General features: G+C 56.1%; 45 protein-coding genes, 1 tRNA gene and 1 pseudogene (2 of these 47 only partly in view). 29 read left to right on the top strand and 18 right to left on the bottom strand.

Annotation, left to right across the window (positions count from 1 at the left end):
* A protein-coding gene (locus AC2FLO_RS20600; protein ID WP_496806777.1) for a Hint domain-containing protein crosses the window boundary here: on the top strand, positions 1–674 show its 3' portion. The gene continues 253 nt to the left of window position 1, outside the view; 674 of the gene's 927 nt are visible here — the last part of the coding sequence; the start codon falls outside the window, past its left edge; the stop codon is at positions 672–674.
* 2 nt (positions 675–676) lie between these two features.
* Here AC2FLO_RS20600 and modC read toward each other — a convergent pair whose 3' ends face one another.
* Genes modC through modA form a run of 3 tightly spaced genes read right to left on the bottom strand, consistent with a single transcriptional unit; the run spans position 677 to position 3,251 of the window.
* Positions 677–1,777, bottom strand: a complete 1,101-nt coding sequence (gene modC, locus AC2FLO_RS20595) for a molybdenum ABC transporter ATP-binding protein (protein ID WP_496752405.1) — start codon at positions 1,775–1,777, stop codon at positions 677–679.
* Positions 1,774–2,466, bottom strand: coding sequence for a molybdate ABC transporter permease subunit (gene modB, locus AC2FLO_RS20590; RefSeq protein WP_209598758.1), 693 nt, complete (start codon positions 2,464–2,466; stop codon positions 1,774–1,776). Before modB ends, modC begins: the two co-directional genes overlap by 4 nt.
* 5 nt (positions 2,467–2,471) lie before the next feature.
* Positions 2,472–3,251: a molybdate ABC transporter substrate-binding protein gene (modA, locus tag AC2FLO_RS20585; protein ID WP_496752403.1), complete on the bottom strand. Its 780-nt coding sequence runs from the start codon at positions 3,249–3,251 to the stop codon at positions 2,472–2,474.
* Positions 3,252–3,494: 243 nt separating this feature from the next.
* Here modA and AC2FLO_RS20580 point away from each other — a divergent pair.
* The 3 genes from AC2FLO_RS20580 (at position 3,495) to AC2FLO_RS20570 (ending at position 5,763) form a co-directional block, all read left to right on the top strand.
* A tRNA-Val gene (locus tag AC2FLO_RS20580) sits at positions 3,495–3,570 on the top strand.
* Positions 3,571–3,659: 89 nt separating this feature from the next.
* On the top strand, positions 3,660–5,231 hold the full coding sequence (locus AC2FLO_RS20575) for a DUF6538 domain-containing protein (RefSeq protein ID WP_496752401.1): 1,572 nt from the start codon (positions 3,660–3,662) through the stop codon (positions 5,229–5,231).
* Between the two features lie 130 nt (positions 5,232–5,361).
* Positions 5,362–5,763: a helix-turn-helix domain-containing protein gene (locus tag AC2FLO_RS20570; RefSeq protein ID WP_496752399.1), complete on the top strand. Its 402-nt coding sequence runs from the start codon at positions 5,362–5,364 to the stop codon at positions 5,761–5,763.
* Between the two features lie 1,335 nt (positions 5,764–7,098).
* Here the strand turns inward: AC2FLO_RS20570 and AC2FLO_RS20565 are convergent.
* Both AC2FLO_RS20565 and AC2FLO_RS20560 read right to left on the bottom strand, forming a co-directional pair.
* A complete protein-coding gene (locus AC2FLO_RS20565) occupies positions 7,099–7,779 on the bottom strand; it encodes a hypothetical protein (RefSeq protein WP_496752398.1) in 681 nt (226 codons plus the stop codon).
* Between the two features lie 50 nt (positions 7,780–7,829).
* Positions 7,830–7,973, bottom strand: a complete 144-nt coding sequence (locus AC2FLO_RS20560; RefSeq protein ID WP_496752396.1) for a hypothetical protein — start codon at positions 7,971–7,973, stop codon at positions 7,830–7,832.
* A gap of 456 nt (positions 7,974–8,429) precedes the next feature.
* Between AC2FLO_RS20560 and AC2FLO_RS20555 the strand changes: the two genes are divergently transcribed.
* The 4 genes from AC2FLO_RS20555 to AC2FLO_RS20540 are packed head-to-tail and all read left to right on the top strand — an operon-like array spanning position 8,430 to position 15,719.
* Positions 8,430–9,941 carry an ATP-binding protein gene (locus AC2FLO_RS20555; protein WP_496752394.1) on the top strand — a complete coding sequence of 504 codons (1,512 nt, stop codon included), beginning with the start codon at positions 8,430–8,432 and terminating at the stop codon, positions 9,939–9,941.
* Entirely contained in the window at positions 9,938–12,676 is a 2,739-nt protein-coding gene (locus AC2FLO_RS20550; protein WP_496752393.1) for a Z1 domain-containing protein, read from the top strand. Before AC2FLO_RS20555 ends, AC2FLO_RS20550 begins: the two co-directional genes overlap by 4 nt.
* Positions 12,669–13,616 carry a PD-(D/E)XK motif protein gene (locus AC2FLO_RS20545; protein WP_496752392.1) on the top strand — a complete coding sequence of 316 codons (948 nt, stop codon included), beginning with the start codon at positions 12,669–12,671 and terminating at the stop codon, positions 13,614–13,616. The genes AC2FLO_RS20550 and AC2FLO_RS20545 overlap by 8 nt, the downstream gene beginning before the upstream one ends.
* Before the next feature lie 3 nt (positions 13,617–13,619).
* Positions 13,620–15,719, top strand: a complete 2,100-nt coding sequence (locus AC2FLO_RS20540; protein WP_496752390.1) for an AIPR family protein — start codon at positions 13,620–13,622, stop codon at positions 15,717–15,719.
* A 7-nt stretch (positions 15,720–15,726) separates the two neighbouring features.
* Here AC2FLO_RS20540 and AC2FLO_RS20535 read toward each other — a convergent pair whose 3' ends face one another.
* Complete coding sequence (locus tag AC2FLO_RS20535) at positions 15,727–17,220, bottom strand: DNA cytosine methyltransferase (RefSeq protein WP_496752388.1); 1,494 nt, start codon at positions 17,218–17,220, stop codon at positions 15,727–15,729.
* 84 nt (positions 17,221–17,304) lie between these two features.
* On the opposite strand from AC2FLO_RS20535, the gene AC2FLO_RS20530 reads away from it, so the two are divergent.
* Entirely contained in the window at positions 17,305–17,745 is a 441-nt protein-coding gene (locus AC2FLO_RS20530; RefSeq protein ID WP_496752386.1) for a very short patch repair endonuclease, read from the top strand.
* 231 nt (positions 17,746–17,976) lie between these two features.
* On the opposite strand, the gene AC2FLO_RS20525 is transcribed toward AC2FLO_RS20530, so the two are convergent.
* Positions 17,977–18,201 (bottom strand): hypothetical protein, encoded by a 225-nt coding sequence (locus AC2FLO_RS20525; protein WP_496752384.1) that lies wholly within the window; start codon positions 18,199–18,201, stop codon positions 17,977–17,979.
* A 252-nt stretch (positions 18,202–18,453) separates the two neighbouring features.
* Between AC2FLO_RS20525 and AC2FLO_RS20520 the strand changes: the two genes are divergently transcribed.
* From AC2FLO_RS20520 to AC2FLO_RS20510, 3 genes are all read left to right on the top strand, one after another.
* Positions 18,454–19,341, top strand: a complete 888-nt coding sequence (locus AC2FLO_RS20520) for a LysR family transcriptional regulator (RefSeq protein ID WP_496752382.1) — start codon at positions 18,454–18,456, stop codon at positions 19,339–19,341.
* A gap of 593 nt (positions 19,342–19,934) precedes the next feature.
* A complete protein-coding gene (locus AC2FLO_RS20515; protein ID WP_496752380.1) occupies positions 19,935–21,302 on the top strand; it encodes a hypothetical protein in 1,368 nt (455 codons plus the stop codon).
* Between the two features lie 21 nt (positions 21,303–21,323).
* On the top strand, positions 21,324–22,523 hold the full coding sequence (locus AC2FLO_RS20510; protein WP_496752378.1) for an adenylate/guanylate cyclase domain-containing protein: 1,200 nt from the start codon (positions 21,324–21,326) through the stop codon (positions 22,521–22,523).
* 789 nt (positions 22,524–23,312) lie between these two features.
* Here AC2FLO_RS20510 and AC2FLO_RS20505 read toward each other — a convergent pair.
* Positions 23,313–24,437 carry a pyridoxal phosphate-dependent aminotransferase gene (locus tag AC2FLO_RS20505; RefSeq protein ID WP_496752376.1) on the bottom strand — a complete coding sequence of 375 codons (1,125 nt, stop codon included), beginning with the start codon at positions 24,435–24,437 and terminating at the stop codon, positions 23,313–23,315.
* 41 nt (positions 24,438–24,478) lie between these two features.
* Between AC2FLO_RS20505 and AC2FLO_RS20500 the strand changes: the two genes are divergently transcribed.
* Complete coding sequence (locus AC2FLO_RS20500) at positions 24,479–25,234, top strand: N-acyl homoserine lactonase family protein (protein WP_496752374.1); 756 nt, start codon at positions 24,479–24,481, stop codon at positions 25,232–25,234.
* Between the two features lie 52 nt (positions 25,235–25,286).
* On the opposite strand, the gene AC2FLO_RS20495 is transcribed toward AC2FLO_RS20500, so the two are convergent.
* The gene (locus tag AC2FLO_RS20495) at positions 25,287–26,015 is read right to left on the bottom strand and encodes an SDR family NAD(P)-dependent oxidoreductase (protein WP_496752372.1); all 729 of its coding nucleotides are present in this window, start codon (positions 26,013–26,015) and stop codon (positions 25,287–25,289) included.
* Positions 26,016–26,385: 370 nt separating this feature from the next.
* On the opposite strand from AC2FLO_RS20495, the gene AC2FLO_RS20490 reads away from it, so the two are divergent.
* Positions 26,386–27,945 carry an acetolactate synthase large subunit gene (locus AC2FLO_RS20490; protein WP_496803996.1) on the top strand — a complete coding sequence of 520 codons (1,560 nt, stop codon included), beginning with the start codon at positions 26,386–26,388 and terminating at the stop codon, positions 27,943–27,945.
* 399 nt (positions 27,946–28,344) lie between these two features.
* A protein-coding gene (locus AC2FLO_RS20485) for an IS5 family transposase (RefSeq protein ID WP_496752368.1) occupies positions 28,345–29,102 on the top strand; the annotation gives its coding sequence in 2 pieces (ribosomal slippage) (positions 28,345–28,666 and positions 28,666–29,102; 759 coding nt in all).
* A 55-nt stretch (positions 29,103–29,157) separates the two neighbouring features.
* On the opposite strand, the gene AC2FLO_RS20480 is transcribed toward AC2FLO_RS20485, so the two are convergent.
* On the bottom strand, positions 29,158–30,501 hold the full coding sequence (locus AC2FLO_RS20480) for an aminotransferase-like domain-containing protein (RefSeq protein WP_496752366.1): 1,344 nt from the start codon (positions 30,499–30,501) through the stop codon (positions 29,158–29,160).
* 90 nt (positions 30,502–30,591) lie between these two features.
* On the opposite strand from AC2FLO_RS20480, the gene AC2FLO_RS20475 reads away from it, so the two are divergent.
* From AC2FLO_RS20475 to AC2FLO_RS20440, 8 genes are all read left to right on the top strand, one after another.
* Positions 30,592–31,728 (top strand): MFS transporter, encoded by a 1,137-nt coding sequence (locus AC2FLO_RS20475; protein WP_496752364.1) that lies wholly within the window; start codon positions 30,592–30,594, stop codon positions 31,726–31,728.
* Positions 31,729–31,928: 200 nt separating this feature from the next.
* Positions 31,929–32,561 carry a tyrosine-type recombinase/integrase gene (locus tag AC2FLO_RS20470; protein ID WP_496752362.1) on the top strand — a complete coding sequence of 211 codons (633 nt, stop codon included), beginning with the start codon at positions 31,929–31,931 and terminating at the stop codon, positions 32,559–32,561.
* A 193-nt stretch (positions 32,562–32,754) separates the two neighbouring features.
* Positions 32,755–34,047 carry an amidohydrolase family protein gene (locus AC2FLO_RS20465; protein ID WP_496752360.1) on the top strand — a complete coding sequence of 431 codons (1,293 nt, stop codon included), beginning with the start codon at positions 32,755–32,757 and terminating at the stop codon, positions 34,045–34,047.
* Between the two features lie 48 nt (positions 34,048–34,095).
* Positions 34,096–35,079, top strand: coding sequence for a BMP family protein (locus AC2FLO_RS20460; protein ID WP_496752358.1), 984 nt, complete (start codon positions 34,096–34,098; stop codon positions 35,077–35,079).
* Complete coding sequence (locus tag AC2FLO_RS20455) at positions 35,060–36,454, top strand: amidase (RefSeq protein ID WP_496803997.1); 1,395 nt, start codon at positions 35,060–35,062, stop codon at positions 36,452–36,454. Before AC2FLO_RS20460 ends, AC2FLO_RS20455 begins: the two co-directional genes overlap by 20 nt.
* Positions 36,451–37,971, top strand: a complete 1,521-nt coding sequence (locus AC2FLO_RS20450; RefSeq protein WP_496752353.1) for an ABC transporter ATP-binding protein — start codon at positions 36,451–36,453, stop codon at positions 37,969–37,971. The genes AC2FLO_RS20455 and AC2FLO_RS20450 overlap by 4 nt, the downstream gene beginning before the upstream one ends.
* Entirely contained in the window at positions 37,961–39,004 is a 1,044-nt protein-coding gene (locus AC2FLO_RS20445; RefSeq protein ID WP_496752351.1) for an ABC transporter permease, read from the top strand. Before AC2FLO_RS20450 ends, AC2FLO_RS20445 begins: the two co-directional genes overlap by 11 nt.
* Positions 39,001–39,942: an ABC transporter permease gene (locus AC2FLO_RS20440; protein WP_496752349.1), complete on the top strand. Its 942-nt coding sequence runs from the start codon at positions 39,001–39,003 to the stop codon at positions 39,940–39,942. The genes AC2FLO_RS20445 and AC2FLO_RS20440 overlap by 4 nt, the downstream gene beginning before the upstream one ends.
* A gap of 426 nt (positions 39,943–40,368) precedes the next feature.
* Here the strand turns inward: AC2FLO_RS20440 and AC2FLO_RS20435 are convergent.
* The 4 genes and pseudogenes from AC2FLO_RS20435 to AC2FLO_RS20420 all read right to left on the bottom strand — a co-directional run.
* Positions 40,369–41,325, bottom strand: a pseudogene (locus AC2FLO_RS20435) (transposase); the annotation flags it as partial.
* Between the two features lie 311 nt (positions 41,326–41,636).
* A complete protein-coding gene (locus tag AC2FLO_RS20430) occupies positions 41,637–42,761 on the bottom strand; it encodes an ATP-dependent DNA helicase (RefSeq protein ID WP_496752347.1) in 1,125 nt (374 codons plus the stop codon).
* 304 nt (positions 42,762–43,065) lie between these two features.
* Positions 43,066–44,079, bottom strand: coding sequence for a hypothetical protein (locus AC2FLO_RS20425; protein WP_496752346.1), 1,014 nt, complete (start codon positions 44,077–44,079; stop codon positions 43,066–43,068).
* Positions 44,080–44,171: 92 nt separating this feature from the next.
* Entirely contained in the window at positions 44,172–44,750 is a 579-nt protein-coding gene (locus tag AC2FLO_RS20420; RefSeq protein WP_496752345.1) for a hypothetical protein, read from the bottom strand.
* A gap of 579 nt (positions 44,751–45,329) precedes the next feature.
* Here AC2FLO_RS20420 and AC2FLO_RS20415 point away from each other — a divergent pair.
* The 3 genes from AC2FLO_RS20415 to AC2FLO_RS20405 all read left to right on the top strand — a co-directional run bounded on the left by AC2FLO_RS20415 (position 45,330) and on the right by AC2FLO_RS20405 (position 50,729).
* Positions 45,330–48,926 (top strand): adenylate/guanylate cyclase domain-containing protein, encoded by a 3,597-nt coding sequence (locus AC2FLO_RS20415; protein ID WP_496752343.1) that lies wholly within the window; start codon positions 45,330–45,332, stop codon positions 48,924–48,926.
* A gap of 26 nt (positions 48,927–48,952) precedes the next feature.
* Positions 48,953–49,210 (top strand): DUF4242 domain-containing protein, encoded by a 258-nt coding sequence (locus AC2FLO_RS20410; RefSeq protein ID WP_209504668.1) that lies wholly within the window; start codon positions 48,953–48,955, stop codon positions 49,208–49,210.
* Between the two features lie 103 nt (positions 49,211–49,313).
* The gene (locus AC2FLO_RS20405) at positions 49,314–50,729 is read left to right on the top strand and encodes an FAD-binding oxidoreductase (protein WP_496752341.1); all 1,416 of its coding nucleotides are present in this window, start codon (positions 49,314–49,316) and stop codon (positions 50,727–50,729) included.
* 328 nt (positions 50,730–51,057) lie between these two features.
* On the opposite strand, the gene AC2FLO_RS20400 is transcribed toward AC2FLO_RS20405, so the two are convergent.
* Genes AC2FLO_RS20400 through AC2FLO_RS20385 form a run of 4 tightly spaced genes read right to left on the bottom strand, consistent with a single transcriptional unit; the run spans position 51,058 to position 54,220 of the window.
* Entirely contained in the window at positions 51,058–51,855 is a 798-nt protein-coding gene (locus AC2FLO_RS20400) for an ABC transporter permease (protein ID WP_496752339.1), read from the bottom strand.
* A complete protein-coding gene (locus tag AC2FLO_RS20395; RefSeq protein WP_480475310.1) occupies positions 51,852–52,604 on the bottom strand; it encodes an ABC transporter permease in 753 nt (250 codons plus the stop codon). The genes AC2FLO_RS20400 and AC2FLO_RS20395 overlap by 4 nt, the downstream gene beginning before the upstream one ends.
* A gap of 9 nt (positions 52,605–52,613) precedes the next feature.
* Positions 52,614–53,378, bottom strand: a complete 765-nt coding sequence (locus tag AC2FLO_RS20390; RefSeq protein ID WP_480475308.1) for a transporter substrate-binding domain-containing protein — start codon at positions 53,376–53,378, stop codon at positions 52,614–52,616.
* 44 nt (positions 53,379–53,422) lie between these two features.
* Positions 53,423–54,220: an ABC transporter ATP-binding protein gene (locus AC2FLO_RS20385; protein WP_480558930.1), complete on the bottom strand. Its 798-nt coding sequence runs from the start codon at positions 54,218–54,220 to the stop codon at positions 53,423–53,425.
* A 77-nt stretch (positions 54,221–54,297) separates the two neighbouring features.
* Between AC2FLO_RS20385 and AC2FLO_RS20380 the strand changes: the two genes are divergently transcribed.
* The 3 genes in view from AC2FLO_RS20380 to AC2FLO_RS20370 are tightly spaced (each overlapping or abutting the next) and all read left to right on the top strand, a layout consistent with a single transcriptional unit that may run on beyond the window.
* Positions 54,298–54,954, top strand: a complete 657-nt coding sequence (locus AC2FLO_RS20380) for a TetR/AcrR family transcriptional regulator (RefSeq protein ID WP_496752338.1) — start codon at positions 54,298–54,300, stop codon at positions 54,952–54,954.
* Positions 54,951–56,135: a pyridoxal phosphate-dependent aminotransferase gene (locus AC2FLO_RS20375; protein WP_496752337.1), complete on the top strand. Its 1,185-nt coding sequence runs from the start codon at positions 54,951–54,953 to the stop codon at positions 56,133–56,135. The genes AC2FLO_RS20380 and AC2FLO_RS20375 overlap by 4 nt, the downstream gene beginning before the upstream one ends.
* Positions 56,132–57,671, top strand: partial view of a 5-guanidino-2-oxopentanoate decarboxylase gene (locus AC2FLO_RS20370; RefSeq protein WP_496752336.1) — the 5' portion only. The gene runs 65 nt beyond the window's last position; only the first 1,540 of its 1,605 coding nucleotides appear in the window; its start codon is at positions 56,132–56,134; its stop codon lies off the right edge, out of view. Before AC2FLO_RS20375 ends, AC2FLO_RS20370 begins: the two co-directional genes overlap by 4 nt.

The following is a 57,671-nucleotide window of genomic DNA, read 5'->3' as shown; positions in this document are numbered from 1 at the left end:
GCGTCTCAGGGACAACGCAAAACGGTCCTATCACGCTTCCTTTTACCGGCTCTCCGGATCCGGTCGAAGTGGTTATCAGGATCGAAGGCGTCTGTTTCGCAGCCGGAACCCTGATCGAGACCGAAAACGGCCCCCGCGCTATCGAGATCCTAAAGGTCGGTGACAAGGTGGCGACAGCCGATCACGGGTTGCAACCTGTTCGCTGGATCGAAAGCAGCACGATCCCACCCGACCGATTACGCAATGAACCCGCAATGTGGCCCGTTCGCATCTCGGCAGGCAGTCTGGGTCCCAACATACCCTCGCGGGATCTGCTGGTGTCTCAGCAGCACCGTATTCTTGTGAAGGGCCCTCGGGTCGAGCTGCTTTTCGGAACCACCGAAGCACTGGTTGCCGCCAAGCATCTGTGCCGATGGCCCGGAATAGGGCTCGATACCTCGGTTGAAACGGTCGAGTATCTGCACATCCTGCTGGATCGGCACGAAATCCTTTCGGCGGACGGGGCACAGGCGGAAAGCCTTTTTCTGGGGGAAGAGGCCCTTCATACTCTTTCATCCGACGCACTCCAGGAACTGGCCGCAATATTTCCCGACCGTCCCTCCTTCGGCCATCAGGGGTTTGGACGCGCCGCGCGCCTTATCCTGCTGGAACACGAAGCCCGCGCGCTTGCCTGAGGTCAGGTGCCGGTCCCTATGCGGCCGCCGACATTCTGCGGGGCCAGCGCAACCGTCTTGATCACGGCATGGCATGTGCTGCCGGGCTGCAAGTTCAACGCCGCAACCGACCGGCGCGTAACCCGCGCCAGAACATTACCCGCAGGGGTCCTGACCGACACAATCGCGCCGGGACCATCGCCCGACCGGATCGAGTCGACCGTCCCGCTGAGCACGTTCAATGCCGACAGACCCTCGGGTTTTTGGACGGACAGGATCACCTCCTGCGCCGGAATGCGAATTCGCAGATGGGCGCCGACCTCCTGCCCGATACGTGGCAGAAACAGACGAGCGCCATTTGCGTTCAGCTCGGTCAACCCGTCAGCGTGGTGCTGGTGCACCTGCACTTCCAACACGGCACCAACCGCACGCACACCTGCGGGCGCCACGGTCGGGTCGGACAGAACCTCGGACGCGGGGCCATGGCGGACGACCCTGCCATCCTGCAAAGCGACAACCGATGTGGCCAGACGGGCTACCTCGTCGGCTGAATGGGTCACATACAGGATCGGGACAGATACCTCATCCCTGAGACGCTCAAAATAGGGCAGGATCTCCGCCTTGCGGGCCTCGTCCAGCGCCGCAAGCGGTTCATCCGCAAGGATCAGCCGCGGGCTGGCCAGCAACGCCCTGCCAATCGACACGCGCTGTTTTTCGCCCCCTGACAACCCGGCTGGACGGCGATTCAGAAGGTGGCCGATCCCCAGCATCTCGATGACCTTTTCCGGGTCTTCACGCCGCGCGCTTTTGGGGGCGAACCAGCGGCCATAGGCAAGATTCTGGCGCACGGTCAGATGCGGGAACAACCGCCCTTCCTGAAAGATGTAGCCCAACCGCCGCCGGTGCGGCGGCAGCCAGTGCCCGCGTTCGGTGTCAATCAACACCCAGTCATCCACGGCCACCCTGCCCGCGCGCGGCCGCAGCAATCCGGCCACCGCGTTGACAATCGTGGTCTTGCCTGACCCGGAACGCCCGAACAGCACGGTCACACCGGGTGGCGCGTTAAAACTGACCTCCAGATCGATCCCCGGTAGCTGATGATGCAAGCGAACGGACAGGCTCATGATCCGGCCACCCGCGCGGCGGCGCGCCGTCCCACATATTCCGACAGCAGTAACGCGCCCATGGCGATGACGATCGAGATCAGGACCAGCCGCGTTGCAGCAGCCTCGCCCCCCGGCACCTGCAAAAAGGCGTATACAGCCGATGGCAATGTCTGCGTCTGGCCCGGAATATTCGACACGAATGTAATCGTCGCCCCAAACTCACCCATTGCCTTTGCAAAGGCCAGAATGGCCCCGGCGATGACACCCGGCAGGATCATCGGCAAGGTCACGGTCAGAAACACCATAGGCCGCGACGCCCCCAGCGTCGCCCCCGCCTGTTCCAGCTTCGGGTCCACCGCCTCGATCGACAGACGTATCGCCCGGACCATCAGCGGAAACGCCATGATGCCAGCGGCCAGCGCGGCCCCAGTCCAGCGAAAGGCGACCACAATGCCGAACTCGGCCAAAAACCGCCCCAACGGCCCCTGAATGCCAAAGGTCAGCAACAGCAGATACCCCGTCACAACCGGCGGCAGGATCAAAGGCAAATGCACCAGACCATTCAGAACCTGCCGCCCGGGGAACCGCCAGCGGGCCAGAATGTAGGCCACGAAAATCCCGACCGGCAAGGTCGCCAGCGTCGCCCAGAATGACACGCGCAGCGACAGCTTCAGCGCTTCGACTTCGGCGGGGCCCAACCACTCCAACGCGATCACCCGCCCGGCAGGGAAAATCCCTGCTCCAGAAAAATTGCCAAAGCCGCATCGCTGTGCAGATGATCCAGAAAAGCCCGCGCCGCACCTGTGGCATTACCTGTCATCGCCGCCGGATAGATGATCGGAGGGTGCAGGTCGGTGGGAAAACTGGCCACAACACTGACACGCTGTTCCGCCTGCGCATCCGATCGATAGACGATCCCCAGAGGCGCAGCACCCGTTGCCACAAGGGCCAGCGCAGCGCGCACATTGTCGGTTTGTGCCACTCGGTCCTGCACCGCCTCCCACTGGTTCAGCCCCTGCAAAGCCGCCTTGCCGTAGATACCGGCGGGCACCGCATCGACCAGCGCCATGGCCAGAAAGCCTTCGCCCAGCTCGGCCCTGAGGTCATGAACCACCCGAATGTCACCCAGAACAGGACGCCCCGCAGCGCCGATCAGAACCAGACTGTTGCCCAGCAAATCCGACCGTGTCCCCGGCTGCAACAAGCCCTGCTGTTCCAGAAAATCCATCCAGTCGGCATTGGCCGAGATGAAAATGTCCGCAGGCGCACCCTGCTGAATCTGCCGCGCCAGAACCGAAGACGCTGCGTAAGACACGGTGACATCGTGCCCCGTCCGCTCTGTGTATTCCGTTGCGATTTCGTCCAAAGCGGTCTTGAGGCTGGCCGCGGCGAAAACCAAAACCCCTTCTGCCACGGCCCGGACCGGAGCCAGCACAAATGCGCCAAGGACCAGTGCCACCATCCAGATACGGCAGGCGAAGGGTAGGATCATGTGTGCTCCCGACCGGAAAGTTGCAGTCTCTTCGGGCATATCGGAGGCCATAGGGCGCTTGCAAGCGCCTTTGATCTTTTCCAGACCACACGCCTGAAACCCACGCAGACCTGCCTCATAAGCCCATGCTCACCGAGGCTGGCGTCGTTGAGGGCGGCATTTCCTATCCGCGACCCATCGCGGAATAAAAATCTCACAGACCCTCTTGCGCCCGCCCGCTGGCTTGGCTACATGCAGCGTCACGGGTGATTAGCTCAGTTGGTAGAGCGCTTCGTTTACACCGAAGATGTCGGGAGTTCGAGTCTCTCATCACCCACCATCCTAACCTTTTGAAACAAAAGAAAATCCTTGCAAACAAGGACGTATGTCCGTTTGAAGGTTACAACTTTGGTTACAAAAGGTGTTCCCATGGCAGGCAAAGTTCGCAACCTCGTCAACCGTTCTGGTCGGTATCATGCCCGGCTCGTGGTGCCTAAAGACCTACGGGGGATCATCGGCAAGACAGAGCTGCGCACCGCTTTGGGTGGCGATTACCGCCAAGCGCTCAAGCTGCTACCGGGTGCCGTGGCACAGCTTCAACATCAGATCGCCCTTGCTGAGCAGAAGCTGAACAGCGAACGGGGCCGCGCCACACCTGCCCGCTATCCCTTGGCACCGGGTCAGATCGCATACAGCCATTACCACCAGCGCGTCGCCTTGGATGACCAACTGCGCAACGATCCTCGCTACTCTGCTGTAGGCATTGATGATCTGTTAGTTGACCGCCTACGCAGCGCCATCGCCGGGAACGCCAACGACGCCGAGCTGGGTGAGCTGGTCGGCGCGCAGATTGAGCGTTTCCGGTCCGCTGGCAATCTGGATGCTGCGCCGGGTAGCACCGAATGGCGAGCGATAGCCCGTGCCCTTTGCCAAGCAGAGCTTGAAGCCCTTGCGCGCGCCGCTGAGCGCGATGACGGTGATTTTACTGGCACACCCACTGCGCCAATCATTGTGAACGCACAGCCCCCGGAAAACGCCCCTACTCCGGTCAGTATCAAACAGCTCTGGAAAGACTACGTTGCGCACCGGCAGCAAGCTGGGTTCATGCGGTCTGGCACAGGCCGCCAGCAGCCCGTCATTGATAAACTCGTCAAATACCTGAAACACAACGATGCCACACGGGTCACCAAGAAAGACCTGATTGCGTGGCGTGATTGCCTGATGAATGACTTGTCCGCCAAGACAGTCAGTGACGTGTATCTCTCAACCATCCGGTCACTGTTTTCTTGGGCGGTCGAAAACGAAATGCTGACTGAGAACCCAACTGCCAATGTGCGGCAAGCAAAGCCTAAGAAACAACACACTCGAGAACGCGGCTACGTGGTGGCTGAAGCAAACAAGGTCTTGAGGGCTAGCCGCACCTATAAACCCAAAGAAGATGAGCGTGGTTACATCAGAGAAAAATCGCACTTGGTCGATGCAAAGCGATGGGCACCAATCATCTGCGCCTTTACCGGCGCACGTATATCCGAGATTACCCAGCTTCGAAAAGAAGATGTGCGCAAGATCGATGGGTATTGGGTAATCAGGATCACGCCTGAGGCCGGTTCAATAAAGACAGGTGGATATCGTGACGCCCCGCTGCATCCCCAGATCATAAGCGAGGGCTTCATTGACTTTGTCGAAGCCGCGAAGCCCGGCCCAGTGTTCCACGGCGGCACGAGACAAGAAGACTATTCACGCAAAGCGAAGCGTATCGCAAATCAGATTGCAGCATGGCTTAGCAAGTCCGGGCTGGCGCCAGAAGGGTTGCTGCCCAATCATGCGTGGAGGCACCGTTTCAAAACGCAGTGCCGTGAACTTGGTATCTCAGATCGTGTGGTTGATGCCATCCAAGGGCATGCCGGAAAGACGGCAGGCGACGACTATGGTGATGTAACTCTCACAGCCAAGATCAATGCGGTAAAACAGTTGCCTTGGTATGAACTGGGTGGGGACTAGGGTTCGCAAATTTTCGATCTACCCCTTCTGGAAGTTTTTACTACTGCTTCTCCCGCCGCGCATTCCCATCCAGATCATCGCTATATCAAAGATATGCAGCGTGTGTTGCGACACTTTCTTGAGAGTAGCGATGACAAAAAAACCGTATGAAGATTCCCGGATGGCAACGTATGTCGAACGGAGGGTGCTCGAACTGAAACCTACCAAGAGCCAAGCCGAGATCGCGGCGCAGGTGGGGTACGTCAACCCGAACATGATCACGATGATCAAGCAGGGTAGTTCCAAGGTGGCATTGGATCGCGTCCCGGCTTTGGCGAAAGCTTTGGAATGCGACGCTGCCTACCTTATGCGTCTCGCAATTGAGCAGTCGATCGGCCTGACTGCAGCCGAGGCAGTTGTCGAGGTGTTCGGAGAACCTGTCACGTCGAATGAACTTGGCTGGCTGAAGGCAATTCGCAAGGCCTCTAACAACACCGATCCTCGGCTGACCAGCCGGTCAGAGACGGTGATCAAGACCATCTTCGGGAGGTAGGTGCCATGTATGACCAGAAAGACGACCTGACATTGAATGAGCGCGCCTGGTTGCGGTTCCTCCGTGACGTGAGCAACGGAAGTGATCCTGAGCCTACCTTACGGAGAGTGCAGCTATTGAGGCGCTTTTGTCGACCTCACAAAGAAAAATGGAATGGGTTTTCGAGATTGCGGCGAGGAATGGCTGGTGAACCCTGCCTCACCGGGTCCCTCGCTGATTGAACTGAGGTTGCACAAGGTTGACAAAGGTTTACATCCGCCTTCCCGGGATCGACGGAATGTAAACCTTATACCTCTCAAAACAGCCGATTTCAGGCCAAAAGGTTTACACTAAGTTTACATTAAGTTGACAGATCCGGCCCGAAATCAGGTTTTTCAGACCAAAATGTAAACCTATTAAGCGCACAAACCCAATAAAACATGACTCTCTGGAAGAAACGCAACCGAACGCAAGCCAGAAAAGCTCTCTGAGCGACGAAACACATGCTGGGTCACACTTGGCATAGAGAAGAACACTTATTCAACTCAGGCCAGCGTACAGCTTGGCTCAGCACGATCCATATAGAGAGCTTACGCGCCCGAACAGGCCAAGTAGACCTTTTAACGTTCCGAGATGGGAAACCTGCGAACACTCAAGAAGTAAAAAAATCGTGCCGGGAAAAAAGAATACTCTCGACGGCTTAGGCTTTCCCGTGAGGAGGCAAGAATGCAGGCGCGCCCTAAAAGGCTTGGTGATCTCCAGAGATGTGTGAACAGAGATCGTCGGGAGGAGTGCTCCCTACCGACGGCCCGTTTACTTCCACCTTTTCCCTACGCCGCTCTAAGCTCCTTATGCCGTATAGATGGTTCAGCACCATCCTTAGTTTGACATTTGGCCATTTTTCCAAAATCCGGGGTCACATTTTGAGGCGAACCGACGTGCCTGTCATTGGTAGATTTTTGCAAGGAGTGGTTGCAAGGACCGATCGCCCCTCCTTCCAGCCTGCCGCAAACCACCAAATTGGTTTCCAAGCAAACTGGACAACCGGCCCCGAAGGCTATCATACCCTTGGCGCTCAAACTCCCACCCATAAAACGAAAAAAGCGCCGCCAAGCGGCGAGCCAGGCTCGCGGCTTGGCGGCTGTCCCACCCCTAACCCCTTGGGGAGGAGCCTGCCATCGCGGGTTAGGCTTTGGCTCGGGTCGTCCCGTTCGGTCCAAAACGGTTCGTGCGCGACGCGAAAGCAAAAGGCTCGACCGCGTGGCGTGCAGTACTGCTTACGAACCTGACGCACCTTTTCCGTTATTTGGCGGTGCCGGGATGCCTGGTTGGGCTGTCTGGTTGTGGACCGCCAGTCTATTCAGGCACCTTGAATTCCACAATACCTTTCAACTTGAACCCGTGGTTCAAAAGCGATTCCGTCACAAGAAATGGAAGCTCGAACAGTCCCGGGAAATCATCGACTGATTTGCTCCTACCAAGGCTATACATCCAGTTCAGCAGTTCCCCGATGTTGCACTCCTTTATCGCCGCCGCAAGCGTTCCGTACAAAAACCATGATGCATGCCGATCCGTGATAGTGGGAACTTGGTGGCGGAGACCCGGGCCAGGGAAAGGTGCACAGGTGTTTTCGACCACGACAACAAAGAATTCATCTTTTTGATGATGGACAGAGATGCGTAGCGCCGTGCAACCATCACGATTGCGCCCTGCAAAACCACATGTCGCGCGGAACTTCTCTCTCAGTATCAACTTCCCTTCGACACGCACCAACTGCTCAGACGCGCTGGAATTGCCCCTCCTCTGATAGAGTTTGAAGGGAACACGGCGGAATTTGTCGCCATATCGTTTGAGCAACTCTGTTACCTGACCGCGGGTCGCCAATCGCTCGCCCGACTTCCATTTGCTCACCTGTGACTGCTGAGTTCTGCACATGGTTGCAATTGCTGCTTGGGTCATTCCATCATTCAAGGCGATACGCACAAGTTCTTTTGTTTGAGGGAACTTGTCCTTTTTCGAAGTTGGTTTTTTGGCCATTGTTCTTTCTAAAATTTCCGGGGCCGACAAGCGGCCCCGGACAATATGAATCACGGCTTTTTTGAACCCGCAAGTTTGTTGTTGGGGTTCAGCTGCTTGCCGCGATTTCCTTGCGCCTTGGCATGAGTCTTGTTCTGCCCCGGGGTACCTTTGTTAGGGTTCTTGATGTCGGCATTGCGGTTCGGCTTTTTCATATCCGCTTCCTTTTTTCTGAGTTGCAGTCCTTCAAAAGCTAAATGCCAAATGGCATTGGCGACACGGGATCAAGTGGAATACTTCGACATATTGCGGAATACTCTTCAACTGCTTGCATCGATCCGAGGACCACCTGGTCAGCGGACACATCCACCTCGGGCGACGCCTACCAACTTTTTGATCTCAATCTTCATTAAAAATGGCGCCAGATCGAAAGGAAATGGCAGACTTTCAAACCTCAGGCAGGTGGTTTCACTTACTGCGCATCACCATTTTAACTGTTGAAGGCAATTGAACGCGGCCGCGGGGCGAACTCTGCGAACGCGACGGCCCGATCCGAATTTGGGAGAGAAACCGAAACAACCTCTTCACCTTTCGCAGGAACTGGTGTCAATTCGGGACTCGAGAAAAAACTGCAGATTTCAAGCAAATACGACAGACAGCGAGAAGAAGCCGTGCAATCAGTCCAAGGCAACCTACAAATCAACGGAAAAAGGCAGGCGGATGCCACGCCACATGCCGCATCGTTGATCGAAGGCATGCGGGACTTCGGATATACCCTAGAAACTGCCATGGCCGACATCATCGACAATTCGGTCACCTCTGGAGCCGGACGCGTCGAGGTTCTGGCCGAAACAACGACTGACGAACCTTGGATCGCGATCGTCGACGATGGATCCGGCATGACCGAGGCGGAACTCATAGAAGCCATGCGACCAGGGTCAAAAAACCCGTTGGCCGAGCGCGAAGGTCACGATCTTGGTCGATTTGGCTTGGGGTTGAAGAGCGCCAGCTTTTCGCAATGCCGCCAGCTTACCGTGATTTCCCGCAGGGACGGACATACTTCGGGGGCCACTTGGGATCTGGACAAGGTGGCGAAAACGAATGTCTGGAAGGTGGATCTGGAGGACGACCTCCATGGCCTTCCTGCAGTAGACAGACTGCCCGAGACCGGAACAATAGTCCTCTGGCGCAAGCTGGACCGACTCTCGACTAATTTCCGGTACGACACGGCCAAACGATCCGCTGAGATCAACAAGGCGCTGTCGGGCGCGGAACAGCACCTGCGCCTTTGTTTCCACCGCTACATGGAGGGAAGCAGACCCAAGTTGAAACTCCTTTTGAACGGTCGGCTTCTTGCGCCGAAGGACCCTTTCGCCACGACCCACAAGGCAACGCAGGTCGATCCGGAAGAAGTTCTGCCCCTGGTCAGAGGCGAGGTCGTTACCCGATGCTATACCCTGCCGCATCACAAGATGATGTCGAGAGCCGAATGGGAGGAGCTGGGCGGGCCCGAGGGGCATCTGCGATCGCAGGGGTTCTACATCTACAGGGAAAAGCGCCTTATCATCGCAGGCAGCTGGCTGGGTCTAGCAAGGCAGACCGAACTGACGAAGCTGTCGCGTGTCAGGGTCGACATCCCCAACACGATGGACGCGGACTGGAAGATCGACGTGCGCAAGGCGTCAGCCCAGATGCCGCCCATCGTTCGGGAGCGTCTTCGCAAGATCGTCGAAAGGCTCCAAGGAACCTCCAAACGCACGTATCAGCGTCGCGGCCGCAAGCTGGTGTCAGAAGAAAACCTGCCGCTCTGGAACCGCATCCAGAAAGATGGCGGGATCGTGTACCGACCAAACATAGAACACCCGTCGATTAAAGGCTTTTCGGATCTCCTACCCGAGAAGTTCCGACACGGTTTTCGGGCCTGCATCACGCTTCTGGGGTCCGGTCTGCCGGTCGCAGCGCTGCATGCCGACATGCTTGGCGGTGCCGAAAGTGTCGAGCCGGACAGGTCGGATTTCGCCGATCTGTCGGAAATGGCCGAAACCGCCATTCGGGAACTACTGAAGACCGGCATGACAGGTTCCGAAATCCTCAAGACCCTGTGTTCAACCGAGCCATTCGTGAATCACAAGGATTCCGTCCGGCAGCTGGCTGAAGAAATCGAGCAAGGAGAACATAAGTGAGCGCACAACTCAAGCATCTGGATAACGTCGTTTCCCAGTCTCTGGCGCACGAGCGCAAGAGCGGCGACGATCTTAGAAGCTTCATCAAGACCATGAACGCTGCTCTCAACGTGAATGCCGCTCCCGAGGCGTTGGAACAGCTGGCTCGCGACATTGAAGAGCGGTTCGGCATAACCATGGGACTTGGCGCAACCGTCGACGACGAGAGTTTCCGCCCCTGGTTGGACGAAGCCAAGGCCAGCATCGATCCGTATTACTGGGACCGCTACAAGAAGCTATTGCACAAGAATGGTCTTCCGCAGGACGTCGTCACTGGTCTGGACCAGATCACCGACCGAATACTTGGGCGGTTGGGCAACCCGGGACTGGCCGAAAAGTGGGATCGCCGGGGCATGGTGGTTGGTCACGTCCAGAGCGGTAAGACGGCGAACTACACGGGGCTCATCTGCAAAGCCGCCGACGCAGGGTATCGACTTATCGTTGTCATTGCCGGGATTCACAACAATCTGCGCAACCAGACCCAAGAGCGGATCGACGAGGGCTTCATCGGCCGCGACACGGGGCGCCTTGCAACCCAAGGCAAAAAGGGAAACCGGGCCATCGGTGTCGGGCTTTTCGACGACCGCAAGGTTCCGGTGAGTCTCACCAACACCTTGTTCGACTTCAAAAAAGGCACCGCGTCTACCAACACCAGCCAGATCGACTCCTACAAGGTGCCCGTGGTGCTGGTGATTAAGAAGAACCACAGCACGTTGAAGAACCTTCTGGACTGGCTGCGCGAGAACAGCGCCCGTGGCGACGATCAAATGATCGACCAGCCCATGCTGCTGATCGATGACGAGGCTGACAACGCGTCCATCAACACCAAGTATACAAAGGAAGATATCACGAAGATCAACAGTCAGATCCGCGATCTTCTGAATATGTTTCATCGCAGCTGCTATGTCGGCTACACTGCGACGCCTTTCGCCAACATCTTCGTCGATCCAGATCAGTACGACGACGTGTTGAAGGAAGACCTGTTCCCCAAACACTTCATCGTCGGGCTGGACGCACCGTCGAACTACTTCGGCGCGAAGAAAATCTTCATCGACGGCATCCCGGACGAAGGTGATCCTGTCTGGCTGCGCACCATCCGTGACAACGAAGATATCTTGCCGATCAAACACAAGATCGACCAGACGGTGGATGAACTGCCTGAAAGCCTTAAGGCGGCAGTCCGAGCATTTCTGATCACCCGCACCATCAGGAACCTACGCGGTCAGGCATCTTCTCATTGTTCGATGCTGGTCAACGCCAGCCGTTTCACTGATGTACAAGGCAGGTTGCGGAACCGTCTACACGAATACCTAGGTACGATTCTCGATTCCCTGCGGGTCAACGGGTCGCGTGGCAGGGATGGACTACGCGACCCTCAGATCGCGGCCTTGCAGAAAACTTGGCAACGGGAATACGCGGAAGCCGAACTGGATTGGGACCCGATCCAAAGCGCCATGCTGGACGCCGTGGCGTCAGCCAAGGTCGTCGAGGTCAACAGCCGATCCAATGGCTTGGACTATTCCGGTGAATCCCCCGTCGGTCAGACCGTGATCTCAGTCGGCGGTTTCTCACTGTCGCGGGGGCTTACTCTCGAAGGCCTGACGATCACCTGGTTCCTGCGCAACACCTTGATGTACGACACCCTGATGCAGATGGGCCGGTGGTTCGGCTACCGCGGCGGGTACGAAGATCTGTGTCGGATCTGGATGCCATCAGAGGCGATCGACTGGTACGCCCACATCGCCGAGGCCAGTGAGGAGCTGCATCTGGAACTTAAGAAGATGGAGAAGGCCAAGGCCTCGCCCGCCGATTTCGGCTTGGCCGTGCGCAGCCATCCTGCATCACTGCTGGTGACCGCGCGCAACAAGATGGGGTCGGGCCAGAAGCACGTGCTGATCGGGCTGTCCAACGCTTGGGTCGAAACGGCCAAGATCAGTGCCAAACCGGCAGATATTTCAGCCAACGAAGACGTCGCCCGGAATTTCCTGGAGGGTTTATCCAGCGCAGGTTTCCACCGGTCTTCAGCCAAAAAGGAAACCGGTGGCTTCCTGATCCGCGATGTCTCGGTGAATCTGATTGACAACTTCCTGCTGGGGTGGCGCAACCACGATCAGGCCTTCCTGACGCAAACCACGCCCATCCGTTCCTACATCGGCGAGCGACAGCATGACGAACTGGAGAAATGGGACGTGTTGGTCACCAGCGTTTCCGGCGACACGGAGCTGTTCGATATCGCTGGGTGGAGGGTCGGCCCTCAGGTGCGCAGCGTCGGCTACAAGGATCTGACTGACCACATGCTTTCCATGAGCGGCAAACGTGCTCGTATCGCCTCACGCGGCGTGGAAAAGATCGGTGTCGAGCCGGTGAAGGCGAAACAGGCAGAAGAGGAATACCTTCAGAGCTTGAAAGAGGACGGAAAGCCTGAATCCCACCGGCCTTCATTCCCGGATAGAATATACAGGCAGGTGCGCGACAAGCCGCTGTTCGTGCTCCATGTCGTCAAGGTCCGGCCGCCGGAGGAAGGCGATCTCCCGCACTTGCGCCGGATCCCAGATCGGCCCGTCATCGGCTGGAGCATCAGCTTCCCACAATCCGCCAAGCCGAGCGATCGGGTGGAGTACATCATCAATACCCAGAAGTTCCGCGAGATCTATGGGTCGGATGAAGAGGATGATGGAGCTTTCGAAGATGACTGAGACGCCATGGGACGGACTGCCCCCTAGCGGGGCGCGGCGTGTGAACAGCAAGGGGTGCCATGATTTCTTCTGGGTGCGCATGCCCGACAACGCGCCTGCCCTGCTTCTGCGGATGTCGGATGATATGTCCGAAGTATGCTCGCTGCCCAAGCTGAAGCATATCGGGGTGTTCTACCGAGTCGTCGATGGCCGGAACTCCTATTGCATCACCTTGCAGGAAAAGGCCCACATCGACTTGTTCGAGACGTTGTGCCGAGACGTCGTAGCCGCGGCTGAACAGGCGAGCGAACCGCAGCACGCCCTATCGCGCGCAGTCAGTCGAACGCTGCGCTGGCATCACCTGCTGCGCAGCGGCGGCAGGCGAGGCCTGTCTATTGAAGAACAGCAGGGTCTGGTGGCCGAGCTGGCCTTCCTCAGAGAGCTGGTTCAGCACATCGGACCGACCCAAGCCGTGGATGCCTGGAAAGGCCCTGAGAACAGCGCCAAGGATTTTGAGCTGCCCGGACTGTATTTCGAGATTAAGGCACGGCGCAGCGCCGCGCACCCCAAGGTGCGCATTTCATCGGAAGCGCAATTGTCGGACATCGAAGGCGCGAGGCTCTGCCTGCGGGTGCACGACGTCGACACCCTGCTGGGAGACGAAGGACAAAACCTGGCTGATCACGTCCGCTGCACGGCCCAGTTGTTCGATGCGGACATTGTGGCACTGGACCTTTGGGAGCAGAGGCTCGCGGCGACCGGATATCAGGACGAAACGGTCGAGGAAAACCGCCGCTGGTATCTGGGGACGGTGCGGACATTCGAAGTCAGAGAAGGTTTCCCTAGGTTGGTGCCACCTCTGCCGCCGGGCGTCGAAGAGGTGAGCTATGCGATCCGTCTGGATGCCTGCGCAGCCTTTGAGCGGTCAGAAGACCTGAACCAGATTTTGCGGAGTTGTTGACGAATGTCGGATCTTGCAGAGTTCCACCAGAGTTTCATCGCAGACATCCAAGGCGACGCGGATGCGTTGGGCCTGTACACTCAGGAAGCGTTTTTCGAGAAAGTCGGCGAAATCCTGACCGAAGCAGGTGAGATCGATCAGTGCGACTATGCCTATTTTCAGGGAAGCGAACAACAAGGACGGCGCGTAGTCCACCTGCAAGTCAGCGGATACGGAGGCGATCCCGCGGAAAGCGACGGTGTCCTGTCGCTAATCCTGTGTGATTTTCAGATTACGCCTGAAGTACGGTTGACGCGTGGGGCTGATCTGAAAGCTCAGTTCAACAAACTGGTCGAATTTCTCCGCCACGCCCGGCGCGAGGCGTTCAGAGAGAGTTTGGAAGAAACCAGCCTCGGAGCAGGTCTGGCCGATCTAATCAACACCCGCTGGAACGGCATCGAGAAGATCAAGCTGATCTTCGTCACGAACTCGGACAACAGGGCCAAGGTTGACGCCATGCCGGCCGGCACCATCGATGACAAGCCGGTCACTTACAACGCCTGGGATCTCAAGCGCCTGCAGGCTTTTGTCGAGCAGGGCAAGGCGCGGGCCGACCTGACCATCGACTTCGCCGAGGATTTTGGCGGCGGCATCCCGGTTCTGAAAGCCTCAGGGTCGGATGCCGCACTGGAAAGCTACATCGCGGTCATACCAGGCTCCCAGCTTGCTGCCATCTACGACAAGTGGGGTGCGCGCCTGCTGGAATCCAACGTCCGCAGCTTTCTGCAGGCCCGGGGCAACGTGAACAAGGGAATCCGAAAGACCATCCTGGAAGAGCCCCACATGTTCCTAGCCTACAACAACGGACTGGCTGCAACTGCTGAAAGCGTTGAGCTGGCACCGACCGAAGAAGGACTGGTCATCACCAAGGCCGACAACCTTCAGATCGTGAACGGCGGGCAGACGACAGCGTCAATTCACGCAGCGCGGAAACTGGCCGGCGAGGGTCTGAAAGACATCTTCGTCCAGATGAAATTGAGCGTCGTTCCACCGATCCTGTCGGATACCATCGTTCCGCGCATCTCGGAATTCGCCAACAGCCAGAACAAGGTGAATGCGGCCGATTTCTTCGCCAACCACCCCTTCCACATCAAAATCGAGGAGCTTTCGCGGAAAATCCTGGCGCCGGCCGGCATCAACGGGTACCGCGAAATCAAATGGTTCTACGAACGGGCCCGGGGGCAGTACGCAGACGAGCGCAGCAAGAAAACCCCGGCGGAGCGGAAGAAGTGGGACGCCGAGTTTCCACGGCGCCAGTTCTTCACCAAGACCGACCTCGCCAAATTCGAAAATACCTGGAGCGGCAAGCCCCACATGGTGTCGTTGGGTGCGCAGAAAAACTTTGCTGACTTTGCCAAGACTATCGAAAAGGCGTGGGGCAAGAATGGTGCGCGCATCAACGAGGCATGGTATCGCCACTTGATTTCCAAGGCGATCATCTTCCGCAAAATGGAAAAGCTGGTGTCCGCCCAGGACTGGTACGAAGGAGGTTACCGCGCCAACATCGTGACTTATGCCATCGCCAAGGTCGCACATGACGCGGCCGAGCGGGACCTAGTGGTCGATCTGAGCCGGGTTTGGCGGTCGCAGGACATTCCCGCGGTTCTGAAAGGTGCGCTGCTTGTGGCAGGTGCCGAGGCGCAGGAGGCAATCACCAACCCGCCGGAGGGCATTCGGAACATGAGCGAGTGGGCGAAGAAGCAGGCCTGTTGGGAATCCTTCCGCAAGCGTGAACTGTCCTACCCGGAGGAGTTTGAGGGCATTCTGATTGAGCCGGAAGAGGCCAAGTCGGAAGATGACGATGTCTCGGATGATGAGAACCTGACGAAAAGCGTCGAGGCTCAGACCCGTGTCTTTGAACTCGGTGCACAGTTCTGGGCAGAGGCGAAAATCTGGGGGCGCTCCAACAAGCTACTGTCACCATCAGAATACGGAGTGCTAGACGTCTGTTCGAAGATGCCGACGAGAATACCGACGGAAAAACAGTCTCAATTCGCGATCGAGGTTCTGAACAAATTGAAGGAAAACGGGTTCAGAGAATCCGAGGCTGCTGCGGCGCAATAGCTTGCCGTCACCCAAGCAGCCGCCGCACCGCCTTTGCGATCTGAAACGCCAGATAGGGAGGAACCGCGTTGCCGACCTGATGGTACTGTTTGGTGCGCGGGCCGCAGAAGAGGTAGTTGTCCGGGAACGTCTGCAGACGCGCGGCCTCGCGGACGGACAGCGATCGGCACTGCATGGTATCTGGGTGGATGAAATAGTGGCCATCCTTGGAAATGTGGCTGGTTACGGTTGTCGATGGCCGATCCGCGTATTGTGTCCGGAAGCGGTCAGCAAAATCGCCGGACCCCCGGTTTCGGTGCGCTGGCTGCAAAAACTCGGGAAAATCCGCAAGCTTCGGTGACCTTCCGAACACCCGGGTAAACGCCGACGAAAAAAGATAGCGTCCCAGATCGTCCGGAATGTGCCCCCTAGTCTCGTGCTGGAGAACGACCTTAAGCCGGTCGTCCAACAACCAGCCCGCAAGCTGCGCGGGCAATTCGCCAGAGCGTTTTCGCCGGGTGCCGGTGCGGAGGCGGGGCAATCTGTTGGCCCTGGCTACGGCGCGAGCGATCTTGCGAACCTCCTCAGGCGCCGCGTCCGAAGCGGCGACGGCGGAAGCTTGGTCCTGCACGGCAGCTTGCCACTCATCAGCATCGTCGCCCCGGCTCAGCCCACTTCTTAATCGGGGCAGATCGCGCAGGACTTCAGCCACCGTCACGGGGACCTGCGGACTGCCGAGGATGGGTCCTGCGAGTTCGATTTCCGAGGCAAGGTCGCTCCGGATTCCGAGAATGATCACCCGGTGCCGTGCCTGCGGAACGCCGTGGTCCTCGGCTCTGATCAGGAAATCCCGGGCTGCAGCTCGCGATCCGTCCGCAGGGGCGGGTTTGGACAGAGGCAGCAGGTGGTAGCCGTCTCCGGCCGACTCAAGATCATCTAGAACCCTGCTGAAGATGCCGCCTCCATCCACCTTGCTTGAAAGCATTCCCTTGACGTTCTCCATGACGAACGCCGCCGGGCGAAGCCTGTCCAAAACACGTACATATTCCCTGTAGAGAAAATGCCGGTGGTCGTCCTCGGGCACGTATCCAGCCTTGCCTTTGTTTCGGGCCCGCCCGACCAGTGAATAGGCTTGGCAGGGCGGACCGCCGATCAGGATCGTGTTGCCGTGATGGTTTTCGCGAGCTTGGTCAAGTTCGACCGCAAGTTCCTCGAAAACGCCTGGCTCCCCCAAAACACGTTGCCGAGCTTCTTCCGTCGCGAGCCTCCAGTTGACCGGATACAGGCCTGCCCAATCGGGCAGCTGCGAACCATAATTCAGAGCATCATGGTATTCTAGCGGAAACTCGTCGAACGACCGAAGAAAAGCTCGCAGCTGGAGCGTCTGAATCGCGTGGTCGTCCATCTCAACCGACAGCTTGATCTTCATCGGTGCGCCGGGGTCGCGCCCAGCCTGAGAAAATCCCTCGCCCAGACCTCCAGGACCGGCAAAAAGGTCAATGATGGCGAATTCTTTCGGCATGTCCTTCCTCTACTGCGGAGGTTCTACCAGGTTTCCGCAGATGTTCCAGGTCGAAATCCGGTCCGTGGGCATTATGTTGAGCAAATGGCCGATACAGTTGATCGTAAGACCCGTTCACGGATGATGTCGCGCATTCGCGACGCCAATACGAGACCTGAAACCCTGTTGCGCAAGGCATTGCATGCGCAGGGCTTCCGGTTTCGTTTGAATGTCCGGAGGCTTCCTGGGTCCCCTGACATCGTGCTGCCGAAGTGGCGTACTGCCATTTTCGTTCACGGTTGTTTTTGGCATCGGCATACCGGATGCCCGAAAGCTGCCACCCCAAAGTCAAATGTCGCGTTCTGGCATGAAAAGTTTGCAGCCAACATGCGCCGGGACGCCAAGGCCATTCAGCAACTGTATGATCTGGGTTGGCGGACACTCGTCGTATGGGAATGTACGGTGGAATCGGACGTCGATGAACAGCTCACACGCGAGCTGGCGGACTTCATTCGATGGGGCGGCGAACAACACGGCGAGTTTTGATCAAGTCAACGACCTAACTTCAGGCCCTCGTTGTTCACGCGAGGACGGCCCTTAGTTGCCGTTCGCAAGGGTGTTCGAAAGCCGCACCAGCAGCCCGCATTTCGGACATTCGTGCAGGACGCAGCATTTGAGCTTATGTGGAAGACAGCAGTGCGGGACAAAGCTGCCATAGAGGCAGTTTCCTGATTGTCAGGTTTCTATTGAAATGCCGCCAATTGCGTCAAACTCGGTTCACTCGGCGGGCGAATTGTTTAGGTCAAGTGTGCGCAGCAGCTTCTTGGCTCCCACCAGATGCCTGTTAAGACGTTCAGCTTCGCAGGTGTTTTCAGCCAGTAGCTGAGTGCAGATATCGTCCTCCAGTTCCTGCGTGAGGTCGTCTAGAAAACGCTTCACAGTAAAAAGGATCATAGTCAGGTCGGCCTCTCGAGTTCGCTTGACCTGCAGTTTCTGGAACATTTTGAGCATCCTGTTATGAGCAAGCTCGACTTGGGAGCAAGGGTCTTCCTTAAATCCGTGTACGAACGAAACTCCATGGGCAGTCCTCGGTCTCGAGGTTCTGGAAAAGCCAATGTTAATTATAGAATGAAGGACCATCCAAATCGCAAATTCCCCGAATTTCATAAGCACCGTGCTTAAGCTCATATTTTTGTAAATTGCGAATACTCACAAACGATTTTTCATTTCCCAATAAAAAAGGTAGGATTAACCATGGCCATTGGAGAAATACCATACGATTCGCTAAAGGTCTTCGCAGAGGCTGGTCGGCAGAGAAGCTTCAAAGCAGCCGCAACAGAGCTCAATGTATCGCCTGCGGCGGTAAGCCAGCGCATTAGGCTGCTTGAAGAACGGCTTGCCGTGCGTTTGTTCGTTCGCAAAACGCGAAAAGTGATATTGACGGACGAAGGACAATACCTTTTGGACGCGGTCGAAAACGGATTTCGCACCTTGGAGAACGGCATCGCTTCGGTTGCCAGGTATCGCGATCAACGACCAATCTGCGTCGCGGCAATCAATACTTTTGCCGATCAATGTCTGCTGCCAAGCATCGGAGAATATCAAAAATCAAACGCCGACGGTGCGGCAGTTCAAGTGGTTGTGTCTGCTGATCTTTTGGATCTTGAAGCCGAGAGAATTGACTTTGCAATCCGTCATGGCAGCGGTGACTACCCTGGCTGCCAAAGCACGAAACTCGCGCCAAGCCAATATATCGCAGTCTGCGCCCCCCAACGACAGAAAGATGTTCTGACGCTGCCACTTATAGATGTTGAATGGCCCGAACGCATGGTTGATGCGCCTTCTTGGCAGCGCTGGTTGGAACTGAATCCCGACATATCCCTCTCTGAACGCTCGACAGTCGGAGTGTCGATAGAGTCAATGGCAATACGTACAGCGGTGTTAGGGCAAGGTCTTGCCCTCGCGGACCGGTTGTTCGTGCAACGGGAACTGGACGCAGGCTTTCTCGTCGACGCTTTTCCCAGATTAAACGCGCTGCAACTTGATTACGGCCATTTTCTCGTGCGTTCAAATGGCTCGTTTCGTCAAGTGGCTGAGCCATTGTGGCAATGGATTCAACTCAAGTTCTCCTCTGTGGCATGATTGCCTGCAGATAAACCTGACTTTGCGCCACTCTGTCCTTGTGCAGCACGTGTCAATTCGGGCTCGTTCCGGACCTCGGGGGCGGCGCAGCATCACCATGATTTGAGAGGGAAGGAGCGGCAAGGCCGGCCCATACCGGTCACTCGAACAGGTGTCGCAATGCTGCGGTCGCAGCCCGCTTTTCGGACATTCGCCGCAGTCGCAAAATCTATAGGCGAGCGAACTCACAGATCGCGGGACATTGCTGCCATTCAGCTTCCACTCATGAACGGCTGGTGTCCGCGGCTTCGCGACCCTGACCTACATCGCTTTGACAGGCTTCCTCAGTTTTCTGCAGCTGCAAACAGAACTCGACGAAGACGGGATAAGCGGTCGCTCAGCCACGGGATATCCAGCTGAAAAGCTCAGATGACGGCCCATAGCCCAAGGCGGACCTCATGTAGCCGAGTAAGGCACGCATGTTGACATATCGGCCATCATACGCATGATAAAAGTTGAACCAAATTACAACCTTTTAGAGCGCGAGTACGAATAGACAAAATAGCAGTATACGATAGAGCATTAACGCTTTGCACTAACTCGAGGGATTGGAAATGGAACTCGGCGCTGCCTTTAATCGTGGCTCAATTCTCTTGTTCATGGTAGCATTTCTATGTTTGTCTGCCGTCGAGTCCAAAGCCGGTGCTGATGCTGTTCCATCTTACCAGAAAGTCGGAAAGGTAAAGGTTCCGTTCGGAGCGAATATTCAAAAACCGTATATCCTGGACGCTATTGACGTAAACGGTGACGGTGCAGATGACATTGCTCTGAGCGCAAGAATTCCGAACAAAAGAAGTGGCGATCTCCACAGCGCTCCTAAGGTCAGCAGCTTGTTCGGCCTCAACCAAATAAGTGCCGGCAAGTTCGCGATGTTCAGTCTTGGAGAAGCAGGAAGAACACACCGAACTTTCTCTGGAGCGTTTTTCAGGAATGGCCGGTCTGGCCCCGTTTTCCTCGCTTTGGCCAGAAACGGAGAACTTGGCGGACCGTATGACAACCCCGGTGAACCCACGAGCATCTTTTCAATCAGAGAGCAGGGCGGCAAGGTTGGAATCGGCCTGGTGTTCGAAGGGAAGGAGCTCAGCACATCCGACAATGCAGCTGCCTGCGACATAAACCGCGATGGCCGTACCGAACTTTACATCAACAATGGCGCAGCGCGGTTCAAAATCTATCCCCGGTTAAAGTCTCACGTCTATACCGTTAGTGGTGGCGGTGTACGTGAGCGATCTGAACAGAGTGTGTTTCGAAGCAAGTGGTTGGGTCGTGGCGGCAACAATTTCGTCGCACTCAAGGATATCGACGGAGATGGCGACTGCGATGCCTTGTTTGCCGTAGAGGCCTGGAAGCCCTCGGAGGGAGACGGACCTGAACCTTCGGGTACCAAATACAGATACTCTTCGTACGTGATATTCAACAAGGGCGGCTTCGGCGGTAATCGCTACGACCTGCCAAATCCACCTTTTGGCAAAGACAATTCGGCCTTTGGGATCGGTGGAACTTCCGTCAACGGCGTCCCGATGGTCGCGCTCGCTTCGCAGAAGTTTCCCGGACACAAGGAAGGTCACAGCGGGTACGCACTTCAGCTTTTCGAGTTTGATGGGCGAAAGTTCATCGATGTTTCTGGTGCCAAACTCCGAAGTGTGATTTCCCCGGGTGGCGGAGAGACATACTTTATTCGCTTCGCCGACATTGACGGCGATGGAGATGAAGACTTCTATATCAGGAATCTAGGCTCTTCGGGGCGCCCGCATTTCTATTTGAACAGAAACGGCATTTTTCATGGACAGCGCCTGAAAATCAACGGTCCGCAAGGCAGGAAATCGGTGTTTTTCCTGAATGCTCCCGGCAAGAAATGCATGGATCTGGTCGTTTTGGACGCGCGCGCCAATCTCCATATTTACTCGTGCCGTCAAACGTAATTCAGGGATGTTGTCTCGGCGATGGCTAACAGTTCTCTAGGAAGATCCGAAAGAGCAGAACTGGACAGAAGGCTACTGACGATCCTCGCTGCCGATGTGGCCGAGTACAGCAGACTAATTGCCGAAGATGAACGTAAAACTCTTGATCATCTTGAAAATCTTCATTCCATCATCGAAGAAGAAATCCGCAATCACAACGGAAGAATAGCCAATACAGCTGGTGACAGTGTCGTGGCCGCTTTCCAGAGCGCGGTTGACGCGGTTGACGCGGCAATAACGATTCAGCGGCGTCACTCATCCTATAATGAGCCAATCGATCAGGCAAAGCGCCTGATGTACAGAATCGGCATAAACATCGGGGACGTCTCGGAGAAACGAAATGGAGATATTCTTGGCCATGGCGTAAACATCGCGGCAAGGTTGGAGGCGATCGCGGTGCCGGGCGGCATCTGCCTTTCCGAGAATGTTGTCGAGCAAGTGGAAGGGAAGATTGAAACCGACTTCCACCTGATTGGCGAGCACTACGTCAAGAACATCGACAAGCCGATCAAGGCCTACTCAACGACCGGCGAATTCGCGCACAGATACCGGGGGTTGGTGCGGACGCGTGACAAGTTCTTCAAAAGCACGGCTTGGCAACTATCCCTGTTCTTCCTGGTGTGTGCAGTTTCGGCATTGCTAATTTTGGATTACTTTCAGATTTTTGAAACGCGTCCGCCCAGAAATGATCTGGATGTAATTCTTGACCAGAACCTTCCGCCTGAAGAGTTGTTGTCTCAGTTTGATCTTGTCACCTATGGCGAATTCGAAAGCTCAAGATATTACATTATCCGGACCTGGGGCGGCACGATTGACCAGATTGAAGAACTTGCTTCGCAGTTGAATGGTCATCTGGTTGCTATCAACTCCGCTGCCGAGAACGACTTTGTCTTTGAATTGTCAATGTCAGAGGAAGGGCATTGGATCGAAACGGATTCAGGGTTCAATGGGCCAATGATCGGCCTGGTTCAAGAACCGGGGTCACAGGAGCCGGATGGGGGTTGGAACTGGCTGAACGGTGATCCGTTGGACTACATAAACTGGAAACCCGGAGGTCCCGACAACTACAACGGAAACCAGTCGCTGGCGAATCTCAAGAACAATCGCGGCACACACCCGGTACCTTTCTGGAATGACATGAAGGGTGTCGCGTTTTCGTCGATAATTGAAGTTCCTCAGTGATCTGCCCTTGGTGAAGCGGGCGCCTTGCATTGACATAGGGTTTCGTGCACGCGGGAAAGGCGGAGAACCTATCTAGCCAATCCCGGGCACGCGTCGTTTTAGCTAATGGGTGCTGATCGAGGAACGTCGGATAGGTCCCGCGCCCCAGTCATTCGGCGAAAGTGATCGCGCGGTTACCTGACAGAACCACTCACATGGTCGGGGCGAGCCCGAGGCGTTCCTCACGCCACTGCAACAGCGTCGATTTCGAATTCCATCCAATCACCTGCCAACCTTGGGAAAGGAATGTGTGTGCTTGCTGGTCGGGCGTCGCCAAAGAACGTGCGACGATTTTTTGGACACGAGGGCAAACGAACGGCCGGATTGGCGAAGCAGCGTTGCAGCGGCACGGCGCTCGGGGGATCGTCGCAGTCGACCCACACCATCATGGGCTATGTCCGCTGATCGGGCATTGCACTATTTCGAGCGGAGCGCAGCATCACGCACTATGGGCTCGTTGCTGCCTTCGGATGCTACGCAGCAAACACCTGTCAGAGATCCTTTTCACCGTCACAAACGGCCCATTGCGGTCTGTTATCCTAACCACATTCGCTGCATTGCAGCTTCCTCAAAGCAGACACTGATTGAAGTTGCTGCATTCTAGTATTGCCTGCATTGCTGACAATTCATAATTGAAGCGGTTTTTCACGTCTGGCGATGTACTGGATCAGCATGATACGCACGCCAAAATGCTGCGACACATATTGCGCAAAGGGTGGCCTCTGAACCCTGTCGCATCTGCGACCCAATTCAGCCCTGCCAATTCGCCAACAATTCACCCATTCGCTCCAATCCGAGCTCCAAATTGGCTGCAGCACCTCCGCCGACACCCAGTCGGATGTGTTGTGGCATGTCATATGACGATCCGGGTAGTAGGAACGTTCGGTAGGGTTCGGCAAGTAGACGCTTGGCGAAAACACCTCCGTCAATGCCGTCCAGCCGCGCAAGACCAATCAACCCAGCCTGCGGTTTGACCCACGTTAGACGCGACTGTTCAGTGATGAATTGATCGAGACGCTCAAGCGTTTTCTGGGCAGCTATTCGCGCGGCGCGTAAAGCTTGATCATACCTGTCAGGCCTCAGAGCGATTTCGGCAATGACTTCGCCAAGAATGTTCATAATCTCGCTCGAGTTCTCTCGCAGGATAATCGCATCCCATATCAGCTCCGGGTCGCGACAAATCATCCAACCGGTGCGAAGCCCTTGCAGCCCCAGTGCCTTGGATACACTACCTGTCGTAATCCCCCGATTATACATGCCAGCGATCGAAGACGCACGATCGCCCTCCCATTCCAACCCGGCATACACTTCGTCTACAATAAGCCACGCGCCCACGCGATCCGCAATCTGGACTAGCCTTTCAAGCTCGCATCTGGTCATGAGGCGCCCGGTTGGATTATTGGGATTTGTCAGAAAGATCAGCCGCGTTCGGTGGGTTACCGCAGCTTCAAGTTCATCAAGCGGCAAGGACCATTCTGAGGCCTCGTCGCGGTCGACCAGTTTCAATGTGGCGCCAACCGCATCGGCGAGCACGCCAGCTTGTGGCCAGCCAGGACGCTCTGTCACCACCTCGTCACCCGGTTGAACCAATTGCATGAACGCCAGGTAATTGGCTTCGGCAGCGCCAGCCGTGATCAGAACATCATCAGATCGACAAATGGCCGAGAGGCCGGCCCTGTCCAATACATGACTCCTTAACGCGGGCAAGCCGCGAAAGCTCTTCTGGTTCCAATCCAGAGGAAGTTCGGGATCTAACGCGTCCAAGAACGCGCCGAGACGTGGCGATTCAGACAAGGAAAATCCAATGAACGCTTCAGGGTCCGCTTGTGTTGTATCGAGCAGGTACTGAAAAAGCGTATGTATCTTGACTTTCATCCCCAACCATAAACCCTTGTGACCAAGTAGGGAGAGAGTGCGTGCAAGCAGAGGGATTTGTCAAAGGGCATCCGTGTGAACTGGCCGTGTTGGATTATGGCCTCTTCAAGGTTCATTCCAATGGCAGGATCATAGGGATCTGCGGGTTCGCGATACGCACAGATGTCGGCGAAGTGATCCTGATCGACACTGGTTTTCCCGCAAAATATGCATCCGACACCGAAGCCGCAGTGAAAGAAGACCGATTGTTTGAGTTTGGTGAGGTTCTGACCTGTGGGCCCGATAACTTGCCGCAAGCACAACTTGCCAAGTTGGGTATCGAACCTGCCGACATCACATTGCAGATCTGTACCCATACCCATATCGACCATGTTGGTGGCTTGGGTGAGTTTCCATCTGCACCTATCCTGATATCAGCCGCGGAACGGGCCTTGCCGCGCCCGCTCTATTGGGGAGATGTACAGCCACTAGAATGGCCCGATCAGGACTATCTTGAAGTAGAAGGCGATGTTGAAATCGGACCTGGCTTCACGGTTTTAGCAGCCCCCGGCCACGCACCCGGTCAGATTGCCATGATGATTGATCTTCCGGCCGGTGCATTCTTGCTGACGAGTGATGCAATCTCCCGGCCCGCTGAGATCGACGAGAAGTTTGCGGGGGCTTGGGATGAGCAGGCCGCGATCACGAGTGCAGAACGGCTCATGACTCTGGCATCCCAGCGGAACGCCTTCGTGATTTATGGGCACTGTCCGGAGCAATGGCATGAACTAAAAAAAGCGCCAGAACTCTATCGCTGATCGCGGAAACGATTCCGCCTCAATTTCGAAAAGCACTCCTCCCAGCCAAGTCCTATCGCACGTCACGCCCTTGATTTAGGATGATGACATTGCCGCTGGAAACGTCACCTATAGGAGAAATGAGGAAACTGACCCAGGATGCGATTTGCTCGGGCTGCATCGCCTGGCCATGTGGCATGGCGTCAATGGCTTTTTGCAATACGTCTTTAGTGAGGACGCCAAAAAGCGGTGTCTCGGTCATGGCGGGGGCCAGCGAGTTCACGCAGATTTTGTCTCGCGCATAACGCCGGGCGAGGTCTTTGGTCAAAGTATCCATCGCCGACTTGGATGCCCGGTAGTGCGGAGGATCGAAGACATCAAAGTTATATGCACCGTTTGATGATATGTTTACGATCTTTTTGACGCCTTCACGTTCGAGCATCATTGGCACAGCCTGCTGGCAGCAGTGAAATGCAGAGGAAAAGTTCACCGCCATCTGCTTGTCGAATTCCTCGGCAGGTATGTTTGGAAAATCTGACATGAAACAGGTGCCTGCGTTATTGACCAAAGCATCTAACCCGCCACGCGTCGTCTTGATCTCTGTAAAAGTCTGAGAAACGGCTTCGGGCCGTGTGAGATCAACACACATCGCTGTGAAGCTAGAACCGAGTTCTACGGCCACTTCATCCAGTCCATTTGCGTCGAGGTCTAACCCTACCACATGCATCCCATCCGCGCATAATTGACGGCAAATAGCGCGGCCCATTCCCCCCGCAGCGCCCGTGACAGCAGCTATTTTCATGGCAATCCCTCTTACTTCGGCTTCGAAAAAGTTACTTTATTGTGTAGGATCGAACTTAGAAGCTCACCTTAAACCCTACAGGTCAAATTGAATTCTGCTCAAATTTTGCAATTGGCAACTAAGCCGCCCTTCCGTTTTTTTGCCCGTATGATGCTGTCGGCCCACAGCCGACATTCGGCCACTAGTCACGATGCTGCGATTGCAGCCCGCATAGCCGCCATTCATGCAGTGCTCAGCAATATTGATATTAAGACGCCAACTTGGGAATAGCTAAAATTTGAAGACCCGCGAGTGTTCACGGGCGTTTTCACTTACATCGGGACAATCTGTCTCCTAAACTTCGCCAGACCCTTTTTAAACGGTGGATCAAGTGAACGGCGCAGAATCGTTAGTCAAAACCTTCTTGCACTGCGGCGTGGATACCGTATTTGCCAATCCTGGCACATCTGAAATGCATTTTGTCGCAGCCCTTGATGACCACCCCGAGATGAATTGCGTTTTGTGCCTTTTCGAAGGTGGTACGACGGGCGCTGCAGATGGCTACTATCGTATGAAGCGAGACGTTGCAGGTACGTTGCTTCATCTTGCGCCAGGGTTTGGCAACGCATTTGCAAATCTACATAACGCCCGAAAATCCGGTTCTGGGATTGTGAATGTGGTCGGGGATCATGCAACGCATCACCTGCGCTACGAAAGCCCGCTCAAAGGCGACATCGTCGGCATCAGTCAGGCCGTGAGCCATTGGACACGGGTTTCTGGGGATGCCACGAGTGTTGCCGGGGACGGTGCTGCAGCAATACAGGCTGCCCGGTCTCAAAACGGCCAGATTGCCACGCTGATCCTTCCTGCCGATACCGCTTGGGAGACCGCCAATGGTCCGGTGACGACAAGCTTGCCAACCCAGCGATGTCATCGCCCGTCCATCGATGATATCGAAGCTGCGGCTGCACGCCTGACTACGCAACAAGCTGCCCTTATGATTGGGGGGGGCGCTCTTTTTGGGCCGCTTCGCGAACTGGTTGGCAAAATTGCGGCGGAAACAGGATGCCGGGTGCTGGCCGACACGCTGATCCCCCGCATCTCAAAGGGTGCTGGGGCGGCAAAATTGGATCAGTTGGTTTATCCGATCACACCCAAAATCGCTCAGCTTGATGGCACATCCTCAGTCACCTTGTTAGGCACCGACAGGCCCGTCGCTTTTTTTGCCTACCCGGGTAAGCCAAGTGTCCCTGAGCCATCGGATTGTCCGGTTATAGATCTTTGTAGACCAACGGATGATATCGACTGGACGCTTCAATCCCTGGCGGATGCCGTCGGGGTGTCCAGCACAACCTCGGCGAACAAATATCCTCTCGAATTGCCTTCCATTCCTAGCGGACAGCTGACGTTGGCGAAGGTTGGTCAGACCCTGGCGGCTCTGATCCCCGAGAACGCTATTTTGTGCAATGAATCAGTGACTTCCGGGTTCCACGTCATTCCACCGACCGCTACGGCTCGGCCGCACGATTTGCTTGCCGGAACGGGTGGGGCAATCGGCCTGTGTCTGCCCTGCGCAACCGGCGCGGCGATTGCCTGTCCGGATCGGAAGGTCATTGCCCTGACGGGTGACGGCTCAGCCATGTACACATTGCAATCCTTGTGGACCATGGCGCGCGAAAACCTCGACATAACCGTGATCGTATTTGCTAACCGAGGGTATCAGATCCTTCGGGATGAGCTTACGAATGTCGGTGTAGAGAGCTTTGGTCGAAATGCTCAAGCAATGTTTGATGTAGAGAATCCAACGCTCGACTGGCTGTCGTTGGCAAAGGGGCATGGTGTACCGGGGACACGTGTCGAAGAGATCGAGGGTTTTGCCAAGGCACTGTCTGCCGGAATTTCCAGCGACGGTCCTTCCTTAATCGAAGTTGTTTGCCCCTCACTCGCTTGAATGCAACCTCGTTTGCAAAAAGAACGATTTGCGAGATTGACTGGACCTCGCGGCCCTTAAAGGAGCGCATATCCGGCAACCAATAAGTTCGAGAGCACCAAGATAACATGAAAACGGAAGGTAGCGAAGATTATCATGGCGTAGGAATATGAGCGGTCCCAACTAGCGTTGGCACCACCGCCAAACCACAATTCAAACCTTCAGCTCTTCGAATACGTCAAACCAAGGCATTTCGAAATCATCACTGAATGCTGTCGGGTCACACCTTGCCTGCGCTTCTATGATCACGGTGTCATGATAGGTTTGAAGCCACCGATATTTCTCTAGGTTCTGGACCTATTAATTTGTTGCCGTCATCCCGCCTGCGTGATTCATACCCGTGAGTTTCAGGGGTATAACATGAGCAATCTATTCTGGTTGCCTGACGAGCAGATGGCGCGGCTTCAGCCTTACTTTCCAAAGAGCCATGGTAAGCCGAGGGTTGATGATCGACGCGTTCTGAGTGGAATTATTTTCATCAATCGCAATGGGTTACGTTGGTCCGATGCGCCGCGCGAATATGGGCCGCCAAAGACACTGTACAATCGCTGGAAACGATGGAGCGATATGGGTGTGTTCGCTCGGATCATGAACGGGCTGGCTGCGGAGGGAACCGATCATAAGACCATCATGATTGACGCAACATACCTCAAAGCGCACCGCACGGCTTCCAGCCTGCGGTTGAAAAAGGGGGGCGTGGCAGGCTGATAGGGCGCACCAAGGGTGGTATGAATACGAAACTGCACGCTGTTACTGACAGTCTGGGACGCCCCATCCGCTTCTTCATATCCGCTGGGCAGGTGAGCGATTACACGGGCGCCAGGGCTCTGGTGAACAGTCTGCCATCGGCTGACTGGCTGCTGGGAGATCGAGGCTATGACGCCGACTGGTTCCGCGAAGCCCTTAATGACAGGGGAATAAAGCCCTGTATCCCAGGTCGAAAGTCACGCGACAAGCCCGTCCGATACGACAAGCGCCGCTACAAACGACGCAACCGCATTGAGATCATGTTCGGACGCCTGAAGGATTGGCGGCGCGTCGCCACCCGATATGACAGATGCCCAAAAGTCTTCCTGTCGGCCATCGTTCTAGCAGCCACCGTGCTGTTCTGGCTGTAAATCAATGAGTCTGGAGCCTAAGCACCAATTCGCTGCAGTTGCGCCAAAGTCTGCATCAGAATATTAATGACGTTGAAGCCTCTTCGACCACCTCTCTGACTGTGTCAAAGGCCTGCGGCAGTTCATCTTTCGGAATGCCGCCAAAGGCCAGTCGTAGCGCTTGAGGTACAGCAACTGTAGTAGCAAAGGGTTCTGCCCCGGACGCCGAAATACCGCGCTCCTTCAGGCGTGTAACAACAGGCTCAGCTCTGACACCCTTTTCCAGCGGCAACCATGCAAAACCAGCGTTGCGATGCCCGAGAACTGCCGATCCACCCAGAACAGCCCGGCAAATCTTCTGGCGCTCAGCTCCGTCCTGCCTTCGGGCTGCTTCGGAATTGGCCAGTGTACCGTCCTCGACCCAGCCTGTGACCAGGCCGGAAATCAGAGCCGGGACATTCCAGGTCGTCGCTCTGATTGCTTCGAGCAATCTGTCGAGATGAGCCAACGGGGAAACCACGTAGCCCAGTCGTAACCCCGTCGCGATACTCTTTGAGAAACCGCCCACATAAACCGTTCGTTCCGGCGCGAGTGAAAACAAGCTGGGCGGCGGGTTCGGCTCCAGAAAGGCATAAGCCGCATCCTCGATGATCAGAAGATCATGTTTCCGTGCGGTTTCGATGATCCACAGGCGCGTCAATTCATCCATCACAGCCCCCAAGGGGTTATGGACTGTCGGCATTAAATAGACCGCACGTATCTTCCTGTCGCGACATTGCCGGTCCAGCTCCTCCGGGTCCATTACACCGACCCGCCCCTCCACCGGAACAAGTTCGATGCCCTGAAGCGCAGCAATAGATTTAAAGCCCGGATAAGTCAGCGTATCTGTAGCGATTGCTTCTCCACGCCGAAACAGCCCGAGTACAATGGTTGCCAATCCATGCTGCCCGCCAGATGTAATCAGAAGGCACTCGGGGTCAATTGGACCAAGAATTGAAGCAAGACTGCTGGCAATGATCCGGCGTTCATGCGCGCGCCCACCATGGGGTTGATAGCGCAGCATGGCCTCTAGGTCCCCTGCGGCTGCGAGTTGCCGCAGCCCCGCGCGCAGCATATCTGCATCACCCGCCGCGCCGGGCATATTGAAGATAAGATCGACAAAGCCATCGTTGGCAGTCTGCTGAACGCCAAGTGTTGGTGGCAATCCGAGATCGCGCACAAATGTACCGCGACCGGCTTCGCCGACAATCAGTCCTCGTCGTTCGAGTTCCCTGTAAGCGCTTGTCGCGGTTGCCAAAGCCACACCAGCCTGTTCTGCAAAAGCCCTATGCGTCGGCAGTTTTGTGCCCGGAACCAGTTTGCCGTTCTGGATCGCGGTAGACAGCATGTCAGCCAGGCGGATGTATCGAGGTTTCTTCATAGCCTCACTGTATCTAGTACAATAGAAAAATTGTCATACATCATTCATCGTGGCATTCCGATCTCAAGTCAATCTTCGAGGTCTGCCCCTATGCCGAAAATGATACCGGTTTCATTTCTCGCCCTTGTTCTCTTTACGGTGACATTTGCCGTGAACCTGCAAGCGCCTCTCTATGATGCCTACGCGGCGGAAAGTGATGTGGGCGCGACAGCCGTAACGGTTGCATTTGCAGCCTATGTCGGGGGTCTGATGCCGACGCTCTTGCTGCTCGGTGGCCTTTCAGACCGGATTGGACGGCGGATTCCGATTGCTTTGGCGCTGATCCTTGGAACCGCAGCGACGGCGCTTCTTGTGCAAGCCCCAAGCTGGATTAGTTTGGTGATCGCACGTTTCATGCTCGGGATCGGCACCGGCCTCGCGACAACAGCGGGAACAGCCTACATGACAGAAATCCTGGGCGCTGATCGTGCGAAGAACGCTGCTCTTATTGTAACTTCGTCGACGTCTCTTGGTTTTGGCGGCGGCGCATTGGCAACTGGTATCAGTCTTGGCCTGCAAGGCCATACGCTCTTACCCGCCAGCTACATTGCGCTTTTCGTAGCCGCTCCGGTACTGGCATTGATTGCCCTGACATTGCCCCGTATCGACAAGCCGAGGCCGGTTTCGCTTGTGCGTCTGCCGGTGTTCCCTGCGGGAACGTGGGTCTTCGGGGCCGCGATGGCGCTGGCATGGTCCACCACTGGCATGACCATCGCTGTCGTTCCGCTGGAACTGGCGGAAAACAATCTCGGAGGGTGGACCGGACTGGTCGTCTTTCTGGCAATCTTCGTGGGTTTTCTGTGTCAGCCGATTGCACGACGCATGACCAACGGGCGTGCCCTTACCCTTGGCTTCATTCTGATCCCGTTTGGCTTCCTGGTTCTTCTGGCCGGTGTCTGGATGAAAATGCTTGCATTGGTTCTGATTGGCACCTGCATCACCAGCGCGGCCAGCTACGGTTTCACCTATCTCGCCTCTTTGGCAGAGGTCTCCTTGCGTGCGACGGACAACCGCGCGCGCGCAACAGCCGGACTACTTGTCTACGCTTACGTTGGCTTCTCTCTTCCAGTGATCGCCAGCGGCGCACTTGCGGATAAGCTCGGCCTTCTATTGGCAATGATCGTGTTCGCAGCAGTCCAGGTCACAGTTACAGCACTCATTGTTGCTGTCTGGAAACATCGAGCATGACCTGCTGAAAGCGCAGTCAGTCCGGTATAAGAACACTGGGTCCACCAAAAGCTAAAGGAAGCAGTCGTTCGTGCTTCCCGCATAATCGATCAATCCGGGCTCAATGCCGACCTCGGAGGCAGCGCGGCAATCCCGTGATATGGTGCCTCGTCGACGTCGGGTTGTCGTTGTGGAGGGCATGGCGGATCGGAGGATCAGTCATGGAAACACCAAACCTACCAGCCATTCGCGCACTTCGCCCGGCCTGGAACAAAGGCCGCATCGTTGGCCAGAAACGGCCGCTGAAGCCAAAGCATGTCTGGGCAATTCGGGTTCGACTCGAATTGGCCGAAAACCATCGCGACCTCGCACTCTTCAACATGGCAATCGACAGCAAGCTGCGCGGCTGTGACCTAGTGAAGATGAAAGTCGTCGATGTCATGGCGTCCGGCCAGATCAAAGAGCGCGCCTCCGTCCTGCAAAGCAAAACGCCGAAACCCGTGCGATTTGAGATTTCCGAAGGCACACGCGCCTCAGTCGAGAAGTGGATGGAAGACGAGCTCATCGTTGGCTCCGAGTACCTTTGGCCTGGCCGCTTCCACGAGCGCTTGCATATCTCGACACGCCAGTATGCGCGGATCGTCCGCGATTGGGTCACATCTATCGGTCTGGAGGCGAGCGCATATGGCACGCATTCGATGAGGCGAACAAAGGTGACCCAAATCTACAAGAAGACGGGCAACTTGCGGGCGGTTCAATTGTTGCTGGGCCACACCAAGATGGATAGCACCGTCCGGTATCTAGGCGTCGAGTTGGAGGACGCGCCAGCAATAGCCGAGGCCATTGAAGTCTAATGACACGGGCCGTCTTCAAGGGCGGCCCACAGTCGCCATCCATCGATACGACGAATTGCTGCGTTCGCATTCCGCCTTGCAGGCATTCGAATTGCGTCAGACTATCCGAAGCGCTGGTTCCTGAAACACAGCAAAAAAATGTAGCATTTTATCAGAATACTTTTACCTTGTGGTCAAATTTGGGGGAAGATGAATGCTCGACATCATCATTAGACAAGCCCAACTGCCGGATGGCCGAGGGCCGTTGGATATTGCGATCAAGGGTGACCGCGTCGCAGAAATTGCCCCCAAGATCAAGGCTGAGGCAGGCGAGGACATTGACGCGGCTGGGCGATTGGTTTCGCCCCCGTTTACCGACCCGCACTTCCATATGGATGCGACCCTGAGCCTTGGAACGCCTCGCATGAATGTCTCGGGCACACTATTGGAAGGCATCGTGCTTTGGGGTGAGCTAAAGCCTCTGCTGACACCCGAAGCAGTAATTGAGCGCGCCATGCAATATTGCGACCTTGCCGTATCGCAGGGATTGCTGGCCATCCGTTCGCATGTGGATGTTTCATCCACACCTTTGGTTGGCGTTGAAGCGCTGTTGGAGGTCCGCAAGCAGGTCGCTCCCTATATTGATCTGCAACTGGTAGCATTCCCGCAAGATGGCCTTTACCGCGCAGAGAATGCAGAAAAAAACTTGATCCAAGCCCTTGATATGGGTGTCGATGTAGTAGGCGGTATTCCGCATTTTGAGCGTACGATGTCGGAAGGTGCCCGGTCGGTCAGGAGACTGGCCGAGATAGCGGTGGACCGAGGTTTGATGCTGGATTTGCATTGCGATGAAAGCGACGATCCAATGTCGCGCCACGTGGAAACCTTAGCCTATGAGACCACGCGCCTTGGGCTTGGCGGGCGGGTAACGGCAAGTCATGTCACAGCGATGCACTCGTATGACAACTACTATGCATCAAAACTCATACCTCTGATCGCGGAAAGCGGCATGAACGTGGTGCCCAACCCGCTCATCAATATAACGCTGCAAGGTCGCTCGGATACCTATCCGCGTCGTAGGGGGCTGACCCGAGTGCCAGAGCTGCGCGCGGCGGGTGTAAATGTCGCCTTCGGGCAGGATTGCACGATGGACCCGTGGTATTCGCTTGGCTCCGCCGACATGTTGGAAGTGGCTCATATGGGCGTGCATGCTGTGCCAATGACATCCCGCGAGGCGATGGAGTGGGCGTTTACGTCCGTTACTCAGAATGGTGCTAAAGCAATGGGCTTGCCCGACCCGACGATCCGCGAAGGCGGCCCTGCCAATATGGTAGTGTTGCAAGCGCAGGACCCGATTGAAGCAGTTCGCATGAAAGCCACCCGGCTTGCCGTTATAAAAAACGGAAAGGTGCTGGCGCGCACGGAACCACGAATGGCCGCGCTTTCGTTGCCTGGCCGTCCCACGACCCTGGATCCCGCAGATTACGCGCCCAGGCCCAATAATTAGGAAGCTCATTAACAAGAAGAATTGCCACCAACAGAAGAGGATCTACCGATGAAACTCACCACAACCCGCCGTCAACTGATGGTCGGCGCTGCGGCCACGCTGGCCCTGCCGGCATATATCCATCGCGTGAATGCGCAATCTGCGATCCGCGTCGCCGGAGTGCACATGTCTCCGGTTGAAAATGCGTGGAACAGCCGCATTCACCTGGCGATGCAGGAAGCCGCCGACGCTGGCCTGATAGAGTATGAGTTTTCAGAAGGAGTAGCGCCGACCGACTATCCCCGCGCGATGCGCGAGTATGCCGAGGGAGGTGCGCAAATCATCTGGGGTGAATCTTACGCTGTGGAGCGTGAAGCACGCGAAGTGGCGGGTGACTACCCCGACACCGCGTTTCTGATGGGGTCTTCCGGTGGGCCAGAAGGTGACAATTTCGGTGTCTTTGGCACACGCAACCACGAGGCAGCCTATCTGGCTGGTATGCTCGCGGGTCAAATGTCCGAAAGCAATGTCTTTGGTTCGGTCGGGGGTTATCCGATCCCCGAGGTGAACCTTTTGATCAATGCTTTCCGCATGGGCGTAAGCGAAGTGAACCCAGACGCCACCTTCGTCAACGGCTTTATCGGTGCATGGTTCGATCCGGCCCGCGCGCAAGAGGCTGCGATTGCCCAGATTGATGCGGGTGCAGACATTCTGTTTGGTGAGCGCATTGGCACTGCGGATGCGGCCCAAGCGCGAGGTGTGAAGGCGATCGGTTCGCTTATCGATTATACTCCGCGATACCCGGGCACGGTTTTTGCCAATGCAATCTGGAATTACGGTCCCACAATCGAGGCCATCGTGGCGGATGTTCAGGCCGGTAATCCAACAGGTCGTAACTACACGGAATATTCCTTTATGGCCCACGGCGGCAATGAGTTGATCTATGTCGCCGATGAAGTGCCCGCCGACGCCATCCCGGGGATGGAGGCCAAACAGGCCGCGATTCAATCCGGTGAATGGGACGTTCCGATTGATGAAAGCGAGCCCTCCTGATCCAGAGGGTTTTGACGTGACCGATGCCACGACTCTTGCAGCTGCCATCACGGCAGGGCAGATCTCTGCCTGCCAACTGATGGAATCAAGTCTTGCCGCCTGCCACGCACGGGCAGATTTGGGGGCCGTGGTATATCTGGACGAAGATATGGCCCGCGATGGGGCAAAGGTTGCAGACGCTTTGCCACCAGACCAGCGCGGGCCATTTCATGGGGTTCCCTTTTTGGTGAAAGACCTCGGTGGTTTCGCAAAAGGGCTGCCGGCGGCGGCAGGATCTGCGGCAATCCGTGCGCGATTTCATAGACCCGAAAGTGACAGCCACCTGCTGCACCGTCTTCGCCGAACAGGCCTGATCCCTTTCGGATTGACCGCAACACCGCCGTTTGGCCTTTCACTAACATGCGAACCCGATGGCATGGCTGTGACCCGTAATCCATGGAACCCCGCACTGACACCCGGTGGTTCATCCGGCGGTGCCGCAGCCGCGGTTGCAGCTGGTATTGTTGCAATTGCTCATGCCACGGATGCAGCCGGGTCCATCAGGGTTCCCGCCGCATGTTGCGGCTTGACCGGGCTTAAGCCTTCTCGTGGCGCGGTGCCCGGAGGCCCTGATTTTGCCAATCACCTGATGGGCATAGCGTCTGAGTTGGTCCTTTCGCGGTCGGTCCGCGATGTGAAGACCGCATTTGACGCGGTAGCCCAGCCCATGGCCCCGGTAAATCTGCCAGAACGCCCCCGCGTCGCATTGGCATTGCCGGAGCGGTGCGGTGCCGACCAGTGCAAGGCCGCGAAAAATGTTGCCGACGCGCTGCGCGATGCAGGCTGTGAGGTGTGCGATATTCGTGCCCCCGACCAATTGGGGGATGAGGCTCACGCAATCGCTCGAACCATACTAGCTGTTTCCATGGCCGAGTGGCTGACTGCGCTCAAGATAACTGATGATGAGCTTCCACCACTTGCCGCAGCCATGGCTGCCGAGGGCCGTGCGACGTCGGCCACAGCGCTTTTTGCGGCCTCACGACAACTCGCACGTGTGACAAATCGATCTCGCAAGCTTTTCAAGTCTGCCGATGCTGTCCTGATGCCGATCCTATCGTCTGCGCCGCCCGATGTAGGCACTTTGGATCTGTCCGGCTCCTCCCCAAACGATCACATGGCGCGGCTCGAGGCTTTTGCCCCGAACGCCGCGCTAGCAAATGTAGCGGGCTTGCCAGCTTTGGCGCTGCCTTTTGGCATGGCAAATGATCTTCCACTCGGCGTTCAACTGATTGGTCCCCCCGGCTCGGATTTTGCGCTGCTGAAACTTGGCGCACTTGTCGAAGCCCGCGCGCCCGCAATCACTTTTCCGCACCCAATCGCAGGCCTGCCCGCATGACCAAGGTTCTGGAACTAAACGGCATTACCAAGCGTTTCGGAACGCTTACCGCAAATGACGATGTGACCCTCACACTAGAAGACGGGGAAATTCTTGCTCTGTTGGGCGAAAATGGTGCGGGTAAGACGACACTGATGAATATTCTGTTCGGCCACTACGCAGCCGATAAAGGCTCTGTCAGGGTGTTTGGCAAAGAACTGCCCCCGGGTCTGCCACGCGCAGCAATCGAAGTGGGTGTGGGAATGGTACACCAGCACTTCACGCTTGCGGGCAACCTCACGGTTCTTGAAAACGTAATGCTGGGTTCCGAACCGCTGACGCGCACGCGTTCTGCTCGTGGCGAGGCGCGCAAGAAACTGTTGCAGATCTCAAAGCGGTTCGGCCTGCCTGTAAATCCAGAGGCCAAGGTTCGGACGCTTTCCGTTGGTGAACGTCAACGGGTCGAGATTCTGAAAGCACTCTATCGCGACGCACGTATTTTGATTTTGGATGAACCGACTGCCGTTCTGGCCCGGCCCGAGGCGATGCGCCTGTTCGAAACGCTGCGTGATATGACAAAAGAGGGCCTCTCGCTTATTTTCATCAGCCACAAGCTGCATGAGGTCATGGCAGCCTCTGACCGTGTGGCGGTGCTTCGTGGCGGCAGGATGGTCGCAGAACGCAAAACACCCGAAACCACACCAGAAGAGTTGGCGGAACTGATGGTTGGCCGCAAGGTTGAGCGTCCCGTACGTCAAGACCATGAGATTGGAGCGCCAGTCCTGATCGCAAAGGACGTGAGCGTGGAAGAAGACGGTGATTTGCGGCTGGATGATGTGTCTTTCGCTGTCCATGCCGGTGAAATCCTTGGTATCGTCGGCGTTTCAGGCAATGGTCAGTCCTCCCTCGGTGCGCTGCTATCAGGATTGGCACACCCAAGTGCGGGTCAGTTAACACTCTTGAACGAAGATATCAGCCATCTGGGCCCGCGCGGCATGATCCGCGTGGGCGCAGGCAGGGTGCCTGAAGACCGGCACGCAGAAGGCGTTGTGGGCGAATTAAGTTTGTGGGAAAACGCAGTGCTTGAGCGCTTGCGCACACCGAGATTTTCGCACCGCGGCTTTGTTCGACAACGCGCCGCCCGGGATTACACTGCGGGGCTGATAGAACGTTTTGATATCCGCGGCGCCAGCCCCGACACGCGAACAAGGCTGCTGTCCGGCGGCAATATGCAAAAGCTGATCCTTGGCCGGGTTCTGACCAATGGGCCGCGTTTCGTGCTCGCAAACCAGCCAACGCGTGGTCTTGATGAAGGTGCAATTGCTTCAGTTCATGCCGAGCTTTTGGGAGCACGGGCCGAAGGTGCCGCAATCCTGCTCATCTCAGAAGAATTGGAAGAAGCTGTAGCCCTGTCAGACCGAATACAGGCCATCGTAAAAGGTCGCTTGTCAGAATCGATATCGGCTGATGAAGCCGACCCACAACGCCTTGGCCTGATGATGGCAGGTGTCTGGAAGGAAAATGATGATGCGGCTTGAACGACGCTCACATGTGCCGCTGCATCTTGCGATCATTGCACCACTGGCCGCGATCTTTGCTGCATTGCTTTTGGCCGCAGGTCTCATCGCTGCTGCTGACGTAAATCCGCTAACGGCGTATGGCGAAATGGTGAATGGCGCATTCGGCTCGCGCCTTTCCATCGCTGAGATGTTGACCCGCGCCACTCCGCTTATCTTTACGGGGCTTGCCGCAGCTGTCGCCTTCCGAGCGCGGCTTTGGAACATCGGGGGCGAGGGACAGTTCTTTGTTGGGGCGCTAATCACCGCTTGGATCGGTCATTCACTCGGGGTTCCAGGGTGGATAGGTATTCCGATCTTGATGTCGGCGGGCATGGCGGCAGGCGCGGCCCTTTTGGCAGGACCTGCCTTTTTACGCTTACGTTTCGGCGTGGATGAGGTGGTGACAACCCTGCTGCTCAACTTCATCGTGATCCTTTTTGTTGGCCTCATGATTGAGGGCCCTTTGCGCGATCCGCTGGCCTTTGGGTGGCCCTCTTCGGTGCCCGTAGACGGGGATTACCGCCTTCCGGATCTGATCCCCCGTACACGTCTCCATATCGGGCTGCTTTTTGCTATCGCAGCGGCAAGTGCTGTTTGGCTGATCCTTGCGCGTACTGTTTTTGGCGCTGAAACACGCGCCGCAGGCTTAAATGCCAGTGCCGCTGCCTTTGCCGGAATTTCTCTGCCCCAAACGATCATGGGTGTTGCCTTGCTTTCGGGAGCGCTGGCAGGGCTTGCCGGGTCTGTCGAAGTCATGGGGGTCACTGCGGGGGTCACCACCACTATGAGCCCCGGATTTGGTTATGCAGGCATTGTCGTCGCTATGCTCGCCGCTTTGCATCCGGCCGGAGTGGTCGCTGCCGCTGTTTTCGTCGCCACAGTCTTTGTCGGGGCCGACGCCATGAGCCGTGCGACGGGTGTACCCAGTTTCATTGCCGATGTGATCGTGGCGCTGTGCCTGCTCACCATGATCGTGGCCCTTCTTTTCACAACCTACCGGGTGCGCCGATGAGTGATGCAATTGATCTGCTGCTGAATACCAGTCTTTGGGCTTCCGTGCTGCGTATTGCGACACCGCTCATATTTGGTGTTCTTGGTGCGTTGCTTTGCGAACGTTCGGGCGTGCTCAATCTGGGAATCGAGGGGATCATGACCATGGGGGCGATGAGCGGTTGGCTTGTCGTCTACATGGGCGCGCCATTGCTTGCAGGCCTCATTTTTGCAGCGTTTTGCGGCGCGGTGATGGGATTGCTTCATGCCATGCTGACAGTTCCACTTGGGCTTTCGCAACACGTCTCAGGGCTGGGCATAACGCTGTTTGCATCCGCTTTAGCCTATTACCTGTACAGGTTACTTGTTGAGGTGGGAGATCTGCCTCCTACGATCGAGGCTTTTAAGCCGCTCGATCTTCCGGTCCTGTCAGATATTCCCGTTTTGGGACCGATCCTTTTCAACCAAGCTTTGCCGACCTATCTGGCGCTCACTGCGGTGGCTGTGATGGCCTATGTTCTTGCCCGCACGCCTTTGGGGTTGGCCATTCGTATGACCGGGGAGAACCCTCATGCGGTTGAGGCGCAGGGGCTGAACCCGATCCGTATCCGTATCGGCGCAGTTGTTGTCGGGTCGGCTTTGATGGCGGTTGGCGGGGCCTTCCTGACCACAACGGCGTTCAACAGCTTTTTCCCTGGCATGGTGCAGGGGCGCGGTTGGATTTGCATCGCATTGGTAGTCTTCGCTGGCTGGCGGCCCGGTAAGGCTCTGATTGGCGCGATGTTGTTCGCTTTCTTCGATGCCTACCAACTGCGATTGCAGACAACGGTTGAGGGTGTGCCATATCAGTTGTTCCTTATGGCGCCGTATGTACTTTCGATCGTTGCGCTGGTCCTTGTCGCCCGCAGAGCCGAAGTCCCAGCGGCGTTGATGGCACCCTACCGACGCGGCGAACGTTAGTGGCATATTTTCGAACATATTGGCCAGGAAACGATAAATTCAACAAAACAAACATCTACTCGACCAGACAATGAAGAGCTGGGCACGAGACCTTAATCACAATCCGGAAAACTCTTGACAATATCTTTTTTTAACGCTCCGGCGTCATTCAGTCGCGCAGATTGAAATCCGGTCTCAAGACTACTTGAATGTCTTCTTCCGAATATTCAACCTGACAGGCTCACTCCTGCAGCGAAAGACCGCTTTCCTGAAAATGTCCCAAACAGTGCCAACCCTGGTTCGTGGCGTCGAAGGTCCGCTTCTATCGATCTCCGCAAGTCCTCGCTGCAGAGCGGCGAATTCACACTTTCCGCCCATTCTGTTGAAAAACAACGTGTTGCTGACGCAGAAAGTGGTGCTTTGAACAGAGCGCGAGTGCCTTTCCATTCAGGCTTTGCGCATTTGCTGCGGTGCGGGAAATATCTTGGCCAGTTTGCGGAGGTTTTGGGCGGTGGCGGCGAGGAGGAATTCGTCATTTGCGCCACATGGTCCACGTAATCGGAGCCGTCCGATCCCGAGGATGCGTTTGAGGTGGGCGAAAAGCATCTCGACCTTCTTCCGGAGCTTCATCGAGATCTGGTATTGGCGGGTCTTGGCAATGTCGCGGGCAACCTGCCGGGCGTCTTCGTGCTCTTCACGTGTAATCTTTCGAGCATCGGCGTTCGGGCAGCACTTGGCTTTCGACGGGCAGGTCTGACAGACGTCTTTCAAGGCGCGATAACGAGCCGTCCCTTTGCCGGTTGGCCCTCTGTTCGGATCCGAGTAGTTACGGCGGAACTGCATCAGGGCGTGACCTTCGGGACAGACATATTGATCGTTTTCTGCGTCCCACTCAAAGTCGGCGCGGGTCCAGGTTCCGTCGTTGCGCCCGGATTTATCAAAGACAGGAATGTGCGGCGCGATCTTGCGGTCGACCAGCCATCCAAGAAGTGGCTCGGTGCCGTAAGCGGTGTCGGCGATCAGCCGTTCTGGATGCAGATCGAACTTGTCCTCTACCCGGTCCAGCATGGTTTTGGTTGATCCGACCTCAGCTTGTCGGATGGACCGTGTGGCCTCGACATCAACGATGACGCCATGGTCGGTGTCGATCAGATAATTGTCAGAATAGCTGAAGAAAGCAGGCCCCTTACGCGCTGCCGTCCATTGGCTCGCAGGGTCAGAATGCGAGGTGAACTTGGGCTGCACCTCGCTCGCAGCTCCGAAAGCCGCCTCATCGAGAGTGTCGAGATATTCGCGAACCGCCCGTGGCGCATCCTCCGGTGTGACACCGCGTTCTTCCCAATCCTTGGGGTTGCTGGAGTTCTGTTTCTGGACATCAGCGGCGATCAGACTGGCATCAGCGGCAAAGCCCTATCCATTGAGAACTCATAGAACAGCGACGATTACGCTTCCTGCCTCGGTCCCATCATCGCCAATCCTCCCGCCCATTGGAAGAATTGAATCAGCAGTTCAGCCCTCGATCAAGGAAGAGTTTTTCAACAAAATACGCCCCTCGGGTGTAGGCGATGTCCTAGAAACAGCCTTTGTAAGCGAAGGGGATACATTCTGGCTCCCACAAGACTTTGAGGTTCAATGCTCCCATGGACATAGCATCAAGGAACATCTTCATTGGGCAGAAAGTGCCTGCCCAATGACGCCTTAAGTATGGAAATGTCCTAGAGGCGTGTAACCAGAGTCACGCATTCAGAAGCCCGTGTAACTGCGGTATAGAGCCAATTCCTCGCATATTTGTCGAAGATGTGACTTTCGTCCTCTATAATCACGTGGCCCCACTGGCTGCCTTGGGCTTTATGAACTGTCAACGCGTAACCATACTTAAACTGCTGAGAACTTTTTCGTTCCTTGTCCGCCAATCTCTCTTCGTCGTCGGTAAAATACTCCGGATGCACACGTACGCGGTAGTTTTCATGATCCGGGAAGTCGCACGATTTTAGTTCCAACGACAAAGTTCCCGAAAACCGGGACTTCTTCGGTTCTGAGACGACTGTGAACATGCCTCCATTGACGATACCAAGGCCATGGTCATTGTGCTGACACACAAGGCGGTCGCAAATCTCAGGCAGGTCACTGGTGCGTCCCAAGGCCCTGCGGATTTCTTCGTTGTAGTGGGAACGAGTGACGTTCCTACCGGCAAGGAGCTGGTCCGCATCCAATATCTCATCGATCTCAAGACTCCCGTCCGGCACCACACGGCTGTTCCCATAGGCACCGTATTTCAACGGTTTCCCTTCACGAATGTCTGTCGCCAGTTGTAAGACCGGGCTGTCCTTGGCCTGACGGTGGATTTCGGTCAGCATGGCGTCAGGCTTGGCGTTGGTGAAGTAGCCCTCGCCGGCCACCGGCGGCAGCTGGGCAGGATCACCAAGTGCGAGGATAGGAGTTCCGAATGACATTAGGTCACGCGCTAAATTTACATCAACCATTGAGCACTCATCGAGCACAATCAAGTCTGCATCCGCTGCTGCACTATCCGGATCGAGGTGGAAACTGAATTTATCAGCCGGTCCCTGCACAACCTTATAGATCAGACTGTGAATGGTGGAAGCACCTTCACAGCCGTTGCGCTGCATCATCATAGCCGCTTTGCCAGTGAAGGCCGCGTAAACAACCCCTCCATTCAAACCGCTGGCCAGATGTCGCGCGATTGTCGTCTTGCCGGTGCCAGCATATCCGAAGAGCCGGAAGATCTTATTTGTCTTGGCATCGTTCTTCAGCCAGGAGCCAACGCAGTCAAGCGCTGAGAGTTGTTGGCCGGACATAGTGAAATTGATAGCATTCATGAGGTTAGGTCTTCTGCAGGTTTGGGGTTGAGAATTCTGGCCAACGTGCGAGGCTGGCCGAGCGTATCTTGGGCGTCTTAAGAACGAACCAACCAGACGATTGATGGTCGGCTCTGCGTTCATCGAAATGAAGGTGTAATGCCCCCCTTGTTACGGGTTACACTTCAGGAGGAATGTTCCGGAGAAAGTACTTAACTAGGGGGGCATTACATGCCCGGAGGGGTTTCTTGATCTCCGGAGGGTGTAACGCTCCCCTATTATTTAACTTCTTTGCTCTTACACTATATTTGACACAAGGGAGCCATTACACGGCAACCTCCACCTTCGGTGCAGCGTTGGTCTCTAATCTCGAGGCACTCTGGCGAGTACGACATGCATTGACACGCCTCCAGTTTGCCCGCCTATCGGCCTCGGCAATCGGATCGGCAAAGCCCGTTTCTGAAAGGGTTTTCGAGATGACCGTCTGGCGTGCTAGTTCACAATCTCCACGCTGTGTACATGTCGAGCAAATAGGATTGTCAAACATGACTACTCCGGGCACACCAAAACAACTCTGGTAGATCTCCTTGCTTGTAGGCGTCTTGAGCTCAACGGGTCTAAGGAAGCCGTTGGCAACGTCTTCTCGTGCTTTGCGTTCAGCACTTTCGACGGCCTTTTCCCCAAGGAAGTTACAATCAACGGCACGGAAATACTGGTGCTCGACCACGTGCTTGGCAACAAACCCGTCTATTGAATATACGCCGCGACTCACCAAATCGAGCATCTCTTTACGAAATTGACGCTGCGCCGGAAGGCCCTGGTAGGAAAAAAATGCGTACTGGGGCATGACCTTCATCCGGTTCAATTCGAGGCCATGGCGGTCATCACTCCAGAACTCCACTATTTTGGTCAACCAGGCATCGCGTTTCTTCTCGCCAGGCCAAAGCTGATTAGGCTGCGGCGGATGTCGATAACGGCGAGCGGCCGCGAACTTGAAAACGAATTCCAAGTAAGCGGGATAGGGCAGGCCGATCTGGTCTGCTTTCTGGCGAGCGATGTAGAGCTGGGTCAGATGAGCGTTCCGTTTGTGAAAGCTCAATTTGAAGCCGATTTTGATATCGGCGGCTGCCCTGACGTCGATGTTGGTGCGAAGATAGTCCCTATAGGCCTCGATATAGGCCTCGTAGAACCGCTTGGTCGCTTCCATAGGGCTCAGAAAACGATACTCCGGCCATTTGGTCGGCATCAGCTCAGCTTCGCGCGCGCGATACCTTGTAGGTATCAGCTTCAACATGCGATGAAGCTTATTCAGCCTTAGTTTATGTTCATCCAGGGGCATTCGACATATCTCCTTTGTCCCGGGACCGACCTAGAGGGCGAATTCCCGGTCTTGTCTTTGATTGAGTCGGGTGGGATGTGGCTAGTGCCAGATCAGACGAGGTGGGTCTCTTCTGAACCTGCGTTCCAGCGTCCATCAGTCCAGTGACCCAGCTTCATGGCGGTGTCGCGCAACTTGCGATACCGGCGACGAGCCTGCTCGATCATCCGATAGCCCTGCCGGTAATCCGGTGCCTTGTAGTAGCCCAACCGCAGACCTTCGATTTCGCGCATAAGATCACTGGCACACTTATCGAGAAAACGAGCCTGATCTTCACGAGAAAGCTGGCGCAGTACCGCCAACGAAGGCAAAGGCGGAATCTTCGGCGGAACCAACGGGGCTTCGGTGACCGATCCTTTTCCGTCGATGTTTGCGGTCGATGTGTGAATTGACTCATGGTGTTCAAGAATCTGGATCAACTCATGGGTCATACCCAGAAGGCAACTGACAAGCTCGGGTGCATTCTTGCCGCCACTAAGCTCATTGGCCATCGACTCCAGCATGAAAAACACTGTGCCGTTGTCGATAAAATCGTGATTTTCTCCGGAGATGCTCTTTTTGAGGTTGATGGTGGGAACGTTCAGTTTACCAACATCTATTGTTCCGCCAAGGCGGTTGGGTGCGGCGTCCATATAGGATTCCTTTCAACAGTGGGTTTTTTGGGCGATCTTTTTAGCGCGCAATTTCTTTATAGCGCTGCGGCTGTCGACTTGCGTCTTTTTGTGAAATTTTTTTTCGTTGCCGCAATTCTAGGGCATATCTAAATGTCAAATCGGTGGCTTGGGATCCATTTGCAGAACAGTTCTGAGGCCGCCTTCGAAGATCGACCATTACCAGATCGGACGAGGATGATTGTTTGATCTTCGCGCGGGAAACACGCACGCACATAGGATTGGGCTCGGAATAAGATGTCGCGCTCTGACCCACAATGATGGACTGTTGGAAGCCTAGGCTTACGCTTGGTAATTTGGGCCATTCTAAAGTCGGTTACACAGTTACAATATGACACATAACCCATTGCTTTATAATACTTTGTCGGGAGTTCGAGTCTCTCATCACCCACCATCCTTTCCCCACAATGTATCAAGGTCTTACGTGACTGGCACATTTCGCTGTGCTGCGCGTGAAACTGCGTCCGCTGCGCATTGATCGCCCGGCTGAGAAAATAGCGTTTTCTTGATTAGTGACGCGTATCTCAGCATGATCCGGATATGTTGGTTGAAATGGACACGTGGTTGAACGACCTCGGATTGGGTCAGTACGCAAGTGCCTTTGCGGAAAACGACATTGATGCGCGGGTTTTGCCATTGCTGACAGGCGACGACCTGAAAGAGCTTGGGGTAAGCCTTGGTCACCGAAAGATCATCCTTGCGGCGGTTCAGGATTTGGTTGGCTCTGGGTGCCTGTCTTCATCAGCGCCAGCCGCAGGGGAGCCAACCAGCGAGAAAACTCAGCCATCCGCCCTTGATGATGTGCATAGCGAAGCTGCACCAGCGAAAAAGCCCATCGCACCTGCGGCTGAGCGGCGTCATCTGACAGTCTTGTTCGCTGATCTGGTCGGCTCGACGGAGCTGACCAACCGATTTGATCCCGAAGACATGCGGGATCTGCTACAGAACTATCAGGATACCGTCGCGGGGGCAGTGAGCAGGTATGGTGGCTATGTCGCGAAATATCTTGGCGACGGTCTTCTTGTGTTTTTCGGCTGGCCAACAGCCTACGAAGATCACGCCATTCGCGCGATAAAGGCGGGGCTTGAGTGCGTCCGTCGGGTTGAAGAGCTCAACACCCCTGACGGTGAGCGTTTATCAGCCAGACTGGGTATTGCCAGCGGCGATGTCGTGGTCGGTGACACGATCGGCGAAAACTCGTACGAAGAAGGTGCCATGACCGGGCCGGCGGTCAATCTGGCCGCGCGGATACAGGAACACGCCCTGCCAAACTCGGTGGTTTTGTCTGCAGAAGAAACCGAAGCCGCCTTGCACCGGATATTCGAGTTCGAGACCCTTGGATCAACTCAGTTGAAGGGGTTCAAAGACCCTCGGACCTTGTTGAAGGTCGTATCGGAACGCAGCGCGGAAAGCCGGTTTCGCGCGTCGTACAAGGATGACGCTGGCAGCACCATGATTGGCCGGGACTACGAAAAGGGTATCCTGTTGCAATCGTGGCAACGTGCCCAAAACGGTCATGGTGAGGTCGTTCTGCTGTCGGGTGAGGCGGGGATTGGAAAATCGCGCCTGACTGAGGGGTTTCTTGCGGACGTTACAGCGACCGGACAGGCCGATGTGATAAGGCTGAACTGCTCGCCCTATCTGACCAGCAGCCCCTTTCATCCGGTCACCCAGCGAATTTCACAGGATGCGGGCGTTGAACCGGATTTTGACGACAATCAAATTCTGGAACATGTCAGGAAGCTGCTGGAAGGCCGGGAAGGTCTGGACTGGGAACAGGTTCTGCCTGTCTTTGCAGCGCTGGTTGCGCCGCGCAGCGCGCTGGCTCGTGAAGTTCTCGAGATGTCGCCGCAGGAGCAACGCGACATAACGATCCAAACCCTGATCCATGCGGTGCAGGTCCGGGCAGGTGTACGCCCGGTTATTCTGTGTGTTGAGGATGCACATTGGATCGATCCCTCGACGCAAGCCCTGCTGGAGCGGTTCAAGGCGATTTGTACCGATCTTCCCCTGATGGTCCTGATGACCCACAGACCTGGGTGGGACCTGGCCCGCGATGACGGGGACACGCATGTTCAAACACTCCTGCTGCGCCGGTTCGGTTCTGCTGATGTCTCGGATCTGGTCCGCAATATCACTGGCAAGGACCCGGACGATGCCTTGATCGCGACAATCATCGAAAAAACGGACGGTGTGCCCCTGTTTGTCGAAGAATTGACCCAGGCGATCGTGAATGCTGATGAGCAGGGACAAGTCCGCATACCATCCTCGCTGAAGGGTGCCTTGATGGCGCGGCTTGATGCAGTTTCGCCTGAGGCCAAACAGGTCGCGTTGACGGGGTCAGTCATCGGGCGGGAATTTGAACCAGATTTGTTAAGGGCCGCCATGGGGCTGGAACGCGCGGATATCAATCTTCGCCTCGAAGAACTGTCGCGAACGGGACTGATCTTTGAAAGCGGAAACAACCGCGGGCATTTTGTGTTCCGCCATGCCCTTACCCGCGATACGGCATATCAATCCATGCTGAGCTCTACCCGCAGGCAGCAACATTCAAACGTTGCCCGTGCACTGATCGCGATGCGATCAGCTGAAATCGAACGCCGCCCGGAACTGGTGGCCCGCCATCTGTCAGAAGCAGAAGATTGGCGCGCCGCATTCGACAAATGGGAAGCTGCGGCTGAAATGGCATTGGCCCGGTCAGCCAGCCAGGAAGCGATGACCAATGCCCAGGAGACGCTTAAAGCGGCTAAGCGGCTGAACTCGGAAACCAGCCCGGAAATGGTCAGGGGCATGATCCTGGTTGGCCGCAGCCATGACAGCCAGGGTCAGTTGTCCGAGGCGATGGCGGTTCTGAAAAGTGCATCTAACGCTGCACGGAAACTCCACGATGTGCAGTTGTCAGCCGATGCAGCCAATCATTTTGCTGACTCGTGCATGATGACAAGCAAGCGACATCACGAGGCCATTGACCTTTGTGAAAAGGCGCTGAAAGACCTGTCTGACAATGACGAAGTCAGGCGGTGCCGGTTGATGAGCCAACTAGCACGGGCGTATATGTTTGTCGGCCAGTTTTCCGAAGGCACCCGCTTTGGTCAGCAATCCATGGAACTGGCAGCGAAGCTTGGGGATCATAAATCCCAGTTTTCGGTAATGATGATGCATTTTGGGGCGCCATTCATCGCGCGCAACGGGCGAGAGGCGCGCCATTGGCGTGAAAACCTGGATGCCATGCATCGGGTCGCAGAAAAGCTTGGCACCATTGATCAGGGCCGCGACCGGACGCTCAACCTGTTTGTCGGTGCTGAAATGGCCGACCGCGACCTGTTGGACAACTCACTCGAATTGCTGACAGCGATTTCCGAAAAGGACAATCATCTGCAACTCTATTGGGTTCAGAAACACGCACGCGCCATGGTTGCAATCATGGACGGCGACTTTGTTCAGGCTGAAAAGCACGCCACCGAAGCGGTCAAGATCGGCCGAAAAACGCACGGCGAACATGTCGAGGGCGTTTTCGGCGTTCAGATGTTCACCATCCGCCGCGAGCAGAACCGCCTGCACGAGGTCGCGCCTGTGATCAAGAAACTGATGACCGACAGCCCCGAAGACATCTCGTGGAAGCCGGGTTTTGGCCTTATCGCAGCCGAACTGGGGTACACGGAACCAGCCGAAAAAATACTGAATGAAATGGCGGAAAACGGCTTCGACCTGCCGCCAGATGCCATGTATTCAACAACACTGTCCTATCTTGCCGACATCTGCGTGGCAGTCGGGCATCCGGATCATGCCCAGACGCTTTACGGTATGCTGCAACCCTACGAGGACCTGACGATCACCGCAGGGGCAACCACAGTCTGCACAGGTGCCGCAGCCCGACGCTTGGGGAACCTGGCAACGGTGCTGAAAGACTGGGAAATTGCCGGGAAGATGTTCCGGAAAGCCATCGAGATTGACACGAGGATGAATTGCCCGCCATGGATTGCGCATTCCAAGGCAGCGTATGCATCCGCACTCAGACAACAGGGCCGCCCCAGCGATTTGGAACTGGCGTTTCAACTGGAAGGGGAAGCGTTGGCAATATCACAGAAATTGAGTATGGTTTCCCTTAAGTCAAAACTCGAAGGGGTAGCCAGTTAAGGCCCGGAAAATGCTTGGGGGGCATAATGCCACGATATATCATTGAACGGAATTTTGCCGAGCAGCTGAATATCAGCGACAACGACAAAATTCACATCAAAGAAATCAACGACGAAGTCGGCATTGAATGGATCTTTTCCTTCCTCAGCGCAGATAAGCGCAAAACATACTGCCTTTACGAAGCCCCGGATGAAGAAAGCCTGCGAAAAGCGGCCGAGCGTCTGAACATTCCTGCCGATGTCATCACGCCGGTAGATCGGATCGATCCGGGAATATTTGCCTGACGACCAGCTTTCCCCCACAACCAAGTATCCCCTTCTCAGGGCAATAACAAACTCACGAGGCAGCCGTGCGCGAAACCTTTCCTGAAACAAGGGAGGCCTAAGCATGTTTGACCTGAAAGCACTCGACGGACATATCGCAACTGTGGATCAAGGCGATTTGGACGCGCTTGATGCCTCACTGCGCGGCGGGGTCTACCTGCCGGGAACCCCGGAATACGAAGAAGCCAGGATTACCTGGAACAGCATGTTCGAGCGTTTCCCCGCCTTCGTGATCCGTGCGATGGGGGCGAGCGACGTCCAGAAGGCAATAAACTTCGTCCGACAAGCAGGCCTCATGATGACCGTTCGATCAGGTGGGCACCAGATTGCAGGGCACGCCGTCGCGGACAAGGCCGTCATGCTGGACCTGTCCCAGATGCGTTCGGTTCACGTGGACCCTGCCCGCAAAACTGTCCGCGTTGCACCCGGTGCGTTGCTTGGAGACGTTGATCGCGAAACACAGGCCCATGGTCTTGTCGTCCCCACAGGCATCAATTCGACCACCGGCATCGCCGGGCTGACCCTGGGCGGCGGTTTCGGCTGGACGACCCGGAAATTCGGCATGACAATTGACAACCTTCTGTCGGCAGAAGTCGTCACAGCGGATGGCGCGATTGTCACCGCATCATCCACGAGCCACCCGGAACTTTTCTGGGCCATTCGTGGTGGTGGCGGAAACTTTGGTGTCGTCACCTCATTCGAATTCCAGTTGCATGATCTTGGGCCCGATATCCTGTCCGGCCTGATCGTGCACCCGATCGAAAAGGCACCAGAACTGCTTTCCGAATTTGTGGCCATTGCGGACACGTCCCCCGATGAGCTCACCGTCTGGAGCGTGATGCGAAAAGCGCCGCCGCTCCCGTTCCTGCCGGAAGAGTGGCACGGGCGCGAAGTGCTGATTTTCGCAGCGTGTTATAGCGGCCCGATGGATGAAGGTGAAAAAGCGATGTCGGCCTTGCGCGCGCTGGGTGAGCCGATTGTGGATGTCATTTCACCGCACAGATTCGTGGACTGGCAAGCGGCTTTTGATCCCCTGTTGTCGCCGGGCGTCCGCAACTATTGGAAAAGTCATGACTTCAACACGCTGCCCCCGGCCGCCATCACGGACCTGCTGGACGCGATTTCCACCCTTCCCGACCCCGCTTGCGAGGTTTTCATTGCTCATGTTGGTGGCGCGATGGCCCGCGTTGAGCCCGCTTCTACCGCCTACCCGCAAAGATCTGCGCACTTCATCATGAATGTCCACACGCGATGGGAAGACCCTGACAAGGATGACACCTGCATAGGGTGGGCACGCCAGCTGTACGAACAGATGAAACCATACTCAACAGGCAGTGCCTATGTGAACTTCATGCCTGAAGACCAAGCCGATCACATGACCGGCGCTTATGGTGTGAACGGCGAAAAACTTTCCAAGATCAAAGGAAAATACGATCCCACCAACTTGTTCAGGATGAACCACAATATTCTACCAACGTAAGACAACCAAAGTGGCAATTCCCGACCTGCATTGATGTTGAGACCGCTGTCTTGGCACCACTCAATTTGTGTCGCTGGCCAGTAATCGCGACAGACGGTTCCTCTCACCTATGGCCACGCTGGTAATCATGCCCTCTTGTCGTGCAGCTAGCCTAAATGCTGTACCACACGCGCGTTGAACTTGCGGGGCGCGAACGAAACCAACTTTCCTGATCCCGTTTCAAACACCTGTTTTATGCTTAAGCCTGCAATCTGGGTCGCTAGGAACAATTCATCGAATAACCGCCTCGGAATTCGCGGGGCAAGTTTCTTTCGACTACTGGCCGAAACTATCCGACAAGCCCATTGCGGCGTCCGGTTCCCAGAACCTTCACCTCTAGCCAGTGGAACACCAATGCAATTACACCCGCTACGAGAATGTAGAATACGGCCAACAGGATAAGCGGTTCGTAGACGATAAACGTATCGGCGCGCACACGGGACGACACGGCATAGATATCAACCACGGTTATCGTAGCGACCAGCGGCGTTGCCTTTAATTGCAGGATGGTTTCACCGCCCAAAGTCGGCAGAACATTGCGGATTGCCTGTGGTAACCAGATGCGGCGAAACATCGTCAGCCTTGGCATACCAAACGACTTGGCCGCCTCCAGCTGTCCTTTGGCAACGCCCTTGAAGGCTCCGCGCATGACCTCGCCTTCATAACCCGCATAAGAAAGTGTCAACGCCAGCACCGCATAGGGCCAAGCCTGACGCAGGTACGGCCAAAGTTCAGATGATCGTATCCATGGAAACTGCGGAAACAGAGAGCCGAGGCCATAATACAGCAACCAAAGCTGCAAAAGCAGCGGTGTGCCGCGAATGATGGTACAAAACGCCTTTGCGGGTGCCGCAAGATACCATGGCCCAACGGCCTGCGCTAATCCAAGCGGTACAGCCAGTAAAAATCCAAGAACGATCGTGACAACCAGCAACCAAAGCGTGGTCCAGATACCCTTCAATGCAAGCGGCGCATAATTGGGTATCCAATCCCACCGCAATGTCATCGCGCACCAAACCGCGATCCCGGCAAAGATCAGCATCATCACGATACGATGAGGTTGCATCAGAGATCTGAGGTCGATCATCTGCTGCCTCCGTTCAGAGCGGGTTGGCCGCGACGGGCCCATTTCTCAATCCGCGCAAAGATCCCACCCGAAAACAGCGTAACCATCAGATAAAGGAAGCCCGCCGCCAGGAAAAAGGTGAAGTAGGCCCGCGTGCTGCTGGCCGCCTGGCGCGTTTCCAGCGTCAGCTCGTTAAAGCCGACAACGGCCAGCAATGCGGTGTCTTTGGTTGCAATCAGCCACAAGTTGGCCAGACCAGGTACCGCAAAGCTCATCATGGCGGGGATTGTGACGCGCCGCATGGTCATGAAGGCCGGCATCCCGTAGGATTTCGCCGCTTCGATCTGACCGGGCGGAACCGCCTGAATGGCACCGCGCAGAATCTCGGTCGCATACGCGCCCTGAACGACGCCCAGCACCCAAATGCCTGCGGCAACGCCGTTGATCTCGACGCGGCCACCACCCATGGCAGCAGATATTTTGTTGATAATATCGGATCCCACGTAATACAGGATCAGGATCAGGACCAGTTCCGGCACGGCCCGGATCACGGTCGTATAAATGGCAAGAAGGTCGCGCGTGACCTTCCCGCCGTAAAGTTTGCCATACGCTCCGAACAATCCGATCACGAGGCCCAGCGCATATGCGCCAAAAGCGATCTGCAAGGAGTGGGACAATCCGCGTAGCAGATTGGCCCCCCACCCCGGCGGCGAGAGCGACAGAAGCTCTGCGCTCTGCGCCAAACCAAGTGATTCCAGAAATCCGGTCACGGCAACGGCTTAGTAGATGCTGGTCGAGAAATAGTTCGACGTGATCTTCTCATGCGTGCCATCGGCAAGAATTGCCGCGATGCCCTTGTTCAACGCCGCAAGCAGGTCATCCTGCCCTTTACGAACGCCTGCACCGACACCACGCCCCAAAATGGCGGGATCGTCCTTCACGGCACCTTTGATTTCGCAGCAAGCACCGGCATCCGAATTCACAAAATCGGCCATCGCAATGCTGTCAGCTTGTGTGGCGTCGATCCGACCGGCAAACAGGTCCTGATTGGCCTCATCCTGAGTTTGATAGACGCGCAGTTCGGAATCCTTGAAGTATTCCTGCGCATAAGCTTGGTGGATCGTCGAAGCCTGAATGCCAATGACTTTACCCGCCAGCGATTCCGGGGTTGCTTCGATATCCATTGATTTATCGGCAACGATAACCGCAGGTGTGTTGTAGTAAGGATCGCTGAAATCAATGGTTTTCAACCGCTCCTCGGTGATCGACATCGAGGCCATGATGGCGTCGATCTGCTGCCCCGTCAGCGAAGGGATGATACCGTCCCAGGCCACCGGCGTGATAACACAGTCAAGTTCGGCAGCGGCGCAAACTGCATTGATGACGTCGATCTCCCAACCGACCCAGTTGCCTGAACTGTCCAGCGACGCGAAGGGCGGATAAGGCTCGGCCGCGATGCCGATCTTGACCTCTTCTGCACTGGCAACACCAGCCGAAAGGACAGCGGCGGCAAGACCGGACGCGAGCAGTTTTTTGACGTTCATTTTGTTACTCCCTTTAGGTTTATTTTGTTGTTTTTTGTAGTGGATCAGGCGACCGAGCTGAGGAACTGCTTCAATCGTTCTGATTTTGGATTTCCGAAGACCTCGGCAGGTGGGCCCTGCTCTTCAATGCGGCCCTCGAAAAGATAGACGACGTGGTTCGCGACTTCGCGCGCAAATTTCATTTCATGGGTCACAAGCAGCATGGTGCGCCCTTCCGCTGCAAGATCCCGGATCACGGTCAGAACTTCGCCGACAAGCTCTGGGTCAAGCGCTGAAGTTGGCTCATCGAAAAGCATCACCGAAGGATCCACCGCAAGCGCGCGTGCGATGGCGGCGCGCTGTTGCTGACCGCCTGAAAGATAGGCCGGATAGGTGTCGGCCTTGTCACCAAGCCCCACCCTTTTCAGCAGGTCATGCGCCCGCGCGACAGCTTCGGCCCTTGGTACCTTAAGGACATGTACCGGTACCTCGATCACGTTTTCCAAAAGTGTGCGATGTGTCCACAGGTTGAACTGCTGGAAAACCATCGCAAGCCGTGTACGGATACGTTCAATCTGGCGGCGGTTCGAGGGGCTGCCGTCGGCATGCATTTCAACCAGCTCACCGCCGATGGTGATCTTTCCCGAGCTTGGTGTTTCCAGAAAGTTGATACAGCGCAGCATGGTGGATTTGCCCGAGCCTGAACCCCCAATGATGGCAACGACATCGCCCTTGTTCGCTGTCAACGAGACACCTTTCAAAACCTCCAGCGTGCCGAAAGACTTGTGCAGGTCCTCAACCCTTATCGCCTCTTCAGACGTGGTTGTTTCGCGTGCGGGTGATGCTGCTTTGGCTGTGTCCATATCCAAGAATCTTCTGATTTCAGCTTGCAGTAAGCCTCGAATCTCGCAATTATGCAAGTGTATAATAATTCCGTACCATGGATGACCCGGACGTGCAGGACGACAGCCGTAAATTTACACGTGAATCTGCCGAGTTTCGGCGCGAGGCGCTGATCCTGGCGACTTTGGACCTGATCGCCGAGATGGGTGTTCGGGGTGCCACTGTGCGTCAGATCTCGGCCCGCGCGAACGTGACCCAAGGGCTGATCCGGCACTATTTCTCATCCAAGGAGGAACTGGTTCAGGCTGCGTACGAACATCACATGAATACACTAACCGATCAGACAGCTGCGTCGTCAGGGAAAGGCACCGCAGTATCTCAGTTGACCAACTTCGTTGATGCGTCGCTGCGACCGCCAATCGTTGATCCAAGCGCTGTGGCCTTGTGGGCCGGCTTCCTGAACAAGGTGCAGCGGGATCCGAAAATGCAACGCATCCACCAGCAAACCTATAACTATTTCCGGGATCACCTTGAAAAGCTGATCGTCGCCGCATTGCAAGAAACCGGGCGTCCCGTCACCGCGTCGCAAGCGGCGCAACTGGCCATTGCCTGTAACGCTGTTATCGACGGTCTTTGGCTGGAAGGCGGTGCGCTTCCAGATGCGTTTTCCGAAGGTCAATTGGCGCAGATCGGATTGGATTCAGTCAGCGCTATCGTCGGTATCCCATTGATCAAAGAAGTAGAGCAACCATGAAGACCACATCTGTGACAGAACGGTTAGCGGGTTTGGGCGGCGCCAAATGGGGCGTACATCTGAAAGCGCGCGACCTTATCAAAGCCGGAGCCGATATCGTCGAAATGACGATTGGAGAACCGGATGTACCCGTCCCGGACGCCTTGATCGAAGCCACCGTAACCTCATTACGGGCCCAGCGAACCGGGTACTCGAATGGACATGGCGAAGCTGGCTTGCTTGACGCGCTTGCCGCCCGCTATTCGGCTTCTCGCGGACGGGCTTTCGGGCCCGAGAATTTTCTTTGCTTTCCCGGAACGCAGACCGCTCTGTTCGCAGCCATGGCTGGCGTTGCCGAGGCCGGTGACGAAGTTCTGGTCGGTGATCCGATGTATGCAACCTATGAAGGGGTCGTTCGTGCGTCCGGGGCGGAAATGGTGCCTGTACCGCTGCGCCCGGAACACGGGTTTCGCATACAAGCCAAAGATATCGCCGAGCGCCTTACACCGCGCAGCCGCGCCATTCTTCTGACAACGCCACACAACCCAACGGGCGCGATCCTGACGGCCAAGGAGCTAACCGAGATCGGACAGCTCGCGATTGCACATGACTTGTGGATTATCTCGGACGAGGTCTATGAAGAACTGATCTTTGACGGGGCCAGATTTGTGTCGCCACTGGCAAACCCGGAACTGGCGGATCGTGTCATCGGCGTATCATCCATCTCGAAATCACATGCCGCGCCGGGGTTCCGCAGTGGCTGGTGTGTCGGGCCAGCCGCGTTTTGCGAAACGCTGCTGCCCTATTCCGAGACCATGCTCTTTGGCAATCAACCCTTCATCGCGGATATGACTGAAAAGGCGATCCGTGACGGGTCCGAGGTTGCCTCCGGCATGGCCGCCCGTTTTTCAGCGCGCGCTACGCTTTTGGCTGATCGCCTCGAAGCAGAAACGGATCTGACCGTTCACCGGCCTCAGGCGGGAATGTTCGCCATGATCAACGTCTCCGCCACCGGGTTGGACGGCGAAGCCTATGCCTGGGACCTGTTGCAGACCGGGGTGGCTGTCATGCCGGGTTCCGCCTTCGGGGACAGCTTGAAAGACTGGGTGCGGGTCGCCCTGACGATCAGTGACACCGACTTTGCCACTGCGGTCTCTCGCATAATCGATCACGCCAACAGAAAATCACGCGAGGTTGCATGAGTGAAATGACCGTGGGCGAAGCATTGGTTGCCAGGCTTCGCCAAAGGGATGTGACCTGCGTCTTCGGAATTCCGGGCGTTCATACGGTCGAGCTTTACCGCGGGCTTGCAGGCTCGGGCATTCGTCACGTTACACCCAGACACGAACAGGGCGCAGGATTTATGGCCGATGGCTATGCGCGCGTGTCAGGCAAACCGGGTGTGGCCTTTGTGATCACCGGGCCCGGATTAACCAATACATTGACGCCGATGGCGCAGGCCCGCGCGGATTCAATACCAATGCTGGTGGTGTCTGGTGTCAACAAAACCGCATCGCTTGGCAGGGGTTTAGGGCATCTGCATGAGTTGCCAGACCAGTTGAGACTGGCCAGAACCGTTGCGTTGTTGTCCGAACACGTTTCCGCCACCAACGCTCTGGACCCGGCCTTGGACTGCGTGTTCCACACCCTCACCAACGGTCGACCCGGACCGGTGCATATCGAAGTTCCGTTGGATATCGCAGCGGCTGATTATCAGGAAACACAGGTCGAACCGCTTGTCTCAGCCTCTCCGATTGACCCGGCTTTGATTACACAAGCCGCACAGCAACTGGCCAAAGCGAAGAACGTTGTCATTCTGGCGGGCGGCGGCGCAAAACGTTCCGAGGCTGGATTGCAGGCTCTGGCCGAAGCTCTGGATGCGCCCGTGGTGCAAACGGTCAACGCGCGCGGCCTGATGCACAGGCATCCACTGACTGTTCCGGCAAGCCCCAGCCTGAACGCCGTACGCGGCTTGATAGAAAGCGCCGATTGCGTCCTTGCACTGGGAACCGAGCTGGGCCCAACCGACTATGATATGTATGCCACCGGCCAAATTGCTAAAATGTCAGGGTTGATACGGGTTGATCAGTGCGGCGAGCAACTGACGCGACATGAGGCAGCGCTCATCATTCAAGGTGACGTCAACTTGGCTGTATCAGCGCTGGTTGACGCCTTGCCGCACAAGCCAAAGCAAAGCGATGGCGCGGAACGTGCAAGCAAAACACGTGACGCCGCCTGGGCGGAAATTGGTCCGGACTATCGCAAACAGGTGGAAATCCTCAACGCAATGCGTTCTGCGGTCCCCAACACCCTGATGGTCGGAGACTCCACCCAACCGATCTATGCCGGCAATCTTTTCTACGATCACGACCGGGCCGGAGGCTGGTTTAACGCGGCAACCGGGTACGGCGCGCTGGGCTATGGAATCCCCGCTGCCATCGGCGCTTCGGTCGCCGATCCCACGGCACGTGTGATATGCATCGCGGGCGATGGGGGCGCGCAGTTTTCTCTGCCTGAAATTATGGCCGCGGTCGACGAAGACCTGCCGATCACCTTCGTGATCTGGAACAACCACGGATACCAGGAAATTGCCACGTCAATGCAGGATGCGGGCGTGACAGTCATAGGATGTGATCCCTCGCCTCCTGATTTTTCGGCGACGGCCAAGTCATACGGTATTCCATTCGCTTCGGTTCCAGCTGAACCGCAGGCTGTCGCGCAGGCATTGCGCCAAACTG

It is taken from the genome of Ruegeria sp. TASC047, assembly GCF_059612445.1.
The sequence above is the reverse complement of the archived record's forward strand: the minus strand, read 5'-3'. Positions and strand labels throughout refer to the sequence as shown.

What these genes read in the sequence shown, in the direction of transcription:
- modC (WP_496752405.1), bottom strand. Translation starts at nt 1,777, where the DNA reads ATGAGCCTGTCCGTTCGCTTGCATCATCAGCTACCGGGGATCGATCTG.
- modA (WP_496752403.1), bottom strand. Translation starts at nt 3,251, where the DNA reads ATGATCCTACCCTTCGCCTGCCGTATCTGGATGGTGGCACTGGTCCTT.
- AC2FLO_RS20575 (WP_496752401.1), top strand. Translation starts at nt 3,660, where the DNA reads ATGGCAGGCAAAGTTCGCAACCTCGTCAACCGTTCTGGTCGGTATCAT.
- AC2FLO_RS20570 (WP_496752399.1), top strand. Translation starts at nt 5,362, where the DNA reads ATGACAAAAAAACCGTATGAAGATTCCCGGATGGCAACGTATGTCGAA.
- AC2FLO_RS20565 (WP_496752398.1), bottom strand. Translation starts at nt 7,779, where the DNA reads ATGGCCAAAAAACCAACTTCGAAAAAGGACAAGTTCCCTCAAACAAAA.
- AC2FLO_RS20560 (WP_496752396.1), bottom strand. Translation starts at nt 7,973, where the DNA reads ATGAAAAAGCCGAACCGCAATGCCGACATCAAGAACCCTAACAAAGGT.
- AC2FLO_RS20545 (WP_496752392.1), top strand. Translation starts at nt 12,669, where the DNA reads ATGACTGAGACGCCATGGGACGGACTGCCCCCTAGCGGGGCGCGGCGT.
- AC2FLO_RS20540 (WP_496752390.1), top strand. Translation starts at nt 13,620, where the DNA reads ATGTCGGATCTTGCAGAGTTCCACCAGAGTTTCATCGCAGACATCCAA.
- AC2FLO_RS20535 (WP_496752388.1), bottom strand. Translation starts at nt 17,220, where the DNA reads ATGCCGAAAGAATTCGCCATCATTGACCTTTTTGCCGGTCCTGGAGGT.
- AC2FLO_RS20530 (WP_496752386.1), top strand. Translation starts at nt 17,305, where the DNA reads ATGGCCGATACAGTTGATCGTAAGACCCGTTCACGGATGATGTCGCGC.
- AC2FLO_RS20525 (WP_496752384.1), bottom strand. Translation starts at nt 18,201, where the DNA reads ATGTTCCAGAAACTGCAGGTCAAGCGAACTCGAGAGGCCGACCTGACT.
- AC2FLO_RS20520 (WP_496752382.1), top strand. Translation starts at nt 18,454, where the DNA reads ATGGCCATTGGAGAAATACCATACGATTCGCTAAAGGTCTTCGCAGAG.
- AC2FLO_RS20515 (WP_496752380.1), top strand. Translation starts at nt 19,935, where the DNA reads ATGGAACTCGGCGCTGCCTTTAATCGTGGCTCAATTCTCTTGTTCATG.
- AC2FLO_RS20510 (WP_496752378.1), top strand. Translation starts at nt 21,324, where the DNA reads ATGGCTAACAGTTCTCTAGGAAGATCCGAAAGAGCAGAACTGGACAGA.
- AC2FLO_RS20505 (WP_496752376.1), bottom strand. Translation starts at nt 24,437, where the DNA reads ATGAAAGTCAAGATACATACGCTTTTTCAGTACCTGCTCGATACAACA.
- AC2FLO_RS20495 (WP_496752372.1), bottom strand. Translation starts at nt 26,015, where the DNA reads ATGAAAATAGCTGCTGTCACGGGCGCTGCGGGGGGAATGGGCCGCGCT.
- AC2FLO_RS20480 (WP_496752366.1), bottom strand. Translation starts at nt 30,501, where the DNA reads ATGAAGAAACCTCGATACATCCGCCTGGCTGACATGCTGTCTACCGCG.
- AC2FLO_RS20475 (WP_496752364.1), top strand. Translation starts at nt 30,592, where the DNA reads ATGCCGAAAATGATACCGGTTTCATTTCTCGCCCTTGTTCTCTTTACG.
- AC2FLO_RS20470 (WP_496752362.1), top strand. Translation starts at nt 31,929, where the DNA reads ATGGAAACACCAAACCTACCAGCCATTCGCGCACTTCGCCCGGCCTGG.
- AC2FLO_RS20465 (WP_496752360.1), top strand. Translation starts at nt 32,755, where the DNA reads ATGCTCGACATCATCATTAGACAAGCCCAACTGCCGGATGGCCGAGGG.
- AC2FLO_RS20460 (WP_496752358.1), top strand. Translation starts at nt 34,096, where the DNA reads ATGAAACTCACCACAACCCGCCGTCAACTGATGGTCGGCGCTGCGGCC.
- AC2FLO_RS20455 (WP_496803997.1), top strand. Translation starts at nt 35,060, where the DNA reads ATGAAAGCGAGCCCTCCTGATCCAGAGGGTTTTGACGTGACCGATGCC.
- AC2FLO_RS20450 (WP_496752353.1), top strand. Translation starts at nt 36,451, where the DNA reads ATGACCAAGGTTCTGGAACTAAACGGCATTACCAAGCGTTTCGGAACG.
- AC2FLO_RS20445 (WP_496752351.1), top strand. Translation starts at nt 37,961, where the DNA reads ATGCGGCTTGAACGACGCTCACATGTGCCGCTGCATCTTGCGATCATT.
- AC2FLO_RS20440 (WP_496752349.1), top strand. Translation starts at nt 39,001, where the DNA reads ATGAGTGATGCAATTGATCTGCTGCTGAATACCAGTCTTTGGGCTTCC.
- AC2FLO_RS20430 (WP_496752347.1), bottom strand. Translation starts at nt 42,761, where the DNA reads ATGAATGCTATCAATTTCACTATGTCCGGCCAACAACTCTCAGCGCTT.
- AC2FLO_RS20425 (WP_496752346.1), bottom strand. Translation starts at nt 44,079, where the DNA reads ATGCCCCTGGATGAACATAAACTAAGGCTGAATAAGCTTCATCGCATG.
- AC2FLO_RS20420 (WP_496752345.1), bottom strand. Translation starts at nt 44,750, where the DNA reads ATGGACGCCGCACCCAACCGCCTTGGCGGAACAATAGATGTTGGTAAA.
- AC2FLO_RS20415 (WP_496752343.1), top strand. Translation starts at nt 45,330, where the DNA reads ATGTTGGTTGAAATGGACACGTGGTTGAACGACCTCGGATTGGGTCAG.
- AC2FLO_RS20410 (WP_209504668.1), top strand. Translation starts at nt 48,953, where the DNA reads ATGCCACGATATATCATTGAACGGAATTTTGCCGAGCAGCTGAATATC.
- AC2FLO_RS20405 (WP_496752341.1), top strand. Translation starts at nt 49,314, where the DNA reads ATGTTTGACCTGAAAGCACTCGACGGACATATCGCAACTGTGGATCAA.
- AC2FLO_RS20400 (WP_496752339.1), bottom strand. Translation starts at nt 51,855, where the DNA reads ATGATCGACCTCAGATCTCTGATGCAACCTCATCGTATCGTGATGATG.
- AC2FLO_RS20390 (WP_480475308.1), bottom strand. Translation starts at nt 53,378, where the DNA reads ATGAACGTCAAAAAACTGCTCGCGTCCGGTCTTGCCGCCGCTGTCCTT.
- AC2FLO_RS20385 (WP_480558930.1), bottom strand. Translation starts at nt 54,220, where the DNA reads ATGGACACAGCCAAAGCAGCATCACCCGCACGCGAAACAACCACGTCT.
- AC2FLO_RS20380 (WP_496752338.1), top strand. Translation starts at nt 54,298, where the DNA reads ATGGATGACCCGGACGTGCAGGACGACAGCCGTAAATTTACACGTGAA.
- AC2FLO_RS20375 (WP_496752337.1), top strand. Translation starts at nt 54,951, where the DNA reads ATGAAGACCACATCTGTGACAGAACGGTTAGCGGGTTTGGGCGGCGCC.